At 59.2% G+C, this 57,671-nt stretch carries 46 protein-coding genes, 4 tRNA genes and 1 pseudogene (1 of these 51 running past the window's edge); 20 read left to right on the plus strand and 31 right to left on the minus strand.

Annotation, left to right across the window (positions count from 1 at the left end):
• Positions 1-462 precede the first annotated feature (462 nt).
• The 4 genes from PMI36_RS19985 to PMI36_RS19970 form a co-directional block, all read right to left on the minus strand.
• Complete coding sequence (locus PMI36_RS19985) at positions 463-1,242, minus strand: ABC transporter permease (RefSeq protein WP_008070196.1); 780 nt, start codon at positions 1,240-1,242, stop codon at positions 463-465.
• A complete protein-coding gene (locus tag PMI36_RS19980; RefSeq protein ID WP_008070197.1) occupies positions 1,239-2,171 on the minus strand; it encodes an ABC transporter ATP-binding protein in 933 nt (310 codons plus the stop codon). Before PMI36_RS19980 ends, PMI36_RS19985 begins: the two co-directional genes overlap by 4 nt.
• 132 nt (positions 2,172-2,303) lie before the next feature.
• A complete protein-coding gene (locus tag PMI36_RS19975) occupies positions 2,304-2,927 on the minus strand; it encodes a glutathione S-transferase family protein (protein ID WP_008070198.1) in 624 nt (207 codons plus the stop codon).
• Between the two features lie 43 nt (positions 2,928-2,970).
• Entirely contained in the window at positions 2,971-3,630 is a 660-nt protein-coding gene (locus PMI36_RS19970; protein ID WP_008070199.1) for a transglutaminase-like domain-containing protein, read from the minus strand.
• A gap of 248 nt (positions 3,631-3,878) precedes the next feature.
• Between PMI36_RS19970 and PMI36_RS19965 the strand changes: the two genes are divergently transcribed.
• On the plus strand, positions 3,879-6,326 hold the full coding sequence (locus tag PMI36_RS19965) for an acyl-CoA dehydrogenase (RefSeq protein ID WP_008070200.1): 2,448 nt from the start codon (positions 3,879-3,881) through the stop codon (positions 6,324-6,326).
• A gap of 100 nt (positions 6,327-6,426) precedes the next feature.
• Entirely contained in the window at positions 6,427-6,834 is a 408-nt protein-coding gene (locus tag PMI36_RS19960) for a PA2817 family protein (protein ID WP_007905217.1), read from the plus strand.
• A gap of 195 nt (positions 6,835-7,029) precedes the next feature.
• Here PMI36_RS19960 and PMI36_RS19955 read toward each other — a convergent pair whose 3' ends face one another.
• Positions 7,030-8,028: a LysR family transcriptional regulator gene (locus PMI36_RS19955; RefSeq protein WP_008070201.1), complete on the minus strand. Its 999-nt coding sequence runs from the start codon at positions 8,026-8,028 to the stop codon at positions 7,030-7,032.
• Positions 8,029-8,118: 90 nt separating this feature from the next.
• On the opposite strand from PMI36_RS19955, the gene PMI36_RS19950 reads away from it, so the two are divergent.
• The 3 genes from PMI36_RS19950 (at position 8,119) to PMI36_RS19940 (ending at position 10,248) form a co-directional block, all read left to right on the plus strand.
• Entirely contained in the window at positions 8,119-8,745 is a 627-nt protein-coding gene (locus PMI36_RS19950) for a hypothetical protein (protein WP_008070202.1), read from the plus strand.
• A 92-nt stretch (positions 8,746-8,837) separates the two neighbouring features.
• Complete coding sequence (locus PMI36_RS19945) at positions 8,838-9,608, plus strand: 2OG-Fe(II) oxygenase (RefSeq protein WP_008070203.1); 771 nt, start codon at positions 8,838-8,840, stop codon at positions 9,606-9,608.
• A 1-nt stretch (position 9,609) separates the two neighbouring features.
• Positions 9,610-10,248, plus strand: a complete 639-nt coding sequence (locus tag PMI36_RS19940; protein ID WP_008070204.1) for a LysE family translocator — start codon at positions 9,610-9,612, stop codon at positions 10,246-10,248.
• 66 nt (positions 10,249-10,314) lie between these two features.
• Here PMI36_RS19940 and PMI36_RS19935 read toward each other — a convergent pair whose 3' ends face one another.
• Positions 10,315-11,556 carry an OprD family porin gene (locus PMI36_RS19935; protein WP_008070205.1) on the minus strand — a complete coding sequence of 414 codons (1,242 nt, stop codon included), beginning with the start codon at positions 11,554-11,556 and terminating at the stop codon, positions 10,315-10,317.
• 119 nt (positions 11,557-11,675) lie between these two features.
• A complete protein-coding gene (locus PMI36_RS19930) occupies positions 11,676-12,959 on the minus strand; it encodes an MFS transporter (RefSeq protein ID WP_032830262.1) in 1,284 nt (427 codons plus the stop codon).
• Between the two features lie 275 nt (positions 12,960-13,234).
• Between PMI36_RS19930 and PMI36_RS19925 the strand changes: the two genes are divergently transcribed.
• The 6 genes from PMI36_RS19925 (at position 13,235) to PMI36_RS19900 (ending at position 18,810) form a co-directional block, all read left to right on the plus strand.
• Complete coding sequence (locus tag PMI36_RS19925; protein WP_008070207.1) at positions 13,235-14,182, plus strand: LysR family transcriptional regulator; 948 nt, start codon at positions 13,235-13,237, stop codon at positions 14,180-14,182.
• Between the two features lie 91 nt (positions 14,183-14,273).
• The gene (locus tag PMI36_RS19920) at positions 14,274-15,077 is read left to right on the plus strand and encodes a putative hydro-lyase (RefSeq protein WP_008070208.1); all 804 of its coding nucleotides are present in this window, start codon (positions 14,274-14,276) and stop codon (positions 15,075-15,077) included.
• Between the two features lie 82 nt (positions 15,078-15,159).
• Entirely contained in the window at positions 15,160-15,717 is a 558-nt protein-coding gene (locus PMI36_RS19915) for a hypothetical protein (RefSeq protein ID WP_008070209.1), read from the plus strand.
• 741 nt (positions 15,718-16,458) lie between these two features.
• Entirely contained in the window at positions 16,459-17,688 is a 1,230-nt protein-coding gene (locus PMI36_RS19910) for a type II and III secretion system protein family protein (RefSeq protein ID WP_007905184.1), read from the plus strand.
• Between the two features lie 113 nt (positions 17,689-17,801).
• A complete protein-coding gene (locus PMI36_RS19905; protein ID WP_008070213.1) occupies positions 17,802-18,515 on the plus strand; it encodes a tetratricopeptide repeat protein in 714 nt (237 codons plus the stop codon).
• A gap of 25 nt (positions 18,516-18,540) precedes the next feature.
• Positions 18,541-18,810, plus strand: a complete 270-nt coding sequence (locus tag PMI36_RS19900; RefSeq protein WP_008070215.1) for a DUF3613 domain-containing protein — start codon at positions 18,541-18,543, stop codon at positions 18,808-18,810.
• 726 nt (positions 18,811-19,536) lie between these two features.
• On the opposite strand, the gene PMI36_RS19895 is transcribed toward PMI36_RS19900, so the two are convergent.
• From PMI36_RS19895 to PMI36_RS19840, 12 genes are all read right to left on the minus strand, one after another.
• Positions 19,537-20,499, minus strand: a complete 963-nt coding sequence (locus PMI36_RS19895; protein ID WP_008070230.1) for a type II secretion system F family protein — start codon at positions 20,497-20,499, stop codon at positions 19,537-19,539.
• A gap of 29 nt (positions 20,500-20,528) precedes the next feature.
• Positions 20,529-21,515 (minus strand): type II secretion system F family protein, encoded by a 987-nt coding sequence (locus tag PMI36_RS19890; protein WP_008070236.1) that lies wholly within the window; start codon positions 21,513-21,515, stop codon positions 20,529-20,531.
• Positions 21,512-22,945, minus strand: a complete 1,434-nt coding sequence (locus PMI36_RS19885; RefSeq protein ID WP_008070237.1) for a CpaF family protein — start codon at positions 22,943-22,945, stop codon at positions 21,512-21,514. Before PMI36_RS19885 ends, PMI36_RS19890 begins: the two co-directional genes overlap by 4 nt.
• Before the next feature lie 3 nt (positions 22,946-22,948).
• Entirely contained in the window at positions 22,949-24,169 is a 1,221-nt protein-coding gene (locus PMI36_RS19880) for an AAA family ATPase (protein ID WP_008070239.1), read from the minus strand.
• Positions 24,163-24,657: a TadE/TadG family type IV pilus assembly protein gene (locus PMI36_RS19875; RefSeq protein WP_008070240.1), complete on the minus strand. Its 495-nt coding sequence runs from the start codon at positions 24,655-24,657 to the stop codon at positions 24,163-24,165. Before PMI36_RS19875 ends, PMI36_RS19880 begins: the two co-directional genes overlap by 7 nt.
• Entirely contained in the window at positions 24,657-25,136 is a 480-nt protein-coding gene (locus tag PMI36_RS19870) for a TadE/TadG family type IV pilus assembly protein (RefSeq protein ID WP_008070241.1), read from the minus strand. The genes PMI36_RS19875 and PMI36_RS19870 overlap by 1 nt, the downstream gene beginning before the upstream one ends.
• Before the next feature lie 11 nt (positions 25,137-25,147).
• A complete protein-coding gene (locus PMI36_RS19865) occupies positions 25,148-26,485 on the minus strand; it encodes a TadE/TadG family type IV pilus assembly protein (RefSeq protein WP_008070244.1) in 1,338 nt (445 codons plus the stop codon).
• Between the two features lie 75 nt (positions 26,486-26,560).
• Entirely contained in the window at positions 26,561-27,373 is an 813-nt protein-coding gene (gene cpaB / locus PMI36_RS19860) for a Flp pilus assembly protein CpaB (protein WP_008070245.1), read from the minus strand.
• A 15-nt stretch (positions 27,374-27,388) separates the two neighbouring features.
• Positions 27,389-28,723, minus strand: coding sequence for a hypothetical protein (locus PMI36_RS19855; RefSeq protein WP_008070247.1), 1,335 nt, complete (start codon positions 28,721-28,723; stop codon positions 27,389-27,391).
• Positions 28,724-28,725: 2 nt separating this feature from the next.
• A complete protein-coding gene (locus tag PMI36_RS19850) occupies positions 28,726-29,256 on the minus strand; it encodes an A24 family peptidase (RefSeq protein WP_008070249.1) in 531 nt (176 codons plus the stop codon).
• 28 nt (positions 29,257-29,284) lie between these two features.
• Complete coding sequence (locus tag PMI36_RS19845; RefSeq protein WP_008070252.1) at positions 29,285-29,479, minus strand: Flp family type IVb pilin; 195 nt, start codon at positions 29,477-29,479, stop codon at positions 29,285-29,287.
• Between the two features lie 158 nt (positions 29,480-29,637).
• Positions 29,638-29,832, minus strand: coding sequence for a Flp family type IVb pilin (locus PMI36_RS19840; RefSeq protein ID WP_008070254.1), 195 nt, complete (start codon positions 29,830-29,832; stop codon positions 29,638-29,640).
• Between the two features lie 406 nt (positions 29,833-30,238).
• Here PMI36_RS19840 and PMI36_RS19835 point away from each other — a divergent pair, with 406 nt between their 5' ends.
• Positions 30,239-31,105, plus strand: coding sequence for an AraC family transcriptional regulator (locus tag PMI36_RS19835; protein ID WP_008070256.1), 867 nt, complete (start codon positions 30,239-30,241; stop codon positions 31,103-31,105).
• 231 nt (positions 31,106-31,336) lie between these two features.
• Here the strand turns inward: PMI36_RS19835 and PMI36_RS19830 are convergent.
• From PMI36_RS19830 to PMI36_RS19815, 4 genes are all read right to left on the minus strand, one after another.
• Positions 31,337-31,412 (minus strand) — tRNA-Gly (locus tag PMI36_RS19830).
• 3 nt (positions 31,413-31,415) lie between these two features.
• A tRNA-Glu gene (locus PMI36_RS19825) sits at positions 31,416-31,491 on the minus strand.
• A gap of 104 nt (positions 31,492-31,595) precedes the next feature.
• Positions 31,596-31,671: transfer RNA gene (locus PMI36_RS19820), tRNA-Gly, on the minus strand.
• A gap of 2 nt (positions 31,672-31,673) precedes the next feature.
• Positions 31,674-31,749, minus strand: a tRNA-Glu gene (locus tag PMI36_RS19815).
• Positions 31,750-32,144: 395 nt separating this feature from the next.
• Between PMI36_RS19815 and PMI36_RS19810 the strand changes: the two genes are divergently transcribed.
• On the plus strand, positions 32,145-32,903 hold the full coding sequence (locus PMI36_RS19810; protein WP_032830258.1) for a hypothetical protein: 759 nt from the start codon (positions 32,145-32,147) through the stop codon (positions 32,901-32,903).
• A 249-nt stretch (positions 32,904-33,152) separates the two neighbouring features.
• On the opposite strand, the gene PMI36_RS32425 is transcribed toward PMI36_RS19810, so the two are convergent.
• From PMI36_RS32425 to PMI36_RS19795, 4 genes and pseudogenes are all read right to left on the minus strand, one after another.
• Positions 33,153-34,034 carry a methyl-accepting chemotaxis protein gene (locus PMI36_RS32425; RefSeq protein WP_443216690.1) on the minus strand — a complete coding sequence of 294 codons (882 nt, stop codon included), beginning with the start codon at positions 34,032-34,034 and terminating at the stop codon, positions 33,153-33,155.
• Between the two features lie 27 nt (positions 34,035-34,061).
• Positions 34,062-35,117, minus strand: a pseudogene (locus PMI36_RS32430) (methyl-accepting chemotaxis protein); the annotation flags it as partial.
• Positions 35,118-35,295: 178 nt separating this feature from the next.
• Positions 35,296-36,675, minus strand: a complete 1,380-nt coding sequence (locus PMI36_RS19800; protein ID WP_008070263.1) for an aminotransferase-like domain-containing protein — start codon at positions 36,673-36,675, stop codon at positions 35,296-35,298.
• A gap of 256 nt (positions 36,676-36,931) precedes the next feature.
• Positions 36,932-37,693, minus strand: a complete 762-nt coding sequence (locus PMI36_RS19795) for an SDR family oxidoreductase (protein WP_008011690.1) — start codon at positions 37,691-37,693, stop codon at positions 36,932-36,934.
• A gap of 236 nt (positions 37,694-37,929) precedes the next feature.
• Between PMI36_RS19795 and PMI36_RS19790 the strand changes: the two genes are divergently transcribed.
• Positions 37,930-38,934, plus strand: coding sequence for an NADP-dependent oxidoreductase (locus PMI36_RS19790; RefSeq protein WP_008070265.1), 1,005 nt, complete (start codon positions 37,930-37,932; stop codon positions 38,932-38,934).
• Between the two features lie 136 nt (positions 38,935-39,070).
• On the opposite strand, the gene pyrF is transcribed toward PMI36_RS19790, so the two are convergent.
• Positions 39,071-39,769 carry an orotidine-5'-phosphate decarboxylase gene (gene pyrF / locus PMI36_RS19785; protein WP_008011684.1) on the minus strand — a complete coding sequence of 233 codons (699 nt, stop codon included), beginning with the start codon at positions 39,767-39,769 and terminating at the stop codon, positions 39,071-39,073.
• Between the two features lie 292 nt (positions 39,770-40,061).
• Here pyrF and PMI36_RS19780 point away from each other — a divergent pair, with 292 nt between their 5' ends.
• From PMI36_RS19780 to xopAW, 3 genes are all read left to right on the plus strand, one after another.
• On the plus strand, positions 40,062-40,820 hold the full coding sequence (locus PMI36_RS19780; RefSeq protein ID WP_008070269.1) for a response regulator: 759 nt from the start codon (positions 40,062-40,064) through the stop codon (positions 40,818-40,820).
• Positions 40,820-41,872, plus strand: a complete 1,053-nt coding sequence (locus PMI36_RS19775; protein WP_008070270.1) for a sensor histidine kinase — start codon at positions 40,820-40,822, stop codon at positions 41,870-41,872. The genes PMI36_RS19780 and PMI36_RS19775 overlap by 1 nt, the downstream gene beginning before the upstream one ends.
• A 237-nt stretch (positions 41,873-42,109) precedes the next feature.
• Positions 42,110-42,958 carry a XopAW family type III secretion system calcium-binding effector gene (gene xopAW, locus PMI36_RS19770; protein WP_008070272.1) on the plus strand — a complete coding sequence of 283 codons (849 nt, stop codon included), beginning with the start codon at positions 42,110-42,112 and terminating at the stop codon, positions 42,956-42,958.
• 352 nt (positions 42,959-43,310) lie between these two features.
• Here xopAW and PMI36_RS19765 read toward each other — a convergent pair whose 3' ends face one another.
• Positions 43,311-50,429 carry a retention module-containing protein gene (locus PMI36_RS19765; RefSeq protein WP_008070273.1) on the minus strand — a complete coding sequence of 2,373 codons (7,119 nt, stop codon included), beginning with the start codon at positions 50,427-50,429 and terminating at the stop codon, positions 43,311-43,313.
• Positions 50,430-51,020: 591 nt separating this feature from the next.
• On the opposite strand from PMI36_RS19765, the gene PMI36_RS19760 reads away from it, so the two are divergent.
• The 3 genes from PMI36_RS19760 (at position 51,021) to PMI36_RS19750 (ending at position 56,236) form a co-directional block, all read left to right on the plus strand.
• Positions 51,021-52,379, plus strand: coding sequence for a TolC family outer membrane protein (locus tag PMI36_RS19760; protein ID WP_008070275.1), 1,359 nt, complete (start codon positions 51,021-51,023; stop codon positions 52,377-52,379).
• 137 nt (positions 52,380-52,516) lie between these two features.
• Entirely contained in the window at positions 52,517-54,676 is a 2,160-nt protein-coding gene (locus tag PMI36_RS19755) for a type I secretion system permease/ATPase (protein WP_008070277.1), read from the plus strand.
• A 195-nt stretch (positions 54,677-54,871) separates the two neighbouring features.
• The gene (locus PMI36_RS19750; RefSeq protein WP_007905140.1) at positions 54,872-56,236 is read left to right on the plus strand and encodes an HlyD family type I secretion periplasmic adaptor subunit; all 1,365 of its coding nucleotides are present in this window, start codon (positions 54,872-54,874) and stop codon (positions 56,234-56,236) included.
• Between the two features lie 145 nt (positions 56,237-56,381).
• Here PMI36_RS19750 and PMI36_RS19745 read toward each other — a convergent pair whose 3' ends face one another.
• Together PMI36_RS19745 and PMI36_RS19740 are read right to left on the minus strand one after the other, a co-directional pair.
• Positions 56,382-56,978, minus strand: a complete 597-nt coding sequence (locus PMI36_RS19745; protein WP_008070279.1) for a tRNA-uridine aminocarboxypropyltransferase — start codon at positions 56,976-56,978, stop codon at positions 56,382-56,384.
• Between the two features lie 4 nt (positions 56,979-56,982).
• Positions 56,983-57,671: the 3' portion of a LysR family transcriptional regulator gene (locus tag PMI36_RS19740; RefSeq protein ID WP_008013540.1), read on the minus strand. The gene runs 205 nt beyond the window's last position; only the last 689 of its 894 coding nucleotides appear in the window; its start codon lies off the right edge, out of view; the stop codon is at positions 56,983-56,985.

Genomic DNA, 57,671 nt, shown 5'->3' on the forward strand with positions numbered 1-57,671 from the left:
TCGGGCTTTCCCTGAGGATTCGTTAAAGGGCGCAAGCGCACCTGTGGGCTCGAAAGTGAGGGGGTAATCATCACGTGCTTGAGAGGCATATTCGTAGCCCACAGGTGCATGTTCCTTCCTTGATCAAAACTGACTTCCAGACGCCGAAGTATGGAAGAAGAAAGGAACGGACAACCTATATCGAGAGGCTGAGAGGAGGTTCTGCGCAGTGGGCAACCCGGCATGGATGCCGGGTTAGCCGCGCACGGCCATGGATGGCCGATCGCGGCGGGCCCACGGAGCAGGACCGGAGCGAGGGCATGCCGAGCCTGGGCGAGGCACCGAACGACAGGGGCAGAAGCGCTTTGGTTACTTTGGCGCTTTTCCAAAGTGACCCGCTGTAAAAGCGGAACCGTTAGCCGCCGTTACCGCAGCAATGGATATGTACACCATCAAAAACCACATCGCCCGCCACGGTATTGATCAGGTACGCATCCCACGCCCACTCACCAGCAACCGCGCACAACCGATATACAGCACAACGGTCGCTATCAGCATGAAGGTGATCGCCACGCTGATCCGGATATCCGACACACCGAGGATGCCGTAACGGAAAGCGTTGACCATGTGCAGCACCGGGTTGGCCAGCGACACGGTCTGCCAGAACGGTGGCAGCAAGCTGATCGAGTAGAACACCCCGCCCAAGTACGTCAACGGCGTCAGCACGAACGTCGGGATGATCGAAATATCATCGAAGTTGCGCGCAAACACCGCGTTGATGAAGCCCAGCAGCGAGAAAATCGTCGCCGTCAGCACCACCACCAGAACGGTCACGCCCAGGTGATGCACCTGCAATTGAGTGAAGAACAACGACAGCAGGGTCACGATGATCCCGACCATCAACCCGCGCAGCACGCCGCCCAAGGTGTAGCCAATCAGAATCGTATGCGGCGACACCGGCGACACCATCAATTCTTCGATGGAACGCTGGAACTTGCTGCCAAAGAAACTCGACACCACGTTGCCGTAGGAGTTGGTGATCACCGACATCATGATCAGCCCCGGCACGATGTACTCCATGTAGGTGAAGCCACCCATATCGCCGATCTGCCGACCGATCAGATTGCCGAAGATCACGAAGTACAAAACCATGGTGATGGCCGGCGGCAGCAGGGTCTGCGGCCAGATCCGGGTGAAGCGCCTGACCTCACGGTAGACGATGGTATTGAGGGCAACGAGGTTAGGTTGCAGCTCGGAACTCATACCGCCACCTTCGACAGATTCTTCTCCACCAGGGACACGAACAACTCCTCGAGGCGATTGGTTTTGTTACGCAGGCTCAACACTTCAATGTTCTGCTGCGCCAATTGAGTAAACAGCGCGGTAATGCCCATGGCCTTGTCGACCTGGACTTCCAGGGTATGACTGTCGATCAGTTTGGCCGGGTAACCGAGCAACTGCGGGGCCACTTGCAAGGTGTTCTTCAAATCCAGCAGGAAGGTTTCGACATGCAGTTGGCTGAGCAACTGCTTCATGCTGGTGTTCTCGACAATGGTGCCGTGGTCGATGATGCCAATGTTGCGGCACAACTGCTCAGCCTCTTCCAGATAGTGGGTGGTGAGGATGATGGTGATGCCTTTTTTGTTCAGCTCGGTGAGGAAAGTCCACATCGAGCGACGCAATTCGATGTCCACCCCCGCCGTCGGTTCGTCGAGGATCAGCAGGCGCGGTTCGTGAACCAGCGCTCGGGCGATCATCAGTCGGCGTTTCATGCCGCCGGACAGGGAGCGCGACGGCACATCGCGCTTGTCCCACAGGCCCAGTTGGGTCAGGTACTGCTCGGCGCGTTCCTTGGCGATTTTCGCCGGGATGCCGTAGTAACCGGCCTGGGTCACGACAATATCGAACGTCTTTTCGAACTGGTTGAAATTGAATTCCTGGGGCACCACACCAATGGAGCGCTTGAGCTGCGCAGGATTCTTGTCCAGGTCGTGACCGAAGATATTCACCGTCCCGCTGGTCTTGTTCACCAGGGTCGAGAGAATGCCGATGGTCGTGGATTTGCCGGCGCCGTTGGGGCCGAGCAAGGCGAAAAAGTCACCTTCGGCGACGTCCAGATCGATACCACTCAAGGCCTGGAAACCGTTGCCGTAGGTTTTGGTTAGCTGCCGGATGGACAGAGCGGAACTCATATCGGATTACGCACCAAGAAGGGAAGAAAGGAATAAATAAGGGCGGGCGGCGAGCAATACAACCGCGGCGCATGAGCGCAATGGTGCTTGTCGCTGCCGCACAAGTACAGTCAAGTGTGTCGATAGTGAGTATTAAGTCAACGCGGTCATGACCGCCTTCTGATAGGCCGGACGCTGTTTCAATCGCGTATACCAGGCTTGGAGATGAGGCTGCGGCGCGCGCTCGATCGGCATCTCGAACCAGGCATAAATGAAACTGCCCAAGGGAATGTCGCCCATGCCGATCTCATCGCCGGACAGATACGGTTTGGCCGCCAGCGCTTGATCGGCCATCGACAGCAGATCGTCGCACTCCTTGATCGCAGCCTTGATGGCCGGCCAGTCCTGCTGGTCTTCCGGGGTGCGCAACACGCCCCAGAACACCGTGCGGAACGGGGCGGCAAAACTTGAGGTGGTCCAGTCCATCCACTTTTCGGCAGAGGCTCGGGCTTGCAGGTCTGTCGGATACCAGGCAGTACCGCTGGCATGACGGGCCATCAGGTAACGGACGATGGTGTTGGATTCCCACAGCACAAAACCGTCGTCTTCGATCACTGGCACGCGGCCGTTGGGATTCATCGCGCGGTACTCAGGCGTGTCGACTACACCAAAGGCGCCACCGGCATCGATGGCTTCATAGGTCAGGCCCAGTTCTTCGGCCGCCCACAACGGCTTCCTGACATTCGACGAATTTTTCCGACCCCAGATCTTCAGCATGACCGCCCCTTTTTGGATGAATGCGCAGGCAGCATACGCCGGATCAGGCGCGACTCAAATCGCTCTGCATATCCCCCAGCAGCACCGGCAGCTGCTCGCCGAACAGATGCGGATAGCACTTTTCCAGGTGTTCGAAAAAGAACGCTTCCGGCACATCGGTGAACTGGCCGTGATCGATCAGGTACTCCATCAGCTGCGCGCCGTCACGGTTGAAGGGGTGGAACACGCTGTCGTTGATCCCGTCGAACTCCAGCGGCGCGACATTGAACAGTTCACAGAGTTGTTGATTGAACGCTGGGGTGGCTTTGACCCAACGATCGTTCAGATACAACTCGGTGTAGCCGTGCATGGCGAACACATCGCTTTTGAGCAATTCGAGCAGACGCGGCGTCGACAGATGATTACGCACATCTGCCAGACCGATACGCGCCGGGATCCCGCAATGCCGGGCTGCACCGGCAAGCAGCGTGGCCTTGGGTACGCAATAACTCTCCCCTGCCGCCAGCGCATAGCTGCCGCGCAAGGTCTCTGGATCGCGACTGAAGGTGTAAGGGTTGTAGCGCACGGCCTCACGCACCGCGTAATAGAGATTGATCGCCTGTTCGAGCGGATCGCGCCCGGCGCCGCGATGTTTTTCGGCGAACGCCACCACCGAGGGATGGTCACTGTCGATGAAGCGGCCGGGGCTCAGATACGCATGCATGGCAACAATCTCCAGGGGGAAGCCACGAGTCTAGCGACAGCTTCAGCACACAGATAACGACGTTTCGGCCAAATGTCAGCGCTTGCGGCCCTATTTACATAAGCGTTAAACCGTCCGCCCTCGAAATAACTGACGAATTTCAGCCGTTGCTTCCTACACGCTCAGACTCATGCTCTGGCCCCCCACTTTTATGGATGCCGTCTAAGCTCTGAAAGTGGTTTTGCCCCTGGCTTCATGGAGAATTGAATATGTTGCTGTTGTGGATACTGGTTCTGGTGGTCGGGATTGCCTACCTGGCACATCGCCGCACCGCGCCTCTGCCCGCCTTGGGCATCATTGCGGCCTATCTGCTGGCGATGGGCATCTTCAGCCATGCCCCCGCCTGGCTCATGCTGATTTTCTGGGTGCTGCTCGCGGTCGTGGCCGCTTTCCTGTTGCTGCCGGACCTACGCCGAAAACTCTTCACGGCGCCAATATTTGGCTGGTTTCAAAAAAACCTGCCGCCGATGTCGCAAACCGAACGTGAAGCCATTGAAGCTGGCACGGTCTGGTGGGACGGCGAGTTGTTCAACGGCCGCCCGGACTGGAATAAGCTGCTGGCCTATCCAAAAGCGCAGCTGAGCGAAGAGGAACAAGCGTTCATCGATGGCCCGACCGAAGCGCTCTGCGCCATGGTCAGCGATTGGCAGATCAGCCAGTTGATGGATCTGCCGCCCAAGGCTTGGGATCACATTAAACAACATGGCTTTTTTGCCCTGATCATCCCCAAAGAGTACGGTGGCAAAGGCTTCTCGGCTTATGCGCACTCCCAGGTAGCGATGAAACTGGCCACCCGCAGCGGCGACCTGGCCTCGACCGTCATGGTGCCCAATTCCCTCGGCCCGGCGGAACTGCTGCTGCATTACGGCACCGACGAACAACGCAATCACTACCTGCCACGGCTGGCACGCGGCGACGATATCCCCTGCTTTGCCCTGACAGGCCCGATGGCGGGCTCCAACGTCGGCGGGATGACCGACACCGGGGTGATCTGCAAAGGTGAATGGGAAGGCAAGGAAACCCTCGGCCTGCGTCTGAACTGGGAAAAACGCTACATCACCCTCGGCCCGGTGGCGACCTTGATCGGCCTCGCGTTCAAGGCTTATGACCCGGATCATCTACTGGGCGACAAAGTCGACCTGGGGATCAGCCTCGCCTTGATTCCAACCCAGACCCCCGGTGTAGAAATCGGTCGCCGTCACCTGCCGCTGGGCGCCTCATTCATGAACGGCCCGAACTCTGGCAAGGATGTGTTCGTACCGCTGGAATTCATCATCGGCGGTCAGGAGATGCTCGGCGAGGGCTGGATGATGCTGATGAACTGCCTGTCGGTCGGGCGTTCCATTTCGCTGCCGGCCATTGGTACCGCTGCGGGCAAGTTCACCAGCCTGGTGACGGGCCAATACGCGCAGGTTCGCGAACAATTCAACGCACCGCTGTCAGCCTTCGAAGGGATTCAGGAAGCACTGGCGCGGATCGGCGGCAGTACCTGGCTGATGGACAGCGCACGGATGCTCACCGCCAACGCGGTCGACCTCGGTGAAAAGCCGTCGGTACCTTCGGCCATTATCAAATACCACCTCTCCGAACGCGGCCGCGAATGCATCAGCCACGCCATGGATGTTCACGGCGGCAGGGCCATCATCATGGGCCCGAACAACTACCTGGCGCGTAGCTGGCAAGGTGCGCCCATTTCCGTCACGGTCGAAGGTGCGAACATCCTCACACGCAATTTGATGATCTTCGGCCAGGGCGCTATTCGCTGCCATCCGTTCGTGCTCAAGGAAATGGCCCTCGCCCACCGCGAAGACAAACAACAGGCACTGATCGAGTTCGACGCACTGCTGCTCGACCACATTGGTTTTGCCGTGAGCAACGCCGCCAGCACGCTGGTGCTGAACCTCGGCCTCGGGCATTTCGAACACGTGCCCGGGGACAAGCTCAGTCAAGGCTATTTCCGTGCCCTCAACCGTCAAGCCGCGGCCTTTGCGCTGCTTGCAGACCTGAGCATGATGCTGCTGGGCGGCGAACTGAAACGCCGCGAACGGCTGTCCGCACGTCTGGGCGATGTACTCAGCTACCTGTATCTGGCCTCCGGCGCACTCAAGCGTTATCACGATCTCGATTCGCCGGAGCATATGCGTCCGCTATTCGCCTGGGCCATGGAAGAGAGCCTCGGCCAGTCCGAACGTGCGCTGGACGAACTGCTGACCAACTTTCCGAACAAGGTACTTGGATGCCTGCTGCGGGTGATGGTGTTCCCGTTCGGTCGTCGCCACAGAGGCCCGTCGGACAAGCTGGCGGCCGAAGTTGCAGCCGTCACCGGCCGCGCTAAGGGCGATCCAACCCTTGAGGAGTTACTGGGCGGCTGCTATCGCCCGCAATCGCCAGAGGATTCAGTCGGCGCCCTGCAGCACGCCTGCGACTTGTTGAACGCCGCCAAGCCGCTACAGAAAAAACTCAATACGGCGCTGAAAAGTCGCCAGGTCAAACCCACTGTCGGAGAGTCTCCCATTGATGCCGCCCTGGAGGCTGGCGTCTTGCAACCGCTTGAAGCCCAGACCTTGCGCGAGGCAGAAGTGGCCCGACGCAAGGTGATCGATGTCGATGATTTCGATCCAAAGGAGTTGGTATTGGCCAAAGGCAAGGTCCGCTGATCCGGCGGACCCTGTGTCTTGCATGGGGCTCTTTAATATGTGAAAAGGAGCGCAGGAGCTTTATACTCCCGCGCCCGTTTTGCTCTTGAGGACTTATCTCGTGTCCAATGTCGTTGCCGATCATCTCGTCTTGCTCGACCACCTGCGCAGCATCCTGGTCGCCGTAGGTGAGGCCGAACAGGTTCCCGAAGAAAGCCATGCCTTGTTCCTGGAGCGCTTCGACGAACTGCGTGCATTGCTGCCGGTCGACCCGATCGAAAGCCAATACCTGGGCCAGGACATTCTGTGTCAGGTGATCACTCGCTACCCGCAAATCGCCCACCTGGTCCCGCGCGACCTGCTGTGGTACTTCGCCGGCGACTGCCTGCATTACATGCCCGATGATGAAATCGACCTGTACCAGGCCCTTGAAGAACGTCGCTTCGAAGCCGAACAGAACGACGAACCGTTCGACTGGAATCAGGAAAAACAGCTACTGGCGATGTCGAACCAGGACAGCAAGCACTGATTCCACTGTCAGCAAATGCAAAGGCCCGCATGGTTATTCATGCGGGCCTTTTTTTGTGGCATTTGCCGAGTGATGTGGTGTTTGGGCTGCCGTCTTCGCGAGCAAGCCCGCTCCCACATTTGATCTTCAGTGGACACAGATTCTGTGTACGAGAGAAATCCACTGTGGGAGCGGGCTTGCTCGCGAAGAGGCCCGTCAAAGCAACCCATCACTCTCTGGCAACTCATACTCCACCGCGACCTTGCCCAACGCACCCGGCTTGCCCGGCCGGCTCAAGGTCGGCTCTTTCTCCAGGCATTCCACCAGATAGTCGATAAACACCCGTAACTTGGGCGGTAGATAGCGGGTTGGCGAATGCAGCAGCCAGGCGCCTCCGTGGTATGACGCCAGAAAAGTCCAGTCCGGCAGAACCTGCACGATCAGCCCTTGTTCCAGCGCATAACGGGCGGTGAAGTACGGCAGGCTGCCGATTCCAATGTGTTGCAATACCGCGCCCAGTCGCACGCCCGTGTGATTGGCGGCATAACGGCCGCGCACGCCGACAGTCACGGCTTTGCTGCCTTTCTTGAATTTCCAGCGCGCATCGCTCGGGGTTTCGCCCAGATAGATACAGCTGTGGTTGAGCAAATCATGGGGATGAGTCGGGGTGCCGTGTTCGGCCAGGTACTGTGGCGTTGCACAGAGTAAATGATCGATGGTCAGCAACTGCCGCCCCACCAGCCCTGCAGGCGGGCGGTCGGTAATACGGATCGCCAGATCGACGTTGTCGTCGATCAAATCCACCTGACGGTCCTCGAGCAACAACTCCACATTTACTTTGGGATAGCGCCGCAGAAATTCGGGCATGTGCGGATGAATCACGAATCGCCCGACAGCCTTGGGCACGCTGACGCGCACCAGCCCTTCCGCTTCATGGGTGAACTGACCGCTGATTTCCATCACCGACTTCGCCGCGCTGACCATATCCTGGCAACGCTTGAACACCTCTTCGCCACCGTCACTCAGGCGCAGCTTGCGCGTGGTTCGCTGCAGCAGCCGCGTGGCGAGTGCCTTCTCCAGCCGAGAAATACTGCGACTTACCGCCGAAGGAGAAGAACCTAACTGACGCGCCGCTTCGGAGAAACTGCCGGTCTCGACAACCTTGACGAAAATCGCCATTTCACCGAGCAGCGGCAGGGGAAGATTTATGCTCACAGCGCAACAGTCCTTTGATGATTGAACGGATTATCACGCAATTCCACGGTTCATATAATAAAAATAGAAACTTTAATAAGGGCATGGAATATGACGCTTCGCCTCTTTTTCCATAGTGATGACCTCAAGGCCAATGTGGAAGTCCTGGATTGCACGCCCTACGAGAACGAATTCGCAGTAGTGCTGCGCGCCACACTGTTTCATCCCCAAGGCGGCGGGCAACCCTGGGACACCGGCTGGATCGGCGAAAGCCAGGTGCTGCGCGTGGTTCAGGATCCGGACCGGATCATCCACTTCGTCGACCACCCGGTAAAACTCGGCATGACCCAGATTCGGGTCGACGAGCAACGCCGCCGGTTCAACACGCGCATGCATTCGGCGGGGCACCTGATTGGTCACTTCGTCCAGGCAATGGGCTGGATGCCGATCAAGGCTCATCACTGGCCCGATGAAGGACGCGTTCAGTTCAAACCGGGTGATAGCGCGCAGGAAGTCGATGCGCAGACGATTCAGCACGGCATCAAGCAATGGATCGCCCATGACCTGCCGCGCTTGACGTCGTTGCGCGAAGGCGCCCGGGAAATCGGTTTCGGTGAGCTGCCCGCCTACGGCTGCGGCGGCACCCATGTACGGAGCCTGAAGGATTTGGGCACGGTCACGATCGCTTCCCTTTCACAGAAAAAGGGAACGCTGTCAGTCCACTACAGCGTGGACTGACCATTTGGGCGATGTCGGCCCCGTCATCGCCTGACGCCGGGGGAGTCTGCGTTCGCGGGCTCTGTTGACTATCGATAGATGGACCTAAAGACATGATGCTTGACGTCGAGCGTCTCGATGAGACGTGCATACAAAAACTGGCCAATGAAGAAGTCCTCGCCATCCGCGTCAAGGGCTTGTTGCCTGGGCCGCTGGCGATCCAGATCGGCGACAAGATCCTCGCCCCCGGCTTCGAAGGCTACATCAACGCGCCGAGCATCGGTCGCATTGGCATGGCGTTTTATGAAGCGGAAAACCAGCCGCTGCTGATCGAGGATTACTTCGAGCGCGCCACCAGCAACATCGCAGAATTGCGCAGCCGTTGTGCGCCCTACTCCTCTCCTGTCGACACGTTGCGCTGCATGCTCGACGAGTCCTGGCCGGCGGGGGCGCACCTGGAAAATCTGTATGGCCGCAAGATGTATGTGGGCCTGTCCCGGGTCGTCAAGCCCGGCGTGTGCTTCCTCGCCCATCACGACATTTTCGCCAAGGACGCCCCGGACAGCTTCCAGGCCAGAAGCCTGGAAGCGCAGTTCGCCTGCAACGTCTACCTGAACATGCCGACCGAGGGCGGCGCATTGCAGATGTGGGACCACGACATTTCTCCAGACCAGTTCGACGAAATGCGTGGCGACAGTTACGGCATCGACCCGGCATTGCTAGGCCCTCCAACCCTGGAGATTCGTCCTGAGCCGGGTGATTTCATCATGTTCAATTCGCGCTGCATGCACTCGGTGACCCCGGGTGTGGACGACCCGCGATTGAGCCTTTCCTTCTTTGTCGGCTATCGCGGCAATGCTTCACCCCTGACTTTCTGGAGCTGAGATGTTTTCGAATTACCTGGGCGAGTTTCTGGCGCTGGCAACCATCCACTTTCTGGCCGTGGTCGCCCCCGGACCGGATTTTGCCGTGACCATCCGCCAAAGCGTGCGTTTCGGTCGCTTAGTGGGGATTTGCACGGCCTTGGGCATCGGCGCGGGCATTTCCGTGCATGTGCTTTACACCTTGCTCGGCGTCGGCGCGCTGATGCACACCACGCCCTGGTTGTTGACGGTGGCCAAGGTTGTGGGGGGTGCCTACATTTTGTACCTCGGCGTGAGCCTGATACGCAGCAAACCCAAATCGGCAATTGAAGGTGACAAGGGCGCAGAAACGTCAGCTGAACGGCAGACCTTGTTCAAGGCCTTCAGCACGGGGTTTCTGACCAACGCCACCAACCCCAAGGCCACCCTGTTCTTTCTGGCAATCTTCACGACCATCATCAGCGCCACGACACCACTGCAGATTCAGGCGCTATACGGGCTATGGATGTGTTTCGTGAACGCCTTGTGGTTCGTGATCGTGGCCCTGTTCTTTTCCAGCGCCCGGGTGCGGTTGCTGTTCATGCGCATGGGGCACTGGTTCGAACGAACCATGGGGGTGATCCTGATTCTGTTCGCTGGCCGGTTGATTCTGTCGATGTAAAACAAACGGCCCGCCAGTCTGGCTGGCGGGCCGTCGATATCATTTCTTGTTCGATAACCCAGACATTTACCAAAGCGCCAGGGTATAGCTGACGATCAAGCGATTCTCATCCAGATCATTGCCAAAGTTCGAACGCACCGACGCGTTGCGCCATTTAAAGCCCAGGCCTTTCAACGTACCGTCCTGCACCACGTAAGCGATATCGGTGTCGCGCTCCCATTCCTTGCCTTCACCCGCAGCACTGCGCTGCACGTTATCCCCCGAGATATAGCGGGTCATAAAGCTCAACCCCGGCACACCCAATGCGGCGAAGTTATAGTCGTAGCGCGTTTGCCAGGAGTGTTCGTCAACGTTGGCGAAGTCATTGATCTGCACGAAGTTGACCAGGTACGGATCGCTGCGTCCGATGTACGGAAACGGATCATCACCGCTCATGCGCTGGTAGCCGAAGCCCAGCGCGTGACCGCCGCGACTGTAGGTAAACATCGCACCGAGAGCCTGGTTGTCGAGGTCACGAAAGTTGCCATCTTCGATGCTGCGCGCATAGCGCACGTCGCTCTTGAGCGACTGGCCGGCTCCCAGATCCAGCAGGTGGACCAATCCGAGGTAGTTTTGCTGGTAGATATTTTCCAGCTTGCCGTAGCGGTACTGCGCTGTCAGGTTCGGCAGGAATTGATAGTCAGCCCCGGCGAACTGGAATTTGTCGCTTTGCCCGCCGATGCGATTGGCGGTCATGTCCTGATAGTCAGTGGAATCGACAAAGTTGATCTGCGTGAGTTGACCGGCGGTGAGCTTCAAACGGTCGATTTCCTGCACATTGACCAGGCCGCCCTTGAAAGTTGACGGCAACAGGCGAGTGTCGTTGGAGTTCACCACCGGATCCTTGATCTGCAACGTCCCCAGCTTCAGGGTGCTCTTGGACAAACGCACTTTGGCGGTCAGGCCCAACTCGCCATAGCGATCCTGCGAGCCGCCCGACGAATCCGGCGGCAACAGATTGGTGCCCGCCGTGCCGCCGCCGGAGTCCAGTTTAAAACCGGCCATGCCCAGCGCATCCAGACCAAACCCCAGCGTGCCAGCGGTATACCCGGACTCCATTCGCAACAGAAAGCCCTGTGCCCATTCCTCGGCTTTGTCTCGCGAGCCGTCCTGGCGGAAATCGCGATTGAAGTAAAAGTTGCGGGCTTCCAGGCTGCCTTTACTGTCGGCAATGAAATCCGCCTGAGCGGCCGGTGCGCCGAGCAAGCTCAACCCGAGCAATGTGCCGACCGGGAGGTACAACCGTTGGGTGGAAAGCGAATAGTTCATGCCTGCTCCTGTTACGGGCGCGAGCGAGCCCTCTCGGGGGCGTTGCGATCGCGGCCGATGTTTGTCGATTAGCAATGGATCAGCGACGTCTGGGCACAATGGCCCAGACGTGTCGGGGTTCAGGATTCGAGTTGGCGACCGCGGGTTTCGGGCAGGCTTAACGCGGCCAGAATCACCACGCCATAGGCACCGGCAGCGAAGATTCCGATCCCCGTACCAATCGGCAACGTTTCGCTCAGCGCACCGATGAACAACGGAAACAGCGCCGCAATGGAACGCCCGGCGTTATAGCAAAAGCCCTGGCCCGAACCGCGCATGCGGGTCGGAAACAACTCGGTCAGAAAAGCGCCCATGCCCGCAAAAATGCCCGAAGCGAAGAAACCCAACGGAAAGCCCAGCCAGAGCATCCAGGTGTTGTCGATGGGCAGTTGGGTGTAGGCCAGAACGATCGCCATGGAGCCGACGGCAAACAGGATGAAGTTCTTCTTTCGGCCGATGGCATCGGTCAGCAATGCACTGGTCACATAGCCGATGTAGGAGCCGACGATCACCATCGCCAGATAGCCGCCAGTGCCGAGCACGCTCAGGCCGCGCTCGGTTTTCAGGTAGGTCGGCAACCAGGTGGTGATCGCGTAATAACCGCCCAGCGCGCCAGTGGTCAGCAACGAGGCGCGCAAGGTGGTACTGAGCATCCGAGGCGCGAAAATTTCGAAGAAGGCCCAACGTGAATCCTTTTCAGGCTTGGCCTTACGCTCAATACAGGCCTGCTCAAAAGTGTCCGACTCCTTAACCAGCCGGCGGATCACCAATACGAATAGCGCTGGCACCAACCCGATCATGAACAGCGCCCGCCAGGCCTCTTCCGGCGGCAGAAAACTGAATAATCCGGCATAGAGCAATGCCGTCAGCCCCCACCCCAGCGCCCATCCGGCCTGCACCATGCCCACTGCCTTGCCGCGATCCCTGGAGCGAATCACCTCGCCAATCAGCACCGCACCCGCAGTCCATTCGCCACCGAAACCAAAGCCCATCAAAGTCCGGGCCACCAGCAGTTGCTCGTAGTTCTGTGCCAGCCCGCAGAGGAAGGTGAAGAAGGCGAACCACAGCACCGTCAGTTGCAAGGTGCGCACACGGCCGATGCGGTCGGACAGTATTCCGGCGATCCAGCCACCCGCCGCCGAGGCCAGCAGCGTGCAGGTGCCGATCATCCCGGCATCGCCCTTGGAGATGCCCCAAGTGGCGATGAGGGTCGGAATGACGAAACTGAGCATCTGTGTGTCCATGCCATCCAGGGCATAGCCGATCTTGCAACTCCAGAAGGTACGCTTTTCATTTTTCGACAGGGGGCCGTACCAACTGAACGGGCCGGTGCGGCCCGAACCTGAAAGCACGTGGTCAGTCATGGTCTTTTCCATGGGAGTTCCTGCGGCAGCAAGCGAAGATGACGGACACGCCTCATTATTTTTTTGTGAAGGCGTTGTCGTGGGGGGCAGACGCAGTGGCTGCGTCGTGGAGCGGATTCTTCGCGCCAAGGCCAAACTGCGTCAAACGGGAAAAAAACGAGGTTATGCATAAGAAAATTTGATACCCCCGGCGACGAACTCTGGAGTAACAATTACTGCACCCCCACCACGGTTCTCTGTGGAAAAACAGTGAACGCCCCACCACGAGAACCGCCATGAACCTCAAATTTCTCGAAACCTTCGTCTGGGTCGCACGCCTGCAAAGCTTCAGCCTTACCGCCGAGAAAATGTTCAGCACTCAGGCAGCTATCTCCAGCCGGATTGCCTCGCTGGAAGAGGAGTTGGGCCTGCGTTTGTTCGTGCGCGATTCGCGCGGGGTATCGCTAACGCTGGAAGGCCTCAAGGTGCTCGACTACGCCGAGCAGATGCTCGAGGTTCAGCGAGCGTTGAAACACTCGCTGGACAACACCAACCCGCAACAGGGCCTGGTGCGCATCGGTGTGATGGATACGGTGATCCACACCTGGCTCAGCCCGTTGATGTCGACCTTGATGCAAACCTTCCCCGCCGTGGAAATCGAGATCACGGCCGACGCCGCACGCAATCTGTGCGATCAGCTGCAAAAGGGCTATCTGGACATCGTGTTCCAGACGGACCTGATCCGCCACGAAAGTGTGCGCAATCTCGAACTGGCGCACTACCCCATGCACTGGATCGCCGCCAGCAATTCAATCTATGCCCGCCCCTATGCTTCGCTGGCCGAAATGGCCAGCGAGCGCATCATCACCTTCGTCAAAAACTCCCGGCCGCATCAGGATGTACTCAACCTGCTGCACGCCCACGGCATCAGCACGCCACGCGTCAGTTGCGTCAATTCAGTGTCGGCCATGACCCGGCTGATTCGTGACGGCTTCGGCATTGGCGCCTTGCCGGCCGCGCTGGTGGCCAAGCCCTTGGCCAGCGGCGAGCTGATTCAGCTGGAACCAGGCACTCGCTTGCCGCAGCTGGATGTCGTGGCTTCATGGCGCGCCGGCGTCGGCCTGGAGTTGATCGAAAGCATCGTCGACATGAGCCGCCAGGTAGTTTCCCAATACGCTGCGGATGTCGGCCCGCTTCGAATGGTTCCGGCACCCGGTCTCAACAGCCGACGGTCCCTTGAATAACTTTTAGTTGTCGGGGGGTAACAACATTCCTCGTTGGACGGCATCGTCATGGTTTTCTAAAAAGGCTCATCGAACCTGAAGAGATGCCGTGATGAGCCAACCCACCCTGTCGTTCGAACAACTGAAGCACAGCGTTCCACCGGCCCTGCGCCAATGCATCGCTGCCGGACAATATCAGGGCCACACCAGCGGCTTGGCCCAAGGTCGGGTGCAAGCCAATATCGTGATTCTGCCCAACGATTGGGCTAACGAGTTTCTGCGGTATTGCACGCTCAATCGGCAGGCTTGCCCGGTGCTCGACGTTACCGAACCGGGTGATCCGTATTTTCGCAATCTCGGCACAGCCATTGATATCCGCCACGAGGTGTCCCGATACAGGGTCTATCGCCATGGCGAACTGAGCGAAGAACCGTCGGATATCGGACATTTGTGGCAGGACGATCTGGTGGCCTTCGCCATCGGTTGCTCGTTCTCCTTCGAGCAACCGCTGCTGGATGCCGGCATCGCCCTCAGGCACATCGATCTGGGGCGCAATGTCGCCATGTACCGGACGAACATAGACACTCGCCCTACCGCTCGCCTGAGCGGCAAGCTGGTGGTGAGCATGCGCCCGATGAAGGCCGCCGCGGCGATCCAGGCGATCCAGATCACCGCACGCATGCCCAACGTCCACGGCGCGCCTGTGCACATCGGTGATCCGGCGCTGATCGGCATCGATTCACTAAGCAGCCCGGACTACGGCGATGCCGTGCCAGTCGAAGCCGACGAAATCCCGGTGTTCTGGGCCTGCGGTGTGACCCCGCAATCGGTGGTGCAAACTTCACGTCCACCGCTGTGCATCACCCATGCTCCCGGCTGCATGCTGGTAACGGATGTGTGGAATAGCGCTTTGTAAATGAGGGCGGGCTCGCGTGGAGGAGTAACGTGAGCCCCGGATAAGGATGTTCTCAACCTGATAGGGATTCGACGGACAAACAATGAACACTGCTCAACTATCGATTCGACAGTACATAAAAGCCAAGGACAGTAATCGCCCACATTTGTTACGCCAGGCCTTTGCGCCAGACGCGATACTGGACATGGTCGTGCACACCGGATCTATCTCGTTTCCACCCCACGTTGAAGGCCTCGGATCTATCGGCGATGTGCTCGTCAGGCGATTCGGCCAGACTTTCGAAAACGTCTATACCTTTTGCCTGGGACGCCCACCTGAACCGCAGGCCAAAACATTCCAGTGCAAATGGCTGGTCGGCATGTCCGACAAGAGCTGCGGCGAAGTCCGAGTCGGTTGCGGTCTGTATGAGTGGCAGTTCAGCCCCGAGTCGGGGCTTGTCGAGAGGCTCACTATCACCATTGAGCACATGAAAACCCTGCCGGCGACGGATCTGCACTGCATCATGGAGTGGCTATCGCAACTGGATTACCCATGGTGCAGTTCGCAAGCGTTAGTGAACAATGCTCCTGACATAGACACGCTTGAAGAGGTGATCCAGTACCTTACGGCCAATACTCCAACCTGCACTTGGCAGGTGTAGAGCTACACAATCAGTCGTATTCAGCTTTCTAGTCATATCCCGCCAGATGCCATTGTTACGATTGGTCAGCATTCGAAAAGTACAAACCGGCACGCCTGATAAACGCCACTCAATGAGTGGTGTTTTTGTGAAATATGCAGCGCAAAACCCAAAGAAAAACTCGCGGGACCGTAAAGCACCCCTTATTTCATCAGCATCCGCCGCATTTCCAATGATTGCGTGGCCTGACCGTGGCTTTCAGAAAAAAACCAGTATCTGTATCGAAAGTTTTCGTTCAAAGCATGGCGCTTTGCCTTGGTTGAACTACCTTTCAAACAAGAAGAAGACATAACGGTTCGAAATGCCACGTTAGGTTCAGCGATCAGATAGCGGATTGGCAAAAGGAGTTACCTCACTATGATCCTGACAAGCGTTTTCCGGCTCAGTGCGTTAATTGCCGGTTGCTTTTTAGGGGAGTCAGGTCGGCGCAAAGTGCCGTCTTTAGCTGCTGCTGTCGAGCCTGCGTATATCGTTCGGGTTGACAGCCCAGGCATCTGGATCACTAAAAACCGTTATAGCAAAGGTCGCTCGCCGTTCAGTCAGAACAGCGTATTGCAGCTGCTTGCATGTAGCACCAAGGAATATTGCCGGGGCCATTAGTCAGGGGTCTGGCGGGGTAGAGGGCCGACCGAGGCCCCTTGTAGTGATCCGAGGCAACCTGGTTTTGCCTCAAAGATGGCCTATTCAGCGAGGATGCACTTAATGAGCTATCGTACCGTGCCCGCTTTCAAGCGAATTATCCATGGTCTGTTCTGGACGGGCCTCAGCGTGAATGCGGCTCAGGCCGCGCCGGCCAATTGTTCGCAACTGGATAATATGCCGACAACGTTTGAGGTCGGTCAGGGGCTTCAGAATGAACTGCGCGTCCCCGTCCCGGTGACACAGCTGGCAGTCGGCGATCCGAAAATCGCCGACGTGCAACCCAGCGGCAACAACCCCAATGCCTTCTTGCTCACCGGTATGGCGCCGGGGACCACCAGCCTGATGGTCTGGACTGCCTGTTCGGCAACGCCGCGCCAAAGCATGGTTTTCGTCAAGGGCAAGGCCACCGCGGCGCTGACCAGCGTCTCGACAGTGCCTTCCGAAGACCCGCTGTTGCCGATCCAGGTGCAAACCGACATCCGCTTCGTTGAAGTCAGCCGGACCAAACTCAAGGAAGCCAATGCCTCGATTTTTGGCCGCCAAGGCAACTTCCTGTTCGGCTCACCGAGAACCTTGCCCACCATCGGCGGCATTGTCACGCCGTCGGTGCCGGTGAACAACGGCATGTTCAACTTCGCTTTTGCGTCCAGCGACACTCTAGTGTCGATCAACGCACTGGAAGGCAGCGGTTTCGCCTACACCCTGGCACGGCCAAGCCTGGTAGCGCTCAGCGGGCAGAGTGCGAGCTTCCTGGCCGGTGGTGAAGTGCCGATTCCAGTACCCAGTTCCGGCAGCGATAACGTGTCCATCGAGTACAAGGAATTCGGTATTCGCCTGACTCTGACACCGACCATCATCGGGAAAAACCGTATCGCGCTGAAGGTGGCGCCGGAAGTCAGCGAACTGGACTTCACCAACGCCGTAAGCATCGCCGGCACCATCGTTCCGGCGCTGACCATTCGACGTACCGACACCAGCATCTCCCTGGCCGACGGCGAAAGCTTCGTCATCAGCGGCTTGATCAGCACCCGCAACAACTCCCAGGTGAACAAGTTTCCGGGGCTGGGCGATATCCCGATTCTGGGGGCATTCTTCCGCGACAACACCATCAACCGTGAAGAGCGCGAACTGCTGATGATCGTTACCCCGCATCTGGTCCAGCCACTGGCTGCCAATGCACAACTACCGTCATTGCCTGGCGAACAACTGCGCAATTACGACCCGAACTTCTATCGTATGTTCTTCCTCGAAAATGGCGATTTCGACAGTCGCTCCGGGCTCTCACAATGAGCCTGAATCAGACTTGCCTCGCCCTCACTCGTAACGGTGATCTTGAACGCTTGCCGAGCCAGCTTTATTGCCATTGGCCTGGCGTTCAACGTGTTGTAGCCAGAGGACACTCGATGAAAGCAGTCATTGCAATAGCGGCGACATTAATGCTCGCAGGTTGTGCCAGCAATGGCCTGCCTTCGCGACCGCCTGAATGTGCCAAGCCCGGTTCGGATCAAGAGTTGGCCCTGAGCCTGGCCGACAACATGGTCAGCGAAGGCCGTTTGTATGCCAGCCTGGCGAATCTTGAAGGTTTGCCCGACAACCTGGTTCAGGTTCGCCTGCGCAAGGCTCGGGTGCTGCGCTTGATGGGGCGTAACGAGGCGGGGCCGTTGTATCAAAGCTTGCTCGGCACCTGTCTGGCCGCCGATGGGGAACATGGCTTGGGCCAGTTGGCCGCGGCCAAAAATGATTACGCCAACGCTACCACTCACCTTGAGCGTGCGGTGAAGATGGCCCCCACCGACGACAGGATGCGCAATGACCTGGGGGTGGTCTACCTCAATCAGCGACGGATCCCTGAGGCACGCTTTGAGTTCATGACCGCCATGGAGCTCAAACAGTCCAATTCACTGGCGGCACTCAATATGGTGACGCTGCTGATCTATCAGGATAACTGGAAGGCAGCTTCCGAACTCGTGACCCGCGCCAGCTTAAATCCTCAGCAAGTCGCAGAGGCTCAAACCCGCGCGGAAAAACTCAAGGCTTCTGCTAAAAAGGCGGTGGCTTCCGAGGGGAATCGCAGAACTGAGGTAGCCGCTGCCTCATCCACTGCTGCGAACAAGTAACAAGTAACAAGTACGAGGAGTCGAGATGAATACCAAGAGGCTGTTGATCGTGTGCATGGCTTGCCTGTCCACCAGTGCCTGGGCTTTTGAACCAGGCCCCTCTTCGAAGGAGCAAAAAGGCACCGAGCAGTGGATGCAGCTACAGATTCGCGGGATAGTTGCTTCGCCCAAGCTGCAAACCGCTTCGGCCACCGAACGTGACCTGGCCATGCAGCGTTGGCTGAACAGCTTCAACTACCCGATTCCGGAGTTTTTTGACCAGGATGCAGCGGGTGAAATGACCACCGGTGACTGAGGCGCATCAATGAGTGAGCAGTCTCTGGCGTCGTCTAAAGTGGCCTGGCTTGCAAAGCCGGGCTAGACGTCGTGTGCAACTAAAGCAGCGGCATCTGCGCATTATCCAAGCCTGGCCGGATCACCCTAATGTAGGAGCTGCCGCAGGCTGCGATCTTTTGCTCTTCAGCGATTCCACGGCCATCAAAATCAAAAGATCGCAGGCTCCTACGCTTGACTGCAGTGTTCCTTAAAGGGGGACTTGGCAACCATTGCTTGCGCCTTGACCAGCCTGTCACCGAGCGTATCGCGACAATCAGCGCCAGGTCGTGATGAACAGACGTACGCAAATCTCTGTAGGAGCTGCCGCTGGCTGCGATCTTTTGCCCTTCAGCGATTCCTCGGCCATCAAAATCAAAAGATCGCAGGCTTCGCCAGCCCCTACGCCTGACCGCGGTGCTCCTTAAAGGAGTGCCTGGCAACCATTGCTTGCGCCTTGACCAGCCTGTCACCGAACGTATCGCGACAATCAACGCCCGGTCGTGATGAACAGACATACGCAAATCCCTGTAGGAGCTGCCGCAGGCTGCGATCTTTTGACTCAGAGGCCTGGGCAACGAATTGCCTGCCAGAAAAATCAAAAAATCGCAGCCTTCGGCATCTCTTACAGGGATGTGGATCTATGGAAGGAAAGTGCAGATCAGGGTCGGGCGAAGGCCATCGTACTCGACAGCCTCCGCCCGTTATTTCACCCGAATGCTTTCATTACTCCGATCATGGCCGGGCCGATGGCGACCAGGAAGAAGCTCGGCCACAGGCAGAAAATCAGCGGGAATATCAGCTTGGTACCGATTTTCGCCCCTGCCTCTTCGGCAGCCTGCGTACGCCGGTCACGGAACTCATCGGCATAGATGCGCAGGGTATCGGCCACGCTGGTACCGAAGCGAATACTCTGCGCCAACAGGCTGACCAACCCTTGTACGTCATCAAGACCGGTGCGCACAGCCAGTTGCTTGAGCGCCTCGGTACTGGAAATGCCCGCGCGGATTTGCGCGTTGACCAGAGCCAGTTCTTCAGCCAGTTCAACCTGACTGACCGACATTTCTTCAGCCACCCGCTCGATGGTCGTAGGCAGGGCCAGGCCCGACTCCACGCACACCACCATCAGGTCCAGTGCATCCGGAAATGCGGCGCGCAGCCGACGTTGACGCGCCTGCTTACGCTTGCCGACATACAGGGCCGGTAGCAGCCATCCGATACCGGCCGCAATGACCACTAAAAGCAGGCCGACGACCAGCGAAACCTTGGGAATCAAGGGCAACAATAACAATGCAATTCCGACCAATAACAGCGGTAACATCAAACGCACCGCCCAGTACATCTGCACCGCCGAAGCAGAACGGTAACCCGCATGCGTCAACAGGGTCTGGGTGACGGATGCCTGAGCCGATTCGCTCCCGGCAAAGCGCTGACCGACCCGCTCCAGCAACAGTTGCAGATTACCCGGAGCTTCCTGCCCGGTCGTATTGCCTAAATGACCACGCTTGATCAACGCCAGGCGGCGCTGCACCGGGTCCTGAAGACCCAGCATCAGCAAGATCACGGCGACCACCGCAAGCACCGTACTGACACCAATGGCACCGAGGAACAACAGGCGCCCCATCTCCTCGTTCCCCGTGACCCGACTGAACAACCCGAGTAAAAAGTCCATGAACTGTACCTCCCGGTAGCGAATACCGCTTAAACCTGAATCCGGATGATTTTGCGTATCCAGAAAATCCCGATCAACATGGCGCAGAAAGCCCCGATGATCAGCTTGTGTCCTATGGGATCATTGAGCAGCACAGGCATGTAGGTGGGGCTTGTTAACACGATCGCGATCGCCAGCACGAAGGGAATGGCCACCAGTATCCAGGCCGACATCCGCCCTTCCGCCGACAGGGTTTTGATCTTGCGCTGAAAGCGGAAACGTCCGCGGATCAGCCGACTCAAACGCTCCAGCACTTCAGTCAGATTGCCGCCGGTCTCGCGATGGATGAGGATCGAGGTCACCAGCATCATCACCGTCATGCTTGGCATACGTTCGAGCAGGCCAAGCATGGCGCGGCGCACATCGTTACCATAGTTGATATCGGCGAAGGTCAGACCGAACTCATGGGCGACTGCCCCCTTATGTTCTTCGGCGACCAGGCGCAAGGTTTCGTTGAACGGGTGTCCGGCGCGCAGGGCCCGGCACATGGCATCCAGCGCATCCGGCAGGCCTTCCTCAAACTCAGCGAAGCGTTTGCCACGGTCACGAGAAATTTTCAGCACGGGTAACCAGAACACCCCGAAGCCCGCCAGCAGCGCCATCCACCAGACCGCCGAAATCATCCAGATCGAGATAGCCGCACAAACGCCCAGGAACAACCCGAGCAACAGCACCCGATAAGCCCGGTATTCGTGGCCACCCTGCTCGATCATCTGTGTCAGGCTCGCCATAAAGGGCAACTGCTCGAGCATGGCCTCCAGTGGCGACAAGCGCGTCAGGTATTTCTGCCGCAATACCGTTTGCATGTTGGGCAGATTGTTGGCCTTCTCCAGTACATGCAAGCGACCGCGGATGCGCTTGCGCATCTTGCCGGCCTCGCCGAACACCGGCACCACGACCCCCTGGGACAGAAGGAACACGGCGATAAACACCATGCCGAGGAACATCAGAATGAATTCACCAGGAATATTGTTCATGACTGCCGTGCCTCCATCCACTCAGGCCTGAACATCGTCAGCGGCAATTCGATGCCGCGCTTGGCCAGCACATCGCGGAAGGCCGGGATCATGCCGCTGGGGCGATAATCACCGAGCACCTCGCCGTTTTCGCCCATGCCTTGACGCGCAAAGGAGAAAATTTCGGTCATGGTGATAATCTCGCCCTCCATGCCGTTGATCTCCTGCACGCTGACCAGTCGGCGCTTGCCATCTTCCTGACGCTCCAGCTGAATCACCACATCGATGGCCGAAGCGATCTGCTGCCGCATGGCCTTGATCGGGAAGGTCGCCCCGGTCATCGATACCATGTTTTCGATTCGGCCCAACGCATCGCGCGCGGTGTTGGCGTGGATGGTGGTCAACGAGCCGTCGTGGCCGGTGTTCATCGCCGTCAGCATGTCCAGCGCCTCGGCGCCGCGCACTTCGCCGATCACAATGCGGTCCGGGCGCATCCGCAAACTGTTGCGCACCAACTCCCGCTGACTCACCTCGCCTCGCCCCTCGATATTCGAAGGCCGGGTTTCCAGGCGCACCACGTGGGGTTGCTGCAGTTGCAGTTCAGCCGAGTCTTCGATGGTGACGATCCGCTCGTTTTGCGGAATGAAACTGGACAGCACATTGAGCATGGTGGTCTTGCCGCTGCCAGTACCGCCGGAGATCAACACGTTCAAGCGTCCACGGACAATCGCCTTGAGCAACAGGGCAATGGCCGGGGTCAATGTCCCCACCGAGATCAGGCTGTCGGTATTGAGCAGGTCCACCGCAAAGCGGCGAATCGACATGCTCGGGCCGTCGATGGCCAGCGGCGGGATAATCGCGTTGACCCGCGAACCGTCCTTGAGTCGGGCATCCACCAATGGCGAGGATTCGTCGATGCGCCGACCCAGGCTGGATACGATGCGGTCGATGATGTTCAGCAAATGCTGATCATCGCGAAAGCGCACATCGGTCCTTTGCAATTTGCCGAAACGCTCGACATAGACCGAGGCATGGCCGTTGACCAGAATGTCGGACACGCTGTGATCGGCCAGCAACGGTTCCAGGGGACCCAGGCCAAGCACTTCGTCAGTGATTTGCTTGATGATCAACTGGCGGCTGACAGAACTCACCGGCGCCGAATGCTCATCGAGCAAGCGCTGGCAAATATCGCGAATCTGCCGCGTGGCCTCCGCCTGTTCAAGGGAGTCCAGCAAGGACAGGTCCATGACCTTGAGCAACTGCTGGTAGATCTTTTCCCGCCACTCGGCTTCCACCGGAGTGACCTGGCTTCTGGTTTCGTAAAGAACGTCCGGCGCCGCACGTTCCCACGCCATTATTTCCTCTGCCGGATCCAGCAGGTCGTCGGTCGCCGACGATGAAGCGGGTTTACCGGACTGTTTGCGCAAGCGGTTACGAAAGTCGCTGATCATGGGTCATCCCCCGAAAAAACGGTTGAAGGCGCGTTTGAGTAAGCCTTTGTTCCCGGCTACTTGTTGACCGACCAGGTCCTCGGTCATGTCGCGCAGAGCGGTAGTAATCGCTGCCCTCGGCGCATGCAGCCCCAACGGCACGCCAGTGTTCTGACTCTGGCTGACCAGGTTGAAGTCGTTGGGTAATTTCGACAGATTCGTGCAGCGCAGCGCCTCGCCGATGTCTTTGAGGCTGATGGCGGCTGCCTTGTCATAGCGGTTGACCACGATCTGCAATTGATCGCCGCGCACACCCAGGTCATCGCGAAGAATTCGCACCAGGGAGCTGGCATCGCGCAGATGGCTGACGCTCTGCTGCACCACGACGTACACCCGATCCACCTGCTCCAGCACGGAGCCAGTGAGGTGGTCGATTTGCCGCGGCAGGTCGATTACCACCCAGTCATAGCTGGCGCGGGCCAGCTTCAACAGAGCATCAAGCTGTTCGGGCTGGGCATCCTGCGGCAGACACAGCTCACCGGCCCGGCCACCCAGCACATGCAAGGTCGGGCTGAAGTGACTGCAAAAACCTCGTAACGCGACGCTGTCCATACCGTCGATCTGGTGCAACACCTCCAGATGGCTGTGCGTCTGCGCCACATCCAGGTAATGGGTCACGCTGCCAAATTGCAGGTCCATGTCCAGTAACAGAGTACTGCCGCCCTTGGCACTAAGCTGTTGGGCCAGGTTGCAGGCCAGCAAGGTTCCGCCGGAGCCACCCTTGGCGCTCATCACGGCGATCAATTTGCCTTCTGCTCCACTGCCGGTCCGAACCTCCATAACCAGACGATTCAAGGCAGCAACCAGCTCGGTCTCGGCAATGGGTTCGGGCAGCACGTCACGGGCGCCGGCCTGCATCGCCAGGCGCATGCCTTCCTGCTCGCTCAGCAGACCGCACACCAACATCGGTGGACGTTCATGGGCTGGACGCTGCAACAACGCCGACAGCTCTTCACGCCACAGGTGGCTGACGCGTAACAGCAGCAGATCGGGCATCCGGTCCAGGCCGTAGAGCGGGTCGACATGTCCATTACTCACCAGGCGAGTGCTCACCTCCAGGCAAGGCATGCGTTGGCAGACACTCTGCAGATCGCGCAAAGAGTTGGCATCGCGGCTGCTGATCAGCAACCGGAGCCCGGCTTTGCCGGTCGAAGTGGCGACTGGAGTTTCCTTGGTATTCAGCATGGTGTGATCTCCCCGGAATCGGAATGACGCCCAAGGCTTTCGCGTGGCAAGGTTGCCCTGAATGTAGGCAGGGTAATGGGCACGCCGAACCCGGGAATGAACAGATTGAAAACGAAGTTTTGCAGGTTCAACTGGACATAGCGGATGGCACGAAAGCCATTGCTGCCGCTCGTATCGCCGGGGTTGGCGACCAAAGCGCCGTTGGCATCCAGGTAGGTCAGCGTCAGGTTGCTGGTGTTCAAGTTGGTGATCAGCTGGCTAGTACCGGCGTCGGTCGCGGCATTAAAGATCGCCCGCCGCAACACTTTCACATCGTTGATATCGCACACCGCCGCCAGGCGTGCACCCCGCCGCGCGGCTTCATCCAGCGCATTGACCGTGAAGTACAGGCGGCCCATTTCCAATACGGCGAACAACAGCGTGAATACGAGCATACCGATGATGGCGAATTCCACGACATAGGTGCCGCGCATGCGTTTGCGATTCATCACAGTGCCCTCATGACAGTGGTGGCGACCAGCGGAATGCTCAGCGCAATCGGATTACCGAAGAAACCCGGAATCGAGCCGGTGCAATTGCCACTGCCAATCACCGGGCAGAACGTATAGGTGATGGTGACCCGCACATGGTCCAGGCCCACCGCGGCGACCACTACGTTCGCGGTCGTCAACCCCGACACCACCGCGGTCCCGGTATTTGCAGGCACGCCATAGACGGCGACGTTTTTCGTCTGGGTCTGTAGCGTACTGCTCAGCGAGACAGCGCCGAGCGTCGAGTTCCAGGCCTGACTGGCGACGAAACGGTCGGCATCACGGCTGGCCTGCAGCAACACGTTGTACTGATAGAGCATGCGGCCGAACTCGCCGAAAGCCAGCAACAGAAGGAGCAACAACGGCAGCACGAGGGTGAATTCCACCAGGGCCAGGCCTTGCTGGCGCTGCGGCTGATTAAACGTGTAAAGTCTCATGACGCCCCCTCCTACGAGTCAGTGCTCGGAGTGCCGCTGTTGAGATAGGTTTTGTAGAGCTGGATGATCTGCGGGCCGGAATCGTTCATCGGGTTAGGACCGGACACGTTGTCACCTTCGCACTCTTTCACAAACTGTCCGAAAATCTGCGCCTCCGTGCCGCCCCCGTTCATGGGCTGCACCACGAAATAGCAGCCAAAACCCAGGACAGGAATCGAGGTTGAACCGCCCTGTTTCCCAGTGCATTCACCCACCACGATTTTCAGCATCCGGCGCTCGAACACTCCATTGCTCTCACAGCCGCTGCCAGTCCCTGCCACGCACGCGGCCACGCTTGCACGCCAGTCGTTGTAATCCATTATCGCCTCGCCACCCGCCGTAAGATTGCCATCGCTCGATGTGACAGGCTGCCCCTTGTATTGCGCTTGTGCCGGGGTAACTGAATCGTTGTAAGTAATCTGAGGGTTGCTGGACGCGGTCACCAGGTCTGGCGGATAGTTCGAAGCACTGACCGGACCGTTGTAGATGCCAAAGCGCGTATTCAGGCCTTGAGACGCAGGGCCGACCATGTTGCCGGGAGAGGTCTGGACGTTCTCTCCCACATTGCGGCAGACCGAGCCACCTCCAGCCAGATCCTGCCTGACCGTACTGCCGCCCGAGCCGAAATCGAGCAACTGGAAGTTGCCTGGGCCAATGGCGGACGAATTGCCAGCCGCCGACTTCAATACCTGCAAATCACCAAACCGGAAGCCCCAGAACATACCGGCGTCAGGGTCGTATTGGGTCGCATCGCCACAGATCATCAGCGGGGCAAGATCACACGGGCTGGTAGGGCTGGGGCCTGCAGTGGCGATCGCCGCCACCGCTTTGTCCCCTAGCACACCGAATGACTGAACGAAGCCCCAGAAAAACCCCGTCAGACTATAGTTCGATACCGATACCCGAACGTATTTGGCATCCGTCGGGCCAGGAAAAGAGAACGGGCCATAGACCCTGTCAGACAGTTCCACTACCGCAAATGCACCTGGATTACCGGCAACAGCCGTGGACAATTCGTTGTTGCCGGCGGCATTGGCATTTTGCAACAGCGTATCGAGCGCAGCAGATCGCGTCGTGCTGGCAAAGTTGGCAGCGCCTGCTACCTGGCTCAGGGTTTTGGCGCCACTCAGCGCGGCGGCGTCCACCGCATTCTGCAGGCGCGTTTTGTTCAGCAACATGTGTCCGCCGTCCAGAGCCAATGCCGCCAGCATGGACATCACCGCCAACGCGATCACCATCAATACGCTCACCGAACCTTCCTGGCGCCTTGGCGTCCCAGTGAACGGCTGCTGAATTCGAAGATTCATCATCAAGCCCTCATTTACCGAAACTGATCCGGATCGGCTCCGCCAATACCTGGGTGTCCAGGCGCCTGTTGCGTTCTGTCAGCGAATGTTGACTACTTTGGTTTCAATCCCGCGGATGATGGTGATAGCCCCGCCACGCTCACCATTGCTGCGCTGTACCACGCGTTTTGGCACCGTAGCGGTGGCCACGGCCATGACTGGCGGAGCGGCAGGTGGGATGGCGGCGGTTTTTTTCTCGAGATTCAGCGGATTGCGCAGCGCCAGTTGCAGCTTGCCTTCTGTCTGCGCTGTCACCAGGGTTTCCGCTTCGGTAGCCGACATTTCCAGCGTTACCGCACGCACCACCACCGGTTGGGTTTTGTCGGTACCTGCCGTCTGGTCCACCGCCAACACGCGCAGGTTCTCGAGGATAGTTCTGGACGTGGCGTTGTTACCGCCAGCACTCGTGGTTTTGGTCGCAAGCACATCGACGCGGTTACCCGGCAACAGGAACCCGCCCACCCCCACTACATCGTCTACTCGTACCGAGATGGCGCGTTTGTCTGGTGCAATCAGAGAAGCCAGGGTACTGCCGCCCAAATGCTCGCTCAGGCGTGCGCCGCGCATCACGTCGCCCCGCAAAATGTCGAACGTTGCGATCTTGCCCACGGCCTTGTCGGTTGAATCGAGAGCATCGTCCGGAATTGTGTCCATCGGCATGCGTACGGTCGTGACTTGCTGAGCCTCGACCATCTGCCCGAAGGGAATTTCTACCGTGGCGACCACTACACTTCGAAGGTGATCATCGGGGGTGGCATTGAGCCGTGCGCTCAGCCAGGAATCGGCCATCCATGCAGCCCCAAGGCCCATGACCAGAGAAATGCCTATCAGGGAAACAGTACGAGAGCTCATGTCAGTATCTCCGCTTCAAAGAAAGTCGAGCTGGACGAAATAGTTGTGCCAGGCCCATTCCAGCTCCTGCGGCGACAGGGCTCCGGAACCGCCCAGGTAACGCTGACGGTCGAGGGCCATGTTCAGGAGATCGCGGGGGTGGCAAGGCACCAGGGGCATGCCTTCACTTGCATAAAGCCTTTGCAATACATAACGCAGCAGCAGCGGGTCAAAAGGAATGCCCAGGCGCTCGCTTTCCTGACGCCAGATCTTTTCGTACTCCTCAGGCTTCAGGTAACCGAACTGCAGCTTGTAGCCAATCCGGCGAAGAAAGGCCTCATCGGCCAGCTCCAGGGGATTGAGGTTGGTTGAAAACACCAGAACCAAATCGAACGGCAGCTCGCAATGCCGACCGCCGCCCAGATTGATGAAGTCACGCTTCTCTTCCATGGGTACAATCCAGCGATTCAACAGCTCGGCCGGAGCCATGCGCTGGCGTCCCATGTCGTCGATGATGAACAGGCCATTACTGGCCTTGAGCTGCAAGGCGGCCTGGTATTGACGGGTATAGGGGTCATAGCGAACGTCCAGCTGTTCCATGCTCAGCTCGCCGCCCGTGATAACGATCGGACGTTTGCAGCACAACAGTCGACGGTCGATCCCTTCGTTGAGCATCAGATTGTTCGATTGACTGTTGTCATCCAGACGCTGATGCACCTGCGGGTCATAGATCTCGATTACCGACTCATTGATGACGATGGCATAAGGTACCCAGATCGCTTCGGCGAACAGACGAATCAGCCGACTGCTGACATATGTCTTGCCGGTACCCGCGGGGCCATAAATCATGATCGCGCGCCCGGAGTTCAGTGCCACACCCAACTGATCGAGCATCCCCTCGGTGAGCACTACGCCCGTGAGGGCCCTGTGCATATCGTCGGCGTTGATGCGACCGTGGTGAATGGTCTGGATTTTGATCAGGGAACGGTAAGTACTCACCGGGAACGGTGCCGCGCCTATATAGCCACTGCGCGACAGGGCATCGCGGGCGGCGCTGCGGCCGCGTTCGGTCAGGCCATAACGCATCATCTGCCCACCCGTCGATTGCGGCCCCATCTGGCCCAGCACTTCGACACGGCCATCCTTGCGCAGAAACGCCAGGACTTCTTCCAGTACTGCACCAGTCAGTGCCAGGCGCTCTACCAGCCGCGACATGTCCAGCACGCCGGCGTCATGCAGGTGCTTGCAGACCAAGTCACCAAGAAAACTGTCGGTCAGACCGGTTTCGCGGATGGTGCATGGCTGAGGCGCCAGTCGTTGCACCGCTTCCCGATCGCTGGGGTAGGCATCACTATCGACGATGACGTGCATGACTAAGCTCCCAATCCGCCGGCAACAAGTTGCCAGTAGACGCTGTTTAAAGTGCCGATCAGGATGGCGATCGAATAAGGAAAAGGTTTGCCGGCTACTTCATCCGATGTAGGCGCCAGATAAGCCTGCGCCCTCACAATCAGCCAATAGCGTCCCAGGGTTTGAAGTAATTGACCGCGAAACAGCACGATCAGGAAACCGCAGACGCCGCCGGCAATCAGGCTGAATAAGGCAGCCCACAACGCGTAATGAACGGGTAAAAAACTGCCGACCATGGCCATTAACTTGACGTCACCGGCGGCCATGCCTCCCACGGCGTACATGGGCAGAAACAGCCCAAAACAGATCAGGATGCCCAACACGCTGTCACCCAATCCGCTGATACCACCTACATAAGTCTGACCGGCCAATCCCAGGGCAAGGCCCAATAGAACCAGCATGTTGGGAATACGGTGGCGAAGCAGATCGCTCACCACCGCGACGCCCAGCAGTCCTAGCAGTACAACTGTCGACACTAGCAATTCCATGGACATGGCGCGTCTCCCCTGACGGGAATTATCGTTAGCAGGCAACGTTGCCGTTGACGGCCTGGCACAGTGCTCTGATCTTGGTATCCACTGCGCCGCCTAAAAGAACAAACGCAGCGGCAACTAATACCGTAATCAACCCACCGGCCACCGCGTACTCCACAATGGTCAGACCATCTTCATCTTTGGCGAACTTGCTTATCGAAGCTCTTACTGTTTGCACATTCATTTTGGGTACCTCACTTCAGCGGTTGCCAGGGTCAGAAACTTAGGTCGGCGGGGGCTGCGCGAAATCCATTCGGTTATTCGGTTGCTTTACCGGAGAAGCAATAACAACCAGCTACTTTCATGGAGATCGCCGCCCCCCCACACGGCAAGTTATCTTTATCAGCACGCAACGTTGCCATTGACGGCCTGGCACAGCGCCCTGATCTTGGTATTCACGGCGCCGCCCAAAAGAACAAACGCAGCGGCAACTAGTACCGTAATCAGCCCACCCGCCACTGCGTATTCCACAATGGTCAGACCGTCTTCGTCTTTGGCGAACTTCAGTACCGAAGCCTTGATTGTTTGCAGAGTCATTTTGCACACCTCACTAAAGTTGTTCTTCCGAGGGGCAGTACGTTCTGAACTGCCTGATGCAACCCTAGTCAGGGGCAAGGCATAGGCGTTAGGAAGATTTTGCACATCACTAGGACTTTTTTGCGGGGGATGCCAACTATCGGTCGTTGGCTTTTGGCAGGAACGGAAGGGTAAAAAAAGGAAATGACTTGCGAATGCGATTGCCGTTGATTCACAAGCGACGAGCGGTTGCGGCTCGGAACATCGATCCACGCTAACAAACAACTGGGTGTAACGGCTTTGCAACGAAATATAGAGCGTATAGAACTAAAGTATCAGTTCTTTATAAGCATTTAATCTGCAAAGTCAGTGCACGTTGACAATACTACTCAGCGAAGAGCGGCGCTAAGAACCCCAGAGTAGAGACATGACGTCCAATTTGACCAGAAGGCCATCGCTACTGTGGTTCGATCTGACCCACGATCATTCCACGAAGGAACTCATCGCGCAGTTCGAGAGCGCTTGCGACTGCAAATTGGCGAAAAATTCCGCGCTGCCCATCGGGGAACAGGCGGACATGATCTGCATCCATTTTGATCGCCCCGACACGCCGGGCTTGAGGCTGTTGCTGGAGATCAAACGCACAACGCCCACCATCCCGATCACCATGTTCACTGTGCAACACTCGGAAGAACTGGCGGTATGGGCCATGCGTTCCAGTGTCTGGGAATACATGGTGTTGCCGTTCTCATCCAACGAGAGAAAGCGTTACCTGACGGCCGTGGTGCAGCTGTGCGAGTTGCGCCGAAATGCCAACGGCCAGGGCCAGACATCGCTGATCGATCACTCCCCGACCCTGCCGGACAGCATCCGGTTGACCTCGGGGCACCAAAAACACCAGGCGCTGAGCAACATCATGCTGTACATCGATCAGCACTTTCGGGACAGCATCGATCAGAGGGATTTGGCGAAGCGCTGCGGCATGACGACCTTTCGCTTCAGCCGACTGTTCAAGGAAGCCAATGGCGTTGGCTTCACCGATTACATCCTGGACAAGCGCATGAGCTTCGCCAAGGAACTGCTCGACAATAGCCAGATGCCTATTACCAGCATCGGCTATGAGGCCGGCTTCAAGGACCCGTCCTACTTCGCTCGCGCCTTCAAGCAGTTCGTCAACTGCACGCCCAGCGAATACCGTTTGACCTGCCAACTCAGAGCGGTGGCAGCGCAACCGGCGCTGGAGGATACAACCACGCAAGCGCTCGAAAGCCTGGTGCAAAGCCTCGGAAATTGAGAGTGTAATACCAGTTAAGCGCAATTCATGTGGGAGCGGGCTTGCTCGCGAAGGCGGTGTGTCAGGCGATATCAATGTTGACTGTGCCGCCGTCTTCGCGAGCAAGCCCGCTCCCACAGGTTCAGCGCCTTAACTGACTGGCATTACCCGAAGGTTTTTATTCCAATCAATGAAAATGACAAATAACGCGCATAAAAAAACGCCGCTCAATGAGCGGCGTTTTTTTGAATTTGGAGCGGGAAACGAGACTCGAACTCGCGACCCCGACCTTGGCAAGGTCGTGCTCTACCAACTGAGCTATTCCCGCAAATGGCGTCCCCTAGGGGACTCGAACCCCTGTTACCGCCGTGAAAGGGCGGTGTCCTAGGCCACTAGACGAAGGGGACACGCTGCCCGGAACACATGGTGTGTGTTTCGGTGCCCAGATCCGCATCCGAAGATTTGGTTCTGGTTTCACTCAGCCCTGCCCGAAAGCAAAGCCGTTTAAAACTGGAGCGGGAAACGAGACTCGAACTCGCGACCCCGACCTTGGCAAGGTCGTGCTCTACCAACTGAGCTATTCCCGCATTGGCGTCCCCTAGGGGACTCGAACCCCTGTTACCGCCGTGAAAGGGCGGTGTCCTAGGCCACTAGACGAAGGGGACACACGTACAACATTCACTCCCTACCGCGTTTCGCTGTGTGCTTTACGCTGTAAGTGGCGCGCATTCTATGGATGGATTGAAGGGTCGTCAACCCCCAGATATAAATTTATTTAAATCAATGACTTCGCCCTGCTTTCAGCAGCGTTTGAGGCTTTTCCGTCGACTGACCTTTGGCGCCTATATTCTGGCATCCAGCAAGGCGCTATAGTCCGGCCCGGATGATGGCAATGTGCATCTCGCACGCTATTTACTTATCTATGCAGCGTTACGGCCGATATAAGCAGAGCCATTGCCGATTCAACTCGTCGAGCGACCCTAGGCGCCCAAATGCCAAGCTACTACACTCGACTCGCACGCGAACCCTAATAAAAGAGGTCTTACCGGTGACACCACTCATGATCACCCTGCTAGTCGTAGCCGGGATCGCACTATTGATCGCCATTGGCTACATGAACCATGTGGTGGAGAACAATAAGCTGGAAAAGGCCCGCACCAAGGTTGAACTCAATGACCGCCTGCGTCGCTGCGGTGAAATCACCGAGACCTTCCCCGGTCAGCTGATGACACCGCCCCTCAAGCTGCTGTTGACCCGTCTTGAATTGAACGTCTGCCAGCGCCTGCTGAACCTGGAAAAATCCAACAGCACCTTAAAGGCACGGATTGCCGAGCTGAGTGCCCTCGTCGCCCAGGGCGAATCGATCCCGGTCAACAACCCGCCGGCACCGATCCAGACCGAAGCCAAAGCCAAAGACGTGCGCTTTTTGCTCGAAGCCCTGCATGGCCAGATCACCCGCGCGGCACAGGACGGTTTCCTGCCGCCCAACGAAGCCAAGCGCTGGGTCCGCGAGGTCCGTCACATCCTGGTGCTGCTGCACATCGAATTTTTCAACAACCTGGGCCAGCATTCTCTGCAACAGAACCAGCCCGGCCAGGCTCGTCTGGCCTTCGAACGCGGCGTGCAATACCTGCGCAAGCAACAGGAACCGCAGATTTACGCTGAACAGCTGGAATACCTGGAGAAACTCCTGGCCCGCGCCAACGCCCAGGTCATGGACAAGATCGCTCCGGTGGAAGGCGAGATGAACCAACTGACTGAAGGCCTCAAAGACGTCGAGGCTGATGCCGACTGGAAGAAAAAAGTGATCTACGACTGATCAGAACAAACAACGAAGCCACCGAAAGGTGGCTTTTTTTTGCGCGCCGTTTGCCGACGATGGGCAATGGGGCCTTGAGCCCTAATGCCGGTCAGTTAAGGTGCAGCACCTGTGGGAGCGGGCTTGCTCGCGAAGGCGGCGGCACAGTCAACATTGAGGTTGACTGACACTCCCTCTTCGCGAGCAAGCCCGCTCCCACATGAATTGCGGCGCTTAACTAACTGGCATTAGCCTTGAGTCCTGCATTGCTCAGAGCCTGAAATGCCCCACCATCCCCTTCAGCTCCCCCCCCAGCTGCGCCAACTCAATACTCGACGCGGCATTGCCCTGCATCGCCAGCGACGACTGATCCGCACTGGCGCGGATACTGGTGACACTGCGATTGATCTCCTCGGCCACTGAACTCTGCTCTTCCGCAGCCGCTGCGATCTGCTGGTTCATCTGCTGAATCAACGACACCGCTACCGCAATGCTTCCCAACGCGCTCTCGGTTTGCAATGCATCGCTCACCGCCAGTTTCACCAACTCGCCGCTGCTCTGAATCTGCTGCACCGACGACTGCGCCGCCGAGCGCAAGGCACTGACCAGCTGTTCGATTTCCTCGGTTGATTGCTGGGTTCGCCTGGCCAACGCCCGAACTTCATCGGCTACCACCGCAAACCCCCTGCCCTGCTCGCCGGCCCGAGCTGCCTCGATGGCCGCATTGAGCGCCAACAGGTTGGTTTGCTCGGCAACGCTTTTGATCACGCTGAGTACCGTGCCAATGTTCTGGATTTGCGCACTGAGGCTTTCGATGCTGGAACTGGCCGAGGTGGCCGAGTCCGCCAATTGTTCGATCCGCGCCATGCTCTGACGCACCACCTGCTGACCGCTTTCGACCTTGTCGTCGGCAGTCTGCGCCGCCTGGGCGGCCTCTTCCGCGTTACGTGCGACGTCGTGCACCGTGGCGGTCATCTGATTCATCGCGGTGGCGACCTGCTCGGTTTCTTCCTTCTGGCTGCTGACTTCAAGGTTGGTCTGTTCGGTTACCGCCGATAGCGATTGAGCAGAGCTTGCCAACTGTTCGATACCGGCCTGCAAACCACTGACGATATTGCTCAGCCCTGCACCCATTTGCTGCATGGCTTGCATCAACTGGCCGATCTCATCACGGCGTGTCACTTCAATCGTTGCACTCAAATCGCCCGCGGCGATCCGTTGAGCAACACCAATTACGCTGCGCAGCGGCGCGACGATCAACCGGGTGATCACCCACGCAGCAATCAGCCCCACCAGCAAGGCCAGTGCCGAAGAACCGATGATCAACAGCGAGTTCTTTTTCAGCTCTGCCTGCATCGACAGGTCTTCGGCAACGTAGGCCTGATCCACCCGTTCCACCACTTGAGCGGCGCGCTGGTGGAGTTGCTCGTAGACGGTTTTTTCCTCTGCCAACAGTCCGGTGTACTCGGCGAGTTTTTCACTGAAACCGGCGATGTGACCGGACACTTCATTGAGGACGGTCTGGTAACCCTCATCCTTGATCGTGGTTTTCAGTTGCTCGGCCTGGGTCAGCGCCTGATCGGCCTGCTCGATCTTGCCCTGCCCGCCGCTGTCGTCGCCCTTGCGGCTCTGGTCCAGGCGTACGCGCGCTTCGTTCATGGCCTGCAACATCAGCCGCGATACCTGACTGACCTGATTGGCCTGCTCGATGAATTGCGCGCCGTCCTTGCCCTCGGATTCCTTCAAGGTATAGGCACCATCATCGGTGAGCCCGGCCTGCAGCACGTCCAGGTTATTGGCCACGCTGGATACCGACCAACTGGCCATTTCCAGCGCAAGGTCTTTGGCCTGACTCAGCGAGACGAACTCGTCAAAAGCCTTGCGATAAGCCCCCAGAGATTGCTCGACATCATTCATGACCGGCACGTTGGCCGCTGACTGGGCCTTGAGCTGGGTCGCCAGAGCGATCAGAGCGTCCACCCCGGCGTGCAAGGCGTCCACGGTTTTCGGATTACCGTGCAAGGCGTATTCCTGCTCGAGCAGGCGAACCTTGAGCAAACCGCTGTTGAGCGACGACATCTGCTTGAGCCCGTCGAAGCGCTGACTGATGGTTTGCAGGGACCATACGCCGATGGCCGCTACCAGTGCGGTCAACAGCAGCACCAGTACAAACCCGACACCCAGTTTTTTCGCCATACCGAGGTTGGCAAAACGTCCTTGCACGGCCGAAATCATTGCGCTTAGTCCCCTGCCATTGTCTGTTGATGCAGATTCGCAACGGGCTCGTGCCAACACAAGTCTCTGACTTCGGAATAATGGCAAAAAGCTACGCCCGCGTCGCTTTCAGAACGCTCGAGGTCGATCCTCAGGATCTGTTGACATTTGGCAGCGCAACGCGGCTCGTAACCAAACGTCAACAGACCCTGGCGGTGGCCTGGAAAAATGCCCGGGCGCGAGGATCACAGGCATAAGCTATGTTGATCCGCTGCCAGTCATGAGCCTGGCCGGTCGGACTGAACGCCGTCGGACAAGACAGCAGGACACCGAAGCGCCGAGCCTGAGTGCGCACCTGAGCATAGTCAGCGTTGCGCGATCGCGCCCAGATGAACAGGCCGCCAACCGGTTTGCCGAAAACCTCCCACTCCGCGTCTTCGAGGACCTGCAAGGCTGCGTCCCTGCCAATACTTAAACGCTGGCGCTGACGCTGCACCAATTTGCGGTAGGCACCGCTGGCCAACAGACTCGCCAGCACCGACTCGCTGAACCGTGAAGCGCCCATGCTGCTGATCATCTTGACCTGCGCCAGTCGCGAAATCACATCGGCACTGGCCACTACAAAGCCAACCCGCAACGAACTGCTGAGGGTTTTGGAGTAGCTGCCGACGTAGATCACGTTGTCATCGATGCCCAGTGCCGCAAGGCGCGTGCCGGGACCGCTGTGAAAATCCGCATAGACGTCGTCTTCGATCACCCGCACGCCATGGTTTTTGGCCAGTTGCAGGACCTGCTGAGCCACCCCCGGGGTCAAACTGCTGCCAGTGGGGTTGTGATAAAAGCTGTTGATGAACAAGCCACGGGGTTTGTACTTCAGCAGCACCGCCTCGAGTGCTTCGGTGTCTGGCCCGCGCGGGGTTCGTGGCACCTCGATCATGCTGACCCCGTGCAGCCTGAGCAGATCGAACAGCATCGAATAACCGGGACTCTCCACCACCACGCAATCGCCCGGTTTGAACAGCGTACGCACAATCAGATCGAGCCCATGACTGGCCCCTGCCGTGGTCAGTATTCGGCTTTCATCCACCTCGATACTCAGTTGTTTCAACCGCTTGAGGATCTGCTGGCGCAAAGCAGGCAGGCCCAGCGGCGTGCTGTAGTTGAACAACCCGGCCATGTCGGTGCGGCTGACCTGGCGTATGGCGTAGCTCAGGTCGTCAGTCTCGCGCCAGCTTTCGGGCAGGCCGCCGCAACCCAGTTTCAGTTCCTCGACATGGCCGCTTTGCTTCTCCTCAACCCCTTCGAACCAGGGAAGATCGCGTTGCTCCTGAGCGGCCAGCACCGTTGCCGCGACAAAGAAACCCGCCCCGTTACGCGTCTCCAGTACCCCTTGAGCCACCAGCCGTTCACAGGCCTCGACGACACTGGATTGACTGAGCAGATTGATCCGCGCGATTTTTCGCACGGAAGGCAAACGCCCCCCCGGCGTCACCTCGCCGCGACGGAGCCAGTCGGCCAATGCGTCGACGATTTGCTGCACGACAGGCACCAATGCCTCCCGATCGATTCTCAACTCCATGAGCAAGCAAACTCCTGTCCGTTTTGCGGGGAACAGTTAATCACAGGAGCGCTTCAGGGGATGTGCGACAACGCCGCCAAAACCCTCAGATCTAATCATTTGAAACACATTGATCGGCGTCTTCACGGAATCAACTCCGAACAGTAAAAAATGTGGGAGCGGGCTTGCTCGCGAAGACGGTGGCCCGGTCAACATTGATGTCGCCTGACACACCGCTTTCGCGAGCAAGCCCGCTCCCACATGGATTGCACTTGACTTAAAACGCCGTGACCCCACCATCCACCGCCAGCGAATGACCGGTGGTGAACGCCGCGCCGTCGCTGCACAGGTACAGCACCGCGCTGGCAATTTCTTCGACCTTGCCGATACGCCCGACCGGGTGCATGGCATTGGCGAACTCGCCCTTCTTCGGGTCCGCTTCATAGGCTCGACGGAACATGTCGGTGTCGATCACCGCCGGGCACACGGCATTCACGCGAATCTTTTTCTTGGCGTATTCGATGGCCGCCGATTTGGTCAGGCCGATCACCGCGTGCTTGGAGGCTGCGTAGATGCTCATCTTCGGCGCAGCGCCCAGGCCGGCGACCGAAGCGGTGTTGACGATCGCGCCACCGCCCTGGGCCAGCAGCAACGGCAACTGATACTTCATGCACAGCCAGACGCCTTTGACGTTGACGCCCATAATCGCGTCGAACTCATCGACTGTGCCGTCGGCCAGTTTGCCTTTCTCGATTTCGATGCCGGCGTTGTTGAAGGCATAGTCGAGACGACCGTAGGTATTTACCACCTCGTCCATCAGATTTTTTACATCGCTTTCCACCGTGACGTTGCAGCGCACGAAGGTCGCTTCACCGCCGGCGGTGCGAATCAGCGCCACAGTGCCTTCACCACCGGCCGCGTCCAGATCGGCGACCACCACTTTCAAACCTTCGGCGGCGAATGCCAAAGCGGTCGCGCGGCCAATACCGTTGGCCGCGCCTGTCACAACGGCAACCTGGCCAGAAAACGTCATGCTCATTGTTATGTCCTCAGAAGGAAGAATGCAGGGGATCGCGTGTGGCCAGTCTAGTCACAGGGGTGTATGGCGCGGCAGCACTATCAGAAGGCCGGTTGGGCGCCCATGAGTTGCAGTGATAGAACCGCTGCCATGACTATCACTGCACTGGATCGATGTGCATTCGCAGCATCAGCCAACCTTGCAGCATGGCCAATGAAGGTCTATCAACAAGACTTCATTCATCTTGAGTGCCTGTCATGACTACCCAGACCAATCGCCAGTTCCTGCTCGCCAAACGTCCCGTGGGCGCGGCCACCCGCGAGACGTTCACCTATCAAGAAGTACCGGTCGGCGAACCGGCGGCGGGTCAGATTCTGGTCAAGAACGAATACCTGTCCCTGGACCCGGCCATGCGTGGCTGGATGAATGAGGGCAAGTCCTACATCCCTCCGGTCGGCATTGGCGAAGTCATGCGTGCATTGGGCGTAGGCAAGGTCATCGCCTCGAACAATCCGGGTTTCGCCGTGGGGGACTACGTCAATGGCGCCCTTGGTGTGCAGGATTACTTCCTCGGCGAGCCGCGAGGTTTCTATAAAGTCGATCCGACACTGGCACCGCTGCCGCGCTATTTATCCGCGCTGGGCATGACCGGGATGACCGCCTACTTCGCCCTGCTCGATGTCGGCGCGCCGAAAGCCGGCGACACCGTGGTGCTATCGGGCGCGGCCGGTGCGGTGGGCAGCATTGCCGGGCAGATTGCCAAGATCAAAGGCTGCCGGGTGGTCGGCATTGCCGGCGGCGCGGACAAGTGCAAGTTCCTGATCGATGAACTGGGTTTTGACGGCGCCATCGACTACAAAAACGAAGATGTACACGCGGGCCTCAAACGCGAGTGCCCGAAAGGCGTCGACGTGTATTTCGATAACGTCGGCGGCGATATTCTCGATGCCGTGCTGAATCGTCTGAACATGAAGGCGCGGGTGGTGATTTGCGGTGCCATCAGCCAGTACAACAACAAAGAAGCGGTCAAAGGCCCGGCCAACTACCTGTCGCTGCTGGTTAACCGCGCCCGGATGGAAGGCTTTGTGGTGATGGATTACGCCGCACAGTTCGGTGCTGCCGGGCAGGAAATGGCCGGCTGGATGGCCAAGGGGCAGCTCAAGAGCAAGGAAGATATCGTGGAAGGACTGGAAACATTCCCGGAGACGCTGATGAAATTGTTCAGCGGCGAGAATTTCGGGAAGTTGGTGTTGAAGGTTTAACCCATACCTGCAAACAACACGACCCCATGTGGGAGCGGGCTTGCTCGCGAAGAGGGAGTGTCAGTCAACATCGATGTCGACTGACACTCCCTCTTCGCGAGCAAGCCCGCTCCCACATTGGATCTTCGGTGTTTGATCAGGCCAGTTCGGCGACCACGGCGGCCAACGCCTTCGCCGGATCCGCCGCCTGGCTGATCGGACGGCCGATCACCAGGTAGTCGGAACCGGCCTCCAGCGCCTGACGCGGGGTCAGGATGCGGCGCTGATCGTCCTGGGCGCTGCCCGCCGGACGAATCCCCGGGGTCACCAGTTGCAGCGACGGGTGCGCGGTTTTCAGTGCCCGGGCCTCCAGGGCCGAGCAGACCAGACCGTCCATCCCGGCCTTTTCCGCCAGCGCGGCCAGGCGCAGCACCTGCTCCTGCGGCTCGATGTCCAGACCGATACCCGCCAGGTCCTCACGCTCCATGCTGGTCAGCACGGTCACGCCGATCAACAGCGGTTTCGGGCCGCTGCGCTGATCGAGCACTTCACGGCAGGCAGCCATCATGCGCAGACCACCGGAGCAGTGCACGTTGACCATCCACACGCCCATTTCCGCGGCGGCCTTGACGGCCATGGCGGTGGTGTTCGGAATGTCATGAAACTTGAGGTCCAGGAACACTTCGAAGCCTTTGTCGCGCAAAGTGCCGACGATTTCCGAGGCGCAACTGGTGAACAGTTCTTTACCGACTTTGACCCGGCACAGCTTCGGGTCCAGCTGATCGGCCAGCTTCAGTGCGGCGTCACGGGTAGGGAAATCCAGGGCGACGATGATAGGCGTCTGGCAGGCGGACATGAGTGGGCTCTCAGGCAAGTCGAAATCGGCGCGCATTGTAGCGGAACCAGCGCCGCTGCGGGACCCGATGATCGGTAATTCGTCGTCGCGGCTTAGACAAGACTAGCTCCTGCGGCAATTGTGTCGAATTCGGTACACACACGACACGCCCACAACACCCTTCAGCGCTACCCTCGGCAGCCGCAACAGGTCCTACAGCACTTCCCGCCTCACGGCCGGACGCCTATGCTGAAGCCACAACCTCGCAGCCTATCTTTGTGGTTGGCAGCCTATCTGGCAGATGAACGCACGCATGCACAACTCCCCAGCACCTCTGAACGACGATCAAAAAGCGCCGGCCGACGATAAACGCTGGAGCATTCGCGCCCTGATCGTCGACGATGACGTCCCGATCCGTGAACTGATGATCGACTACCTGGCCCGGTTCAATATCCACGCCAGCGGTGTCACCGATGGCGCCGCCATGCGTCAGGCGCTGCAAGCCGAGCATTTCGACGTGGTGGTGCTCGACCTGATGCTGCCCGGCGAAGACGGTTTGTCGTTGTGCCGCTGGTTGCGCGCCGAATCGGACATCCCGATCCTGATGCTCACCGCCCGCTGCGAACCCACCGACCGGATCATCGGCCTGGAACTGGGTGCCGACGACTACATGGCCAAGCCATTCGAGCCACGGGAACTGGTCGCACGGATTCAGACCATTCTGCGTCGGGTGCGCGACGACCGCACCGAACAACGTGCGAATATTCGCTTCGACAACTGGCGCCTCAATAGCGTGCTGCGCCAGTTGATCGCCGCCGATGGCCTGGTGGTGCCGTTGTCCAACGCCGAATTCCGTTTGCTCTGGGTGTTCATCGAACGTCCGCGCCGGGTACTCAGCCGCGAACAACTGCTAGACGCCGCCCGTGGTCGCTCGATCGAAGCCTTTGATCGCAGCATCGATTTGCTCGTCTCGCGCCTGCGCCAGAAACTGGGTGATGACCCGAAAGCCCCACAGCTGATCAAGACCGTTCGCGGCGAGGGTTATCTGTTCGACGCACGAGACATCGGCTGATGCGTACGCGCTTCGATACGCTGTTCGGCCGCCTGTTTGGCGTGCTGCTGCTGGCGATCGTACTGGCGCACCTGTTGGCGTTCTTCTGGTTCAGGCATTACGGTCCACCGCCTCCCCCTCCTGCGCCGTCGGAATTTTCCGAGCGCTTTGACGGACAACGCCCACCACCAGATCCGCGCTTCGGCAACCGGCCGCCACGGCCGTGGTTCGGCGGGCCGCTGGTGCCGCTGACCTTTCAGTTTGTCTCGCTGATCATCGCCGCCTGGTACGGCGCCAAGCTGCTGACCCGCCCGATTCAACGCCTGAGCGACGCTGCCGAGCGCCTGAGTGAAAACCTCGATAGCCCACCGCTGGATGAGTCGGGCCCACGGGAAGCGCGGCAAGCGGCGCACACCTTCAACCTGATGCAGAAGCGCATTCTTGAACAGGTGCAGCAGCGCTCGCGGATGCTTGGCGCGGTGTCCCATGACCTGCGCACGCCGCTGTCACGGCTCAAGCTGCGGCTGGAGCAGATCGACGACGACAAGCTGCAAGGCCAGATGCGTCAGGACCTGAACGACATGATCAGCATGCTCGACTCCACTCTCACCTACCTGCACGAACAGCGCACCAGTGAGGCGCCACAATGGATGGACGTGCAGGCGCTGGTGGAATCCCTGAGCGAAAACGCCCAGGACCAGGGTTCCAATGTCCAGGCCAGCGGCCATTGCGCGCCGTTGCAGGTTCAGCCGATGGCCCTGCGCTCGTGTATCAATAACCTGCTGGATAACGCCCTGCGTTATGCCGGGGACGCGCTGATCACGCTTGAGGACAGTCGCGAGGAACTGGTGATCCGGGTTATCGACCATGGCCCGGGTATCGCGGCGGATAAACGTGAAGCGGTGTTTGAGCCATTCTTTCGCCTGGAAGGTTCACGTAATCGCAACTCCGGCGGCGTCGGCCTGGGCATGACCATCGCAAGGGAAGCAGCGGAGCGGTTGGGTGGGCAGTTGAGTCTGGAAGAGACTTCCGGTGGTGGTTTAACCGCCGTCATTCGCCTGCCCCGCCTCTAAATCACACACAAATCCAATGTGGGAGCGGGCTTGCTCGCGAAAGCGGTGTGTCAGGTGACATCAATGTTGACTGTGCCGCCGTCTTCGCGAGCAAGCCCGCTCCCACAGGATCGTAGGCGGGCCTGATATCTGTTTGTGTACCGGACGGTACAAACCCCACATACCCACGACAACTCACCCCTTGAGGCTGCATAAGCCGGTGCACTCACCGGCTTCCCATTCCAAGGAGTGAGCACAATGATCGGCAGTGTCAGCAGCAACTACACGAGCTATACCAGCACCAGCAGCACCTCCACCAACAGCGCCCGCGGCCAGCAATTCCAGAAAGATCTGCTCGCCAAACTCGACAGCAACAGCGACGGCGCGGTGGATCAGGACGAACTCAAGAGCGCTCTGACGCAGAAAACCGATGACGGTTTGCTGGTCAGCCTGAGCAAGAACTTCAGCGATCTGGACAGCGACGAAAGCGGTAGCCTGAGCAGTGAAGAGATGGCCGCGATGGCCCCTCCACCGCCACCGCATGATCAGGCACCGAGCACCGAACTGGCCGATGCGCTGATCAGCGCTCTGGACACTGACGGCGACGGCGCCATCAGCAGCGATGAACTCAGCAACGGCCTGACCAGTGCCGGCAGCACTGCCGACAGCACGGAAATCTTCTCGGCGCTGGACAAGAACGAAGACGGCACCGTCAGTCAGGACGAACTTGTCGCCAGCCTGACCCCTCCGCCTCCACCACCTCAGCAGGTGTCCAGCGAAGAGCTGTTCAGCCAGCTCGATACCGACAGCGACGGCAGTGTCACAGCCACCGAACTGAGCAGCGCCCTGGCCAGCGATAGCACCTCGTCGACCAGCACCGACACCAGTGCCGCACTGCTCAAGATCCTGGACAGCGACAGCAGCGGTGGCGTCAGCAGCGATGAACTGAAAACCGCCCTGCAAGCCGGCCGCGAGCAGAACACTGACAGCTCCACCAATCAGTTCAACGTGACCGAAGCCCTGAACAAAATGATCGCCAACCTGAGCAAGCAGTATTCGCTCGACAACGTGGCGACCGTGGGCAAATACCTGAACGAAGCGACCTGAGTCAAAAGCTTCGCGGGCAAGCCTCGCTCCTACTGATGTGCAGGGCACTGATGCCACGTCCCCCCGTAGGAGCGAGGCTTGCCCGCGAAGAGGCCCTAAGCCCCAACAAAAAACCAGGGCCGGATATCTGAATCCGGGCCTGGCTTTTTTGCTTCAGCGGCACAGGCTTGGTAGATCAACAGATCGCAGCCTTCGTCAGCTCCTGCGCGCGATTGTGCTCAACCGCGATAGGGCGGTGAACACCGAATCCGTAGGAGCTGCCGAAGGCTGCGATCTTTTGACGTTCAAAACCCCAAACAACAAAAAGCCCGCCATTTCTTTCCAAAGAAATGGCGGGTTTTGTACTTTCAGTTCACACCGTATCCACCTTCAACGAATGGTCATTGAGCATGCCGTTGATGATCGTCGCCGTATCCGCGCCGCCGGCAATCACCCCGCCCGCCCCGGGGGTGACGCCGTAGTGGCTGGCCAGGTTCACGCCGGCAAGGTCGATGGTCTGGTTCGGCGTAGCGCCGGCCATGGCGCTGACGTCGATGCTGGTGATGACCGATGCGCCGCTGCCGCTGACAGTGAAGTGCAGGTAGTCATCCAGCGATGCCGCGGTGCCGTTTTCCCCTTGCAGCAGTTGCGACAGGTCGAGTTTGTCGGTGCCTGGGGTGAAGTCGGTGATGACGTCGTGGCCGCTGTTGCCTTTGAGCCACTGGAAGGTGTCGGCGCCGCTGCCGCCGGTGAGGGTGTTGTTGCCCAGGCCACCGATCAGGAAGTCATCGCCGCCCCCGCCGTTGAGCACATCGTTGCCCAGACCGCCGTTGATGATGTTGCTGTTGTTGTCGCCCATGAGGCTGTCGTTGAAGTTCGAGCCGGTGAGGTTTTCGATGCCGGTCAGGGTGTCGGTGCCGGCGCCAAGGGTGTCTTGCGCGGTGAGCTGACTCAGGTTGACGGTGACTCCGGCGGCGGCATGGGCGTAGCTCGCGGTGTCGTTGCCGGTGCCGCCATCGAGCAGGTCGTTGCCCGCTCCGCTGAACAGCAAGTCATTGCCGGCGCCACCGTGCAACTCGTTGTTGCCTGAACCTGCGGAGAGTACGTCGTTGCCGTCGCCGGCATTGATGACGTTGTTGCCGGTACCCGCCACCAGTACATCATCGCCCGAAGTGCCGGTGAGGGTGTGGCCATCCTGATAACTGATGGTCACGCCCGCGCTATCGCTGCCGCCATGGTTGTCGTTGACGGTGTAGGTACCGTGAAAGTCCGGCGTGGTTTCGTAGGCTCCGGCGTAGTTGACGGTCATGGTCAGTTGGTAATTTTCCGACCCCTTCCCGCTGTTACCCGGACCACCATCGTCGATGTTGGTAATGTGGATCTGGTACGTGCCGTCTGCCGTAGCGGTGATGGTCTGGCCGTCAGCGATGGCAATGAAAGCGCCGCCGTTGACCGAGTACTCCATGGTGACGTGGCCGGCCGCCAGGTTGTGGTCGAGGTTGAGGGTTTCACCCTGCTTGAGGTTGACGGTGATCTGGTCCTCGTCGTTGGTATTGTTGCTGCTGACCGCCCCCAATGCCCCGCTGACCACCAGCACCGCAGTCATGGCTGCCGTGTTGGCGACGAATGCGCTACGGGCGATGGTCACTGCCTGGTTATTTCCGGTGAAGCTGAAGTTCGAGTTGGTACCGGTGAAGTCCGCGCCCTTGGTCAGCCAACCGGTGTTGAAGGTGGTTGGCGATGCAGTGAGCGCATCGCCATCGGCATCGGTGTCGTTAGCCAGCAGCAGCTCTCCCGGCACCACAATGCTGCCCGACAGCACGTTGGTGATGACGTGGTCATCGACCGCCACTGGTGGCGTGTTCGGAATCACGTTGATCACCAGCGTGGAGCTGGCCAGATCGCCGTCATTGTCGCTGGCGGTGAAGCCAATGTTTTCGGTGATCACCGCCGCCGTGGTTTTCTGCGAGAGGTAGGTGTACTCGCCGGTATCGAGGTTCACCAGCAGCGTGCCACTGTTGTTGGTAGCGATGCTCAAGGTGTTATCGGCGGTGTTGAAGGTGCCGTGGTTGACGCCGCCGCTGAAGATCAGCGAACCCTGATTGCTGTTGCCTTTGGGGTCATAGGTATAAGTGGTGCCATCGACGGTGATGGTTTTGATGAAGCCGCCATCGGCGCCGAACGTACCGCCCTCGCCCTCGCCCAGCAGCAAGCCGGTGACCGGCGCGCCTTGCACGGTGCCCGAGAGTACCGAGTTGAGTTGATTGAGGTCGGTCACTGCCACGGCATTGGTGTCGGTGTGCGTGCTGCCGTCATAGGCCACTGGATCGAGGCTGTCATTACTGACGCCGCTGCCCAGGCCGATGGCGTAGTTTTTGATGCCATTGGCGTCGAGGAAGGCTTTGAGCGCGGCCTCGTCCGCGGTGCCGATGTCGCCTTCGTTGGGTTTGCCATCGGAGAAGAAGTAGCCGACGTTCTGCGCCCCGGTGAGTTTGCCCGAGGTATCGAACGCGGTTTGCATGGTCGCCACGGCCACGTCGTAGTTGGTCCCGCCACCCGCCGTCAACGTCGCGATGATCGACTTGGCCGTCGCCACATCGACCCACACCGAGGTCTGGTCCGTGGCGCTACTGCTGAAGGTGACGACCTGCACTTTCACATCGCCCAGATTGTCGTACTTGTCGAGCAGTGTGCTGATCGCCTGTTTGGCCAGCTCCAGTCGCGACAGGCCCGATACACCGGAGGGATCGTCCATGCTTCCGGACACGTCGATCACCAGCAGCAGGTTGGAGTCGATCTGCACCGCGGGCACCGAACGGTCCGAGGCGACGGCGTTAGACGGCACGTCATCGACGATGCTGACCACAAGGGTGCCGGTGGTGCTGTTGCCCACCGAATCGGTGGCGGTGTAGGTGAAGCTTTCGCTCAGGGTGTTCGCGCCGTCGTTGGCGTTGGGCGAAGTTTTCGGCGCCGAGGTCAGGGTGTAGGTGTAGCTGCCGTCGGGGTTGAGCAGGATCTGCCCGTAGGTTCCGGTGGCGCTGCCGACCAGGGTGTAGGTGATTGCGCCGGTGGCGCCGGTGACCGAACCGACCAATGTCCCCGAACCGGTTTCTCCCGTGTTGCCAGGCTCGCTGCCGATGACCGTACCCGCCGCCAGGTCCTGCCCGTTCTGGGTCAAATCCAGGGCTTTTTCGTAGACCGTCACGTCGGTATCGGTGGTCGTTACGAGGCAGTTGTTGTGGACGTCGATGGTCAGGATGGTGGTGCTTTCATCGCCATCGGCATCACGCACGGTATAGGTGAACACATCCGTGGCGCCCGCCTCGCCGACCGAGTTCGGATTGCTGTGGTACACGGCGTTGCCGCTGGCATCCAGCGTCAGGTAGCCGTAGGTGCCGTTGATTTGCGTGTTCAAACCGCCGATGGCCGAAGTCGAAGTGTCGCTGCCGGCCCGCACGCCGACCACTGCACCTCCCACTGCAGGGCCGTCAGCACCGAGCACATCGTTGTGCAGCACATTACCGCTGACGGTCCCGCCCTCTACCACCGCGACTGAATCGCAGTAAGCAGTCGGCACGTCATCGACGATGGTGATCACGATGGTACTGGTGATGCTGTTGCCCACCGAATCGGTGGCGGTGTAGGTGAAGCTTTCGCTCAGGGTGTTCGCGCCGTCGTTGGCGTTGGGCGAAGTTTTCGGCGCCGAGGTCAGGGTGTAGGTGTAGCTGCCGTCGGGGTTGAGCAGGATCTGCCCGTAGGTTCCGGTGGCGCTGCCGACCAGGGTGTAGGTGATCGCGCCAGTGGCGCCGGTGATGGAACCGGCCAGCGTGCCGGAAGCGGTTTCGCCGGTATTGCCAGGGTCGCTGCCGGTGACCGTGCCTGCTGCCAGGTCCTGGCCATCCTTGGTCAAATCCAGCGCTTTCTCCTGAACCGTAACGTCGGTATCGGGAGCCACAACGAGGGAGCAGTTGGACACGTCGATGGTAATGGTCGTGGTGCTTTCATCGCCGTCGCCATCGCGCACGGTGTAGGTGAACACGTCCGTGGCACCCGGCGCGCTGACCGAGTTCGGGTTGCTGTGGTACACGGCGTTGCCGTTGGCATCCAGCGTCAGGTAGCCGTAGGTGCCGTTGATTTGCGTGTTCAAACCACCGATGGCCGAGGTCGAAGTGTCGCTGCCGGCGCGCACGCCGACCACTGCACCACCCGCCGCAGGGCCGTCGGCACCGAGCACATCATTGCCCAACACATTACCGCTGACGGTCCCACCCTCCGCCACCGCGACTGCATCGGCGTGAGCGGTGGGTACGTCATCGACGATATTGATCACGATAGTGCTGGTGACGCTGTTGCCCAAGGGATCGGTCGCTTGATAGGTGAAGCTTTCACTCAGGGTATTCGGCCCGTCGTTAGCGTGGGGCGTGGTGGTTGGTGGGGAGGTCAGGGTGTAGGTGTAGCTGCCGTCGGGGTTGAGCAGGATTTGCCCATAAGTCCCGGTGGCGCTGCCAACCAGGGTGTAAGTGATCGTGCCAGTGGCGCCAGTAACCGAGCCCACCAACGTACCGGAGCCGGTTTCACCGGCATTGCCCGGCTCGCTGCCGGTGACGGTGCCTGCTGCCAGGTCCTGGCCATCCTGGGTCAGATCCAGGGCTTTTTCGTTAACCGTCACGTCGCTGTCGCTGGCCGCTACAAGGGTGCAGTCCGCCACGTTGATGGTGATGGTTGTGGTGCTTTCATCGCCATCAGCATCGCGCACGGTATAGGTGAACACGTCCGTGGCGCCCGGTGCGCTGACCGAATTCGGGTTGCTGTGGTACACGGCATTGCCGTTGGCATCCAGAGTCAGGTAGCCGTAGGTGCCGTTGATTTGCGTGTTCAAGCCACCAATAGCCGGAGTCGAGGTGTCGCTGCCGGCGCGCACGCCAACCACCGCACCACTGAGTGCCGGGCCGTCGGCGCCACCGATGTCATTGTTCAGCACGTTGCCCGAGGCCGTTGCGCCTTCGGCTATCGTGGCGAGATCAGGGTTGGCGGTGGGCAAGTCATCGACGATGTTGACGTTGATCTGACCCAATGCCGTGCTGCCATCGACGTCGGTGGCGACGACGTTGAGGTTCTCGGTGATGCTGTTGGTGCCGTCGGCGTTCGGATGGGTTTCGTTATCCGTCAGGGTGTAGCTGTAACTGACTACGCCGGTGGTGCTGTTGAAACCGGTGACGGTCAGCGTATTGCCGAGCGCGGTGACAATCGATTGCGGGAAGCCGGCGACCACGCCACCGGTGACCACTGCGATGCCGCCCACGGTCAGGGTTTGCAAACCGTCGAGGGCGGTGACGGTGAAGGTGCCGCTCTGGGTCAAGGCAGGTGTGTTGGGGTTGGTGCCGTCGCTGAGGTTTTTCTCGTAGACGGTGAGTTCGCCGCCGTTGACGTTCAGGCCATCGAGGGTCACTGGGTCATCGTTGTTGTGAATCTCCAGCACCAGCGTCGCGGTGCTGGTATCGCCATCGGAATCGGTGAGGGTGTAGACGAAATTCTCGGTAGCGCTTCCCCCACCGTTCAAGGCTTTGAAGTCGGCATCGCTGGTGTTCAGGGTGTAGGTATAGGTGCCGTTGGCGTTGAGTAGCAGGGTGCCGTAAGTCCCGTTGAACGTGCCGCCGATGACCGGCCCGCTGTCGGGGCCAGTAGGAATGCGGTCAGCGCCCTGGATGTCGTTGGGCAGCACGCTGCCGATTAACGTCAGCAGGGTTTCCGAGGCGGTGTTGGCATTACTGTCGTCCACGGCTTGTGGCACGTCATCGACGATATTCACATCGAGAATGCCGTGGGCGGTGGTGCCATTGTCGTCCACCATGGTTACCGCAAATTGCCCGGCGAGCCTGTCGGCGCCGCTGGTATCCGGATGCGCGTCGTTAGCGTTTAGGGTGTAGCTATAAGTGATCACGCCGGTGGCACGATCAAACCCGGTGATGGTCAGCGTATTGCCGAGCGGCGTGACGAACGTCTGCGGGAAGTCTGCTGCCAGACCGCCAAGCACCACGTTGATTGCACCGACGCTAAGGGTTTGCACACCGTCTGGCGCCGTGATGGTGAAAGTGCCGCTCCGGGTCAGCGCCGGTGCATCGGGGTCACTGCCGTCAGCGAGGTTTTTCTCGTAAACAGTCAACTCGCCGCCTTCGGCATTCAGCCCACCGATGATCACCGGGTCATCGTTGTTGTGAATCTCCAGCACCAGGTTCGCGGTGCTGGTATCGCCGTCGGCATCTGTCAGGGTATAGATGAAGGTTTCCGTAGCGCTGCCGCCGCCGTGCAAGGCTTTGAAGTCGGTGTCGCTGGTGTTCAGGGTGTAGGTGTACGTGCCGTTGGGGTTGAGCACCAGCGTGCCGTAAGTCCCGTTGAACGTGCCGCCGATGATCGGCCCGCTGTCGGGGCCGGTGGCAATACGGTCGGCGCCCTGGAGGTCGTTAGGCAGCACACTGCCAGTCAGGGTCAGCAGGGTTTCCGAGGCGGTATTGGCGTTGGTGTCGTCAATGGCTTTGGGCACATCGTCGGTGATGTTGACGTCCAGCGAACCGGTGGCGGTATCGCCATTGCTGTCACTCGCGACCACGGTGAACTGTTCACTGAGGTTGTTGGCGCCATCGCCAGCCGAGTGGGTTTCGTTGCCGACCAAGGTGTAGCTGTAACTCACCACGCCAGTGGCCGGGTTGTAGCCGGTAATCGTCAGGGTGTTGCCCAATTGAGTGGTGATCGACTGCGGAAAACCGGTGGGCACACCGCCACTGATCACGTTGATCCCGCCGATGTTCAGGCTGGTCAGCCCGTCAGCGGCAATGATTGTGAAGGTGCCGTTTTGAGTCAGCGCTCCAGGGTTGCTGGCCGAACCGTCCGCCAGGTGGGCTTCATTGAGGGTCAGTTCGCCTCCCGCCGCCGACAGGCCGATGAGGGTGACCGGGTTATTCGGTGCATCGCCGCTATCGCCATTGTCTGGATCAGTATCCCGGCGCTCCAGGAGAAACTCCGGAATACCGTTGAAGCCCGCGGTGGGGAAACCAATCGTGGGATCGACCCGGCCCGCCACTTCCTCCAGCAACACAAAACTGTGACCGCCGCCCAATCCACCCGGCGCGCCCGAGCCCGGTCCAGCGGCAGTGGCTTCGCCTGTTTGAGTCGGGTCGGCGCCGGCGGCAATGGCTTTTTGCAGTTGCTCGACATCGGTCAGTTGCGCCTGGCTCGGCGTTACCGCATCGGCGGTCTCCACATGCGGGACCTGATGCGCCAGTAATTGGGCCGTCATCTGCAGGCTGCTGTCACGCCCCAGGGTCAGCTCCTGGCCATTTTGCAGTTGCACCGCCACCGCGCCTTCGGCCCCGGTGACCAGTTGCTCGCCGGCAAACAGCCGATCGCCCTCGACCAGGGTGCGTCGGGTGCCATCACCCGCCACTGCGTACACCTGACCGATGACCTTACTGACGATACCGATGAGCGTTGCCATGTGCATTTCCTCCGCTGCCAACTGCTGTCGGCATCCTGTTTGCGCGAAGAACGTGCCCATGGTTCAAGCAGGTTGGCCTGACGGATCGTTTGCCGAGAAAGCGTTTACCTGACGTAAACCACTGCCTCCCGACACTTTCGCCAGGCGTGTCGCTCGCAAGGGGAATTTCTGGATCGGGATAAAACCCTCTGCAATCAATGGCATCGGGATCCACTTCCGAAATAACCGCCCTGCTAACGATGCGTAACGGTTTTGAATCACTTGAGTGACAAAAAATTGTCGCCCCTAAACCGTCTCGCTTCCCTCCCCTCCAGCACTTCTTCGCTCTGTGTCGAAAAGTGAATTGAACTTTCCTCAAGCCCTTCGATGCTCCTGAGAGCTCATAAACAAAGGCTTTCGCATTGAACAATGTGCTGGATTTTTCAGAGCGCATAAGTTTTTTTCGGCATAAGCGTTATGAGAAATCCTTCTTAGCTTCGCGTCAGGATGTTCTTAGCTCTGTTGTAACAAGGGTGAGACGGTTTCACTTAAAAATAACGTCAAATATTTGGCGACTCACTAAGTACCATCAGGAATCAGGGAGAGGCATCCATGCGCGTTTTAACCCCCCTCTGCAGCGCGATTTTGCTGGCCATGGCCTGCACTTCTCAGGCTCAGGCGATGTCATTGACCGAGGCGATCCAGAGCACCATTGCGACCCACCCGGAACTGGCGTCGCGGGTCGATGCCCGGCTCTCGGCCGACGAGCAGGTTAAAGTCGCAAAAGGGGGCTTTTATCCATCGGTGGATTTGAACGCCGGCTACGGGCGCGGGTACAGCGATAACACCACCACTCGGGCGCAGGGCAATCACCACACCGAAATCCTCAACTACACCCAATCGGAACTGCGCCTGCGGCAGATGCTGTTCGACGGTTTCAACACCTCCAACGAAGTCGCGCGCACCAAAGGCGTGGCCAATTCGCGAGCCTATTACGCCCAGGGCACCGCCCAGGATCTGGCCCTGCGCACCGTCGAGGTGTACCTCGAAGTGCTCAAGCGTCGCGAACTGGTGACCCTGGCCAAGAACAACCTGCAAGCGCACATGCGAGTCAACGACCAGATCGGCCTGCGCACTCAGCGTGGGGTCGGCAGCAACGCCGACTCCGACCAGTCCACCGCTCGCCGGGCACTGGCGCAAAACAACCTCGACACCGCCGAAGTCGATCTGGCCGATGCCGAGACAAATTTCTACAGCGTCGTGGGGCGCATGCCCGATGAACTCGAAGCACCGCCGTCGACCCGCGGCGAATTGCCCGCCACCCTGCCGGAAGCCCAGCAGAGCATGGTGGAAAACAACCCGTACCTGAAATCCGCCCAGGCCGATGTGCAATCGGCCGAGAGCCAGTACGAAGTCGCCAAGTCGCCGTTCTACCCGCGTTTTGACGCTGAAGCGGCGGTGGGCGCGAATAACAATATTCAGGGCGACGAAGGCCACGACAACGAATGGCGAGTGGGTGTGGTGATGAACTACAACCTGTTCCGCGGTGGCAGCGACAAGGCCCGGCTGGCCTCCGATGCGCACCAGATCAACCAGGCGCTGGACATCCGCAACAACGCCCTGCGCCAGCTCAACGAGAACATCCACCTGGCCTGGAACGCCATGCTCAACGCCAAGAAACAAACCCCGACCGCCCGTGAATACGCCGAAACCACCACCCGTGTGCGGGCCGCGTATCAGGATCAGTTCGGCCTTGGTCAACGGACCTTGCTCGACTTGCTCGACAGTGAAAACGAGCTTTACAACGCCAACCGCCGCTACACCGAAGTGCGCTACACCGAGGAGTTTTCGATGTACCGCGTGCTGGCGAACATGGGTCAGTTGCTGAGCAAACAACGGGTGGTGCTGCCTGCCGATGCGATCGCCGCCACCGAAGTGAAAAACGAAGCTCGCTTGCCTGAACTGAAATGAAATACCCCTGTAGGAGCTGCCGAAGGCTGCGATCTTTTGATCTTGATCTTTAAAAGCAAAATCAAAAGATCGCAGCCTTCGGCAGCTCCTACAGGGAAATGTGTATCCATTGCCACGGTTCAACAGGAGCGTTCAATGTGACCAGCATGGAAACCGGCAACACGGGTGTCGATCCGCGTCTGAGCTTCGATGACCCGCTTCTGGACGGTCTGTTGATCCTCTGCAAACTTCATGGCGCGACGGTCAGTCGCGCCAGCCTGAGTGCCGGGCTGCCAATGGCACACCAACGTTTGAGCCTGGACTTGCTGCCGCGCGCAGCAGCCCGGGCCAGTTTGCAGGCGCGTGTGCTGCGCCGTGAACTGGGGGAAATTTCCGCGCTCAACCTGCCCGTGATGCTGATCCTCAACCATGGTCGCTGCGCAATCTTGCGTCGCTTCGGCGATGACGGTCAGGCGCTGATTCTGCCGAGCGAAGCCGATGGCGGAGAACAATGGGTCAGCACGGACGAGCTGGCCGCCAACTACAGCGGCCAGGCCTTGTTCGCCCGGCCGCGGCATGAACTCGAAGACTTGCGCGCGCCGCTGGTGCCAAGAGTCGAGGCGTGGTTTCGCGATACGTTGAAGTTGTCGAAGTGGCTGTACAGCGATGCGATTCTGGCGAGTTTCCTGATCAACCTGCTGGGGCTGATGGTGCCGCTGTTTGTGATGCAGACCTACGACCGAGTGGTGCCAAACCAGGCCACTTCAACGTTGTGGGTGCTGTCGATCGGCTTGCTGATCGGCACCGGTTTCGAACTGGTGCTGCGGGTGGTTCGCGCGCACTTGCTGGACACCGCCGGGAAGAAAACCGACGTGATTCTTTCGGCGACCTTGTTCGAACGCATCACCGGCATGGCGATGAAAGCGCGGCCAGCAACCATCGGTGGTTTCGCCCAGAGCATTCATGACTTTCAGGGCCTGCGCGAATTTCTCACCGCCGTCACGCTGACCAGCCTGATCGATCTGCCCTTCGCGGTGCTGATGCTGGTGGTGATCGGCCTGCTCGGTGGCTGGCTGGTGGTGATTCCGCTGTTGGCATTCCCCATCACTATCATTTTTGCCATGGTGATTCAGGCACGTCTGCGCGACACCGTGCAGAAGAGTCTGAGCCTCGGCGCCGAACGTCAGGCCTTGCTGATCGAAACCCTCGGCGGCCTGGAAACCCTCAAGGCCTGCAGCGCCGAAAGCGAACGCCAGCACAAATGGGAAAGCACCCACGGCGCCCTCACCCGCCTCGACAGCCACGCGCGCAACCTCTCGGCGCTGGCCACCAACGGCACGTTGTTCATTCAGCAGTTCTGCGGCATGGCGACCATCGTCGCCGGGGTCTACAGCATCATCGCCGGCAACCTCAGCGTCGGCGCGCTGGTGGCGACCTACATGCTTGGTAGCCGCGTGCTCGCGCCGCTGGGACAGATCGCCGGGCTGATCACCCGTTATCAGCAAGCACAACTGACCATGAAAAGCACCGATGCGCTGATGTCGTTGCCACAAGAACGTGACGCCAAGCAGCGGCCGCTGGAGCGCACGCAATTGCAAGGCGCACTCGACGTCAGCGGCGTGACGTTCCACTACAACGGCCAGAATGCGCCGGCCCTGGCCAACGTCAGCTTCAGCATGAAGCCGGGCGAACGGATCGGCATCATCGGCCGCAGCGGTTCAGGCAAAAGCACGTTGGCGCGGCTGGTGATGGGTTTCTATGCGCCGGAAGAAGGCCAGTTGCTGCTCGATGGCCTGGACCTGCGGCAACTGGACGTCGCCGACCTGCGCCAACAGATCGGTTACGTCGCCCACGACCTGCCGCTGCTGGCCGGCAGCCTGCGCGACAACCTGACCCTCGGCGCGCGCTACATCAGCGATGCCCGGATGCTCGAAGTCGCCGAACTGACCGGCGTCACCGAACTGGCTCGCCAACATCCCCATGGCTTCGACCGGCCGGTGGGTGAACGCGGTCAGTTGCTGTCGGGCGGTCAACGCCAAGCAGTGTTGCTGGCGCGAGCCTTGTTGCTCGACCCGCCGATCATGCTGCTCGACGAACCCACCAGCGCCATGGACAACAGCAGCGAAGACGTCCTGCGGCAAAAACTCCACGGCTGGATTCAGGGCAAAACCCTGCTGTTGGTCACTCACCGCACCTCGATGCTCAGCCTGGTGGACCGATTGGTGGTGCTGGACAACGGGCGGATCGTCGCCGACGGCCCCAAAGAAGCGGTCATCGATGCACTGCGCAAGGGCCGTGTCGGCTCTGCGACGGTTTAGGGGCACTGACACATGAACTGTGGCGAGGGAGCTTGCTCCCGCTGGGCTGCGAAGCAGCCCCAAAGCCATTCACCAAGGTGTATCAGGTAAAACCTATATGCCGTGTTTACGACGGCTTCGCCGCCGAGCGGGAGCAAGCTCCCTCGCCACAGGTTTGTGTTCGGCTTTGTTTCTCTTAACTGACGGGTATTGCCCATGTCTGCTCAAACACCGGATTCAGCGGCCCGAAGCTACCTCGGCAGTTTCAGCAAAAGTGCCGAAAGCGAATTCATGCCGGAAACCGCCGGCGCCTCGTTGCAGGATTCGCCGCGCTGGTCGCGGATCACCGTGTGGCTGGCGGCGGCGCTGCTGATCACCTCGCTGGTCTGGGCCAAGTTCGCCGTGTTGCAGGAAGTTACCACGGGCGAAGGCAAGGCGATTCCGTCGAGCAAGATTCAGGTGATCCAGAACCTGGAAGGCGGCATCGTCACGGAAATCTTCGTGCGCGAAGGGCAAATGGTGAACAAGGGCGACACCTTGCTGCGCCTGGATGACACACGATTTCTGTCGAACAAAGGTGAAAGTGAAGCGGACCGCTATGCGCTGACCGCACAGGTCGAACGGTTATCGGCCGAAGCGGAAGGCCGGCCGTTCAAGCTGTCTGCGGAAGTCATCGCCAAGGCGCCACAAGTGGCCGAGGACGAACGCTCGCTGTACGAACAACGTCAGCGCCGACTGGCCAGCGAACAGCGCACGCTGACCGAACAACTTCGGCAGAAAACCCAGGAGCTGGCAGAATTCCGTTCCAAACAGGGGCAGTTCAGTTCCAGCCTGGCGCTGCTGCAACAAGAGATGAACATGTCGGCGCCACTGGTGGGCACCGGTGCGGTTTCGCCGGTGGAAATCCTGCGGCTCAAACGCAGCGCGGTGGAAATCCGCGGCTCGCTGAACGCTACGACCCTGGCGATCCCCCGTGCCGAATCGGCGATCAATGAGATCAAAAGCAAGATCGACGAGTCGGAACAATCCTTCCGTTCGGACGCGGCAAAAGAGCTGAACGAGAAACGCACCGACCTGTCGAAAATCACCGCCTCAAGCATTGCCATCGACGACCGGGTGACGCGCACCACCGTGGTGTCGCCGGTGCACGGCATTATCAAAATGCTGAAGGTCAACACCATCGGCGGCGTGGTCCAGCCGGGCAATGACATGGTGGAAATCGTGCCACTGGAAGACAACCTGCTGATCGAAGCCAAGGTCCGCCCTCAAGACGTGGCGTTCCTGCACCCGGGCCAGAAAGCCATGGTCAAGTTCAGCGCTTACGACTACACGATTTATGGGGGGCTGAGTGCGAAGCTGGAGCTGATCGGGGCGGACACCATCACCGATGACAAGGGCAACAGCTTTTATCTGATTCAGGTGCGCACCGATAAGAATCACTTGGGCGGGGATGTGAAACCGCTGCTGATCATTCCGGGGATGGTGGCGACGGTGGACATTATTACCGGGGAGAAAAGTGTGTTGGATTATCTGCTTAAACCGGTGTTGAAAGCGCGGACCGAGGCGATGCGCGAGCGGTAGTGATTATCCAGACACTGCAGTGATTGGTCCGGCCTCTTCGCGGGCAAGCCCGCTCCCACAGTGTCCGTGTCGAATACAAATTCTGCGAACACCGCTAAACCTGTGGGAGCGGGCTTGCCCGCGAAGAGGCCCTCACGAACAACAACTATTTCGGCCCATGATTACGCTGAAAAACCTCCTCCCCCATCGCCGCAATCTGCCCCTCGATCAACGCTTCGAACGGTTTCAATAACGGCTCGAAAGTGGTCGGCGCTTCAAGCGTCTGCAACGCCTGCACAATCGCCTCCACCGTCGACAACGCCCCAGACCCCGGCGCTTTGCGCAAGCGATAACGCGACACCCCGCCCTCGGCCAATGTCACCCTGGGCAACGCCGCCAACAACGGATTGAGGTGCAGCATTTTGCGCGCCTTGCGCCAGGTGCCATCCGGGACCACCAGCAATAGCGGCTCATCATTAGCGGTGTAGGTCTGCAACGGTTGTGCATCCTCGGCGGGAAACAACAGTCGCGCCTGATAGCCCGGCTGATTCAACAGCGCCGGCAAATCCTCAAACACCTCGCCAACGATCAACTCGGCATTCTTCAACCCCAATGCCGCCAATCGCGCGGTGTTCAGCGCATGGTTCACTTCGCTCGGATGCTGAAGCAGCAACACCCGGGTGCGGCTGTCGAGGCTCGGGATCAGCGGGCACAGGCAATGGGTTTGTGGACGCAGGCAGCGCGGGCACTGGATTCTGGACATTGTCTTAAGCCTGATTGAGCTGCGCTTTGAGCAGGTCGCGGAAGGTCTGGATCAGCGGTTCGCGGCTGCGGCCACGGCGCACGATCATCGAGAACGGCGCCTGATAACCGAACGTCGCCGGCAGCAGCACGCGTAAATCACCTTTGTCAGCCCAAGCCTGGGCGTAGTGCTCCGGCAAGTAACCGATGTAGGCGCCGGACAGCACCAGAATCAGCTGGGCTTCCATACTTTCCACGGTCGCCGCGCTGTGTTTGAAACCGTGGCGTGCCAGTTCGGCCTGGCTCCAATAGCCGCGACCGACCATGCGCTGTTGGGTGATGACTTGCTCGGGGATGCGCCGCTCGGTGAACAGCGGATGCCGGCTGCTGCAATACAGCCAGTGTTGCTCGCGGTACAGCGGCATGTAGACCAGACCGCTCATGCGCGTGGAAAAGGCACCGATGGCCAGGTCGAGGCGGTTGTCCTGCACGCCGAGTTGCAGCTCGTAAGGGCTCATGACCGACAGATGCAAATGCACCGCCGGGTGCTCCTGACTGTAGGCGCCGATGGCTTCGGCAAAGGGCAAGGCCTTGTCGCTGACGGTGGAGTCGATCACACCCAGGTTCAAGGTTCCGCGCAGCTCGCCTTTGAGGGCGGCGGCGTATTGTTCGAAACCTTCGAGTTCGGCCAATAGCCGCAGGGTTTCCTGATGGA

The sequence above is a fragment of the Pseudomonas sp. GM79 genome, from assembly GCF_000282495.1.
In the GTDB taxonomy this organism is placed as follows: domain Bacteria; phylum Pseudomonadota; class Gammaproteobacteria; order Pseudomonadales; family Pseudomonadaceae; genus Aquipseudomonas.

Excerpts from the sequence above, each read along its gene's own strand:
- PMI36_RS19905 (WP_008070213.1), top strand. The coding sequence starts at position 17,802 with ATGAAAGCAGTCATTGCAATAGCGGCGACATTAATGCTCGCAGGTTGT.
- PMI36_RS19940 (WP_008070204.1), top strand. The coding sequence starts at position 9,610 with ATGTTTTCGAATTACCTGGGCGAGTTTCTGGCGCTGGCAACCATCCAC.
- PMI36_RS19795 (WP_008011690.1), bottom strand. The coding sequence starts at position 37,693 with ATGAGCATGACGTTTTCTGGCCAGGTTGCCGTTGTGACAGGCGCGGCC.
- PMI36_RS32425 (WP_443216690.1), bottom strand. The coding sequence starts at position 34,034 with ATGCAAGCCATGCAGCAAATGGGTGCAGGGCTGAGCAATATCGTCAGT.
- PMI36_RS19775 (WP_008070270.1), top strand. The coding sequence starts at position 40,820 with ATGCGTACGCGCTTCGATACGCTGTTCGGCCGCCTGTTTGGCGTGCTG.
- PMI36_RS19835 (WP_008070256.1), top strand. The coding sequence starts at position 30,239 with ATGACGTCCAATTTGACCAGAAGGCCATCGCTACTGTGGTTCGATCTG.
- PMI36_RS19885 (WP_008070237.1), bottom strand. The coding sequence starts at position 22,945 with ATGATCAGCGACTTTCGTAACCGCTTGCGCAAACAGTCCGGTAAACCC.
- PMI36_RS19765 (WP_008070273.1), bottom strand. The coding sequence starts at position 50,429 with ATGGCAACGCTCATCGGTATCGTCAGTAAGGTCATCGGTCAGGTGTAC.
- xopAW (WP_008070272.1), top strand. The coding sequence starts at position 42,110 with ATGATCGGCAGTGTCAGCAGCAACTACACGAGCTATACCAGCACCAGC.
- PMI36_RS19780 (WP_008070269.1), top strand. The coding sequence starts at position 40,062 with ATGCACAACTCCCCAGCACCTCTGAACGACGATCAAAAAGCGCCGGCC.
- PMI36_RS19895 (WP_008070230.1), bottom strand. The coding sequence starts at position 20,499 with ATGGACTTTTTACTCGGGTTGTTCAGTCGGGTCACGGGGAACGAGGAG.
- PMI36_RS19965 (WP_008070200.1), top strand. The coding sequence starts at position 3,879 with ATGTTGCTGTTGTGGATACTGGTTCTGGTGGTCGGGATTGCCTACCTG.
- PMI36_RS19935 (WP_008070205.1), bottom strand. The coding sequence starts at position 11,556 with ATGAACTATTCGCTTTCCACCCAACGGTTGTACCTCCCGGTCGGCACA.
- pyrF (WP_008011684.1), bottom strand. The coding sequence starts at position 39,769 with ATGTCCGCCTGCCAGACGCCTATCATCGTCGCCCTGGATTTCCCTACC.
- PMI36_RS19920 (WP_008070208.1), top strand. The coding sequence starts at position 14,274 with ATGAGCCAACCCACCCTGTCGTTCGAACAACTGAAGCACAGCGTTCCA.
- PMI36_RS19800 (WP_008070263.1), bottom strand. The coding sequence starts at position 36,675 with ATGGAGTTGAGAATCGATCGGGAGGCATTGGTGCCTGTCGTGCAGCAA.
- PMI36_RS19750 (WP_007905140.1), top strand. The coding sequence starts at position 54,872 with ATGTCTGCTCAAACACCGGATTCAGCGGCCCGAAGCTACCTCGGCAGT.
- PMI36_RS19950 (WP_008070202.1), top strand. The coding sequence starts at position 8,119 with ATGACGCTTCGCCTCTTTTTCCATAGTGATGACCTCAAGGCCAATGTG.
- PMI36_RS19870 (WP_008070241.1), bottom strand. The coding sequence starts at position 25,136 with ATGAGACTTTACACGTTTAATCAGCCGCAGCGCCAGCAAGGCCTGGCC.
- PMI36_RS19745 (WP_008070279.1), bottom strand. The coding sequence starts at position 56,978 with ATGTCCAGAATCCAGTGCCCGCGCTGCCTGCGTCCACAAACCCATTGC.
- PMI36_RS19875 (WP_008070240.1), bottom strand. The coding sequence starts at position 24,657 with ATGAATCGCAAACGCATGCGCGGCACCTATGTCGTGGAATTCGCCATC.
- PMI36_RS19900 (WP_008070215.1), top strand. The coding sequence starts at position 18,541 with ATGAATACCAAGAGGCTGTTGATCGTGTGCATGGCTTGCCTGTCCACC.
- PMI36_RS19910 (WP_007905184.1), top strand. The coding sequence starts at position 16,459 with ATGAGCTATCGTACCGTGCCCGCTTTCAAGCGAATTATCCATGGTCTG.
- PMI36_RS19760 (WP_008070275.1), top strand. The coding sequence starts at position 51,021 with ATGCGCGTTTTAACCCCCCTCTGCAGCGCGATTTTGCTGGCCATGGCC.
- PMI36_RS19840 (WP_008070254.1), bottom strand. The coding sequence starts at position 29,832 with ATGACTCTGCAAACAATCAAGGCTTCGGTACTGAAGTTCGCCAAAGAC.
- PMI36_RS19810 (WP_032830258.1), top strand. The coding sequence starts at position 32,145 with ATGATCACCCTGCTAGTCGTAGCCGGGATCGCACTATTGATCGCCATT.
- PMI36_RS19850 (WP_008070249.1), bottom strand. The coding sequence starts at position 29,256 with ATGTCCATGGAATTGCTAGTGTCGACAGTTGTACTGCTAGGACTGCTG.
- PMI36_RS19915 (WP_008070209.1), top strand. The coding sequence starts at position 15,160 with ATGAACACTGCTCAACTATCGATTCGACAGTACATAAAAGCCAAGGAC.
- PMI36_RS19845 (WP_008070252.1), bottom strand. The coding sequence starts at position 29,479 with ATGAATGTGCAAACAGTAAGAGCTTCGATAAGCAAGTTCGCCAAAGAT.
- PMI36_RS19945 (WP_008070203.1), top strand. The coding sequence starts at position 8,838 with ATGATGCTTGACGTCGAGCGTCTCGATGAGACGTGCATACAAAAACTG.
- PMI36_RS19790 (WP_008070265.1), top strand. The coding sequence starts at position 37,930 with ATGACTACCCAGACCAATCGCCAGTTCCTGCTCGCCAAACGTCCCGTG.
- PMI36_RS19855 (WP_008070247.1), bottom strand. The coding sequence starts at position 28,723 with ATGCACGTCATCGTCGATAGTGATGCCTACCCCAGCGATCGGGAAGCG.
- PMI36_RS19980 (WP_008070197.1), bottom strand. The coding sequence starts at position 2,171 with ATGAGTTCCGCTCTGTCCATCCGGCAGCTAACCAAAACCTACGGCAAC.
- PMI36_RS19925 (WP_008070207.1), top strand. The coding sequence starts at position 13,235 with ATGAACCTCAAATTTCTCGAAACCTTCGTCTGGGTCGCACGCCTGCAA.
- PMI36_RS19975 (WP_008070198.1), bottom strand. The coding sequence starts at position 2,927 with ATGCTGAAGATCTGGGGTCGGAAAAATTCGTCGAATGTCAGGAAGCCG.
- cpaB (WP_008070245.1), bottom strand. The coding sequence starts at position 27,373 with ATGAGCTCTCGTACTGTTTCCCTGATAGGCATTTCTCTGGTCATGGGC.
- PMI36_RS19985 (WP_008070196.1), bottom strand. The coding sequence starts at position 1,242 with ATGAGTTCCGAGCTGCAACCTAACCTCGTTGCCCTCAATACCATCGTC.
- PMI36_RS19865 (WP_008070244.1), bottom strand. The coding sequence starts at position 26,485 with ATGATGAATCTTCGAATTCAGCAGCCGTTCACTGGGACGCCAAGGCGC.
- PMI36_RS19970 (WP_008070199.1), bottom strand. The coding sequence starts at position 3,630 with ATGCATGCGTATCTGAGCCCCGGCCGCTTCATCGACAGTGACCATCCC.
- PMI36_RS19930 (WP_032830262.1), bottom strand. The coding sequence starts at position 12,959 with ATGACTGACCACGTGCTTTCAGGTTCGGGCCGCACCGGCCCGTTCAGT.
- PMI36_RS19880 (WP_008070239.1), bottom strand. The coding sequence starts at position 24,169 with ATGCTGAATACCAAGGAAACTCCAGTCGCCACTTCGACCGGCAAAGCC.
- PMI36_RS19890 (WP_008070236.1), bottom strand. The coding sequence starts at position 21,515 with ATGAACAATATTCCTGGTGAATTCATTCTGATGTTCCTCGGCATGGTG.